Annotated in this window: 45 protein-coding genes and 5 tRNA genes (2 of these 50 only partly in view); 27 read left to right on the top strand and 23 right to left on the bottom strand. The window is 48.6% G+C overall.

Features of this window, described 5'->3' with window-relative positions; all coding sequences use genetic code 11:
* The 4 genes from TSUB_RS11925 to TSUB_RS11910 all read left to right on the top strand — a co-directional run.
* Positions 1–320 carry the final stretch of a beta-galactosidase gene (locus TSUB_RS11925; RefSeq protein WP_087017626.1) on the top strand. 1,897 nt of this gene lie to the left of the window's left edge, so the window shows 320 of its 2,217 coding nt (coding positions 1,898–2,217); its start codon lies off the left edge, out of view; its stop codon occupies positions 318–320.
* A complete protein-coding gene (locus tag TSUB_RS11920) occupies positions 313–1,122 on the top strand; it encodes an HAD-IIA family hydrolase (RefSeq protein WP_087017624.1) in 810 nt (269 codons plus the stop codon). The genes TSUB_RS11925 and TSUB_RS11920 overlap by 8 nt, the downstream gene beginning before the upstream one ends.
* A 65-nt stretch (positions 1,123–1,187) precedes the next feature.
* Positions 1,188–2,048 carry a sulfurtransferase gene (locus TSUB_RS11915; RefSeq protein ID WP_087017621.1) on the top strand — a complete coding sequence of 287 codons (861 nt, stop codon included), beginning with the start codon at positions 1,188–1,190 and terminating at the stop codon, positions 2,046–2,048.
* Positions 2,041–3,459 (top strand): dihydrolipoyl dehydrogenase family protein, encoded by a 1,419-nt coding sequence (locus TSUB_RS11910; protein WP_159064809.1) that lies wholly within the window; start codon positions 2,041–2,043, stop codon positions 3,457–3,459. The genes TSUB_RS11915 and TSUB_RS11910 overlap by 8 nt, the downstream gene beginning before the upstream one ends.
* A 105-nt stretch (positions 3,460–3,564) precedes the next feature.
* Here TSUB_RS11910 and glpC read toward each other — a convergent pair whose 3' ends face one another.
* Genes glpC through glpA form a run of 3 tightly spaced genes read right to left on the bottom strand, consistent with a single transcriptional unit; the run spans position 3,565 to position 7,743 of the window.
* A complete protein-coding gene (glpC, locus tag TSUB_RS11905) occupies positions 3,565–4,794 on the bottom strand; it encodes an anaerobic glycerol-3-phosphate dehydrogenase subunit GlpC (protein WP_087017618.1) in 1,230 nt (409 codons plus the stop codon).
* A complete protein-coding gene (gene glpB / locus TSUB_RS11900) occupies positions 4,794–6,089 on the bottom strand; it encodes a glycerol-3-phosphate dehydrogenase subunit GlpB (protein WP_087017616.1) in 1,296 nt (431 codons plus the stop codon). Before glpB ends, glpC begins: the two co-directional genes overlap by 1 nt.
* Before the next feature lies 1 nt (position 6,090).
* Positions 6,091–7,743: an anaerobic glycerol-3-phosphate dehydrogenase subunit A gene (gene glpA / locus TSUB_RS11895; RefSeq protein WP_087017614.1), complete on the bottom strand. Its 1,653-nt coding sequence runs from the start codon at positions 7,741–7,743 to the stop codon at positions 6,091–6,093.
* Between the two features lie 233 nt (positions 7,744–7,976).
* On the opposite strand from glpA, the gene TSUB_RS11890 reads away from it, so the two are divergent.
* From TSUB_RS11890 to TSUB_RS11880, 3 genes are all read left to right on the top strand, one after another.
* Positions 7,977–9,161, top strand: a complete 1,185-nt coding sequence (locus TSUB_RS11890; protein ID WP_087017612.1) for a 4-phosphoerythronate dehydrogenase — start codon at positions 7,977–7,979, stop codon at positions 9,159–9,161.
* Complete coding sequence (locus TSUB_RS11885; RefSeq protein ID WP_087017610.1) at positions 9,145–10,158, top strand: aspartate-semialdehyde dehydrogenase; 1,014 nt, start codon at positions 9,145–9,147, stop codon at positions 10,156–10,158. The genes TSUB_RS11890 and TSUB_RS11885 overlap by 17 nt, the downstream gene beginning before the upstream one ends.
* Positions 10,159–10,360: 202 nt before the next feature.
* Complete coding sequence (locus TSUB_RS11880) at positions 10,361–16,822, top strand: FimV/HubP family polar landmark protein (protein WP_159064808.1); 6,462 nt, start codon at positions 10,361–10,363, stop codon at positions 16,820–16,822.
* A 55-nt stretch (positions 16,823–16,877) separates the two neighbouring features.
* On the opposite strand, the gene TSUB_RS11875 is transcribed toward TSUB_RS11880, so the two are convergent.
* Entirely contained in the window at positions 16,878–17,840 is a 963-nt protein-coding gene (locus tag TSUB_RS11875; protein ID WP_087017606.1) for a Gfo/Idh/MocA family protein, read from the bottom strand.
* 64 nt (positions 17,841–17,904) lie between these two features.
* Complete coding sequence (gene xthA / locus TSUB_RS11870) at positions 17,905–18,711, bottom strand: exodeoxyribonuclease III (protein ID WP_087017604.1); 807 nt, start codon at positions 18,709–18,711, stop codon at positions 17,905–17,907.
* A gap of 861 nt (positions 18,712–19,572) precedes the next feature.
* On the opposite strand from xthA, the gene TSUB_RS11865 reads away from it, so the two are divergent.
* The 3 genes from TSUB_RS11865 to TSUB_RS11855 all read left to right on the top strand — a co-directional run bounded on the left by TSUB_RS11865 (position 19,573) and on the right by TSUB_RS11855 (position 22,699).
* Complete coding sequence (locus tag TSUB_RS11865; protein WP_221274526.1) at positions 19,573–21,183, top strand: SulP family inorganic anion transporter; 1,611 nt, start codon at positions 19,573–19,575, stop codon at positions 21,181–21,183.
* A gap of 28 nt (positions 21,184–21,211) precedes the next feature.
* Positions 21,212–21,595: an SgcJ/EcaC family oxidoreductase gene (locus TSUB_RS11860; RefSeq protein WP_221274525.1), complete on the top strand. Its 384-nt coding sequence runs from the start codon at positions 21,212–21,214 to the stop codon at positions 21,593–21,595.
* A 168-nt stretch (positions 21,596–21,763) separates the two neighbouring features.
* Positions 21,764–22,699 carry a glutathione S-transferase family protein gene (locus TSUB_RS11855; RefSeq protein ID WP_087016468.1) on the top strand — a complete coding sequence of 312 codons (936 nt, stop codon included), beginning with the start codon at positions 21,764–21,766 and terminating at the stop codon, positions 22,697–22,699.
* A gap of 4 nt (positions 22,700–22,703) precedes the next feature.
* Here TSUB_RS11855 and TSUB_RS11850 read toward each other — a convergent pair whose 3' ends face one another.
* The 6 genes from TSUB_RS11850 to TSUB_RS11825 all read right to left on the bottom strand — a co-directional run bounded on the left by TSUB_RS11850 (position 22,704) and on the right by TSUB_RS11825 (position 25,259).
* On the bottom strand, positions 22,704–24,353 hold the full coding sequence (locus TSUB_RS11850) for a response regulator (protein ID WP_087016469.1): 1,650 nt from the start codon (positions 24,351–24,353) through the stop codon (positions 22,704–22,706).
* A 117-nt stretch (positions 24,354–24,470) separates the two neighbouring features.
* A tRNA-Tyr gene (locus TSUB_RS11845) sits at positions 24,471–24,555 on the bottom strand.
* An 89-nt stretch (positions 24,556–24,644) separates the two neighbouring features.
* Positions 24,645–24,729: transfer RNA gene (locus TSUB_RS11840), tRNA-Tyr, on the bottom strand.
* A gap of 89 nt (positions 24,730–24,818) precedes the next feature.
* A tRNA-Tyr gene (locus tag TSUB_RS11835) sits at positions 24,819–24,903 on the bottom strand.
* An 89-nt stretch (positions 24,904–24,992) separates the two neighbouring features.
* Positions 24,993–25,077: transfer RNA gene (locus TSUB_RS11830), tRNA-Tyr, on the bottom strand.
* Between the two features lie 97 nt (positions 25,078–25,174).
* A tRNA-Tyr gene (locus TSUB_RS11825) sits at positions 25,175–25,259 on the bottom strand.
* Between the two features lie 634 nt (positions 25,260–25,893).
* Between TSUB_RS11825 and TSUB_RS11820 the strand changes: the two genes are divergently transcribed.
* The 5 genes from TSUB_RS11820 (at position 25,894) to TSUB_RS11800 (ending at position 32,739) form a co-directional block, all read left to right on the top strand.
* Entirely contained in the window at positions 25,894–26,994 is a 1,101-nt protein-coding gene (locus tag TSUB_RS11820; protein ID WP_087016470.1) for an efflux RND transporter periplasmic adaptor subunit, read from the top strand.
* A gap of 2 nt (positions 26,995–26,996) precedes the next feature.
* Positions 26,997–30,110, top strand: a complete 3,114-nt coding sequence (locus TSUB_RS11815) for a multidrug efflux RND transporter permease subunit (RefSeq protein WP_087016471.1) — start codon at positions 26,997–26,999, stop codon at positions 30,108–30,110.
* Positions 30,111–30,267: 157 nt separating this feature from the next.
* Positions 30,268–31,290, top strand: coding sequence for a 23S rRNA pseudouridine(2604) synthase RluF (rluF, locus tag TSUB_RS11810; protein WP_087016472.1), 1,023 nt, complete (start codon positions 30,268–30,270; stop codon positions 31,288–31,290).
* Between the two features lie 440 nt (positions 31,291–31,730).
* Positions 31,731–32,513 (top strand): ParA family protein, encoded by a 783-nt coding sequence (locus TSUB_RS11805; protein WP_159064760.1) that lies wholly within the window; start codon positions 31,731–31,733, stop codon positions 32,511–32,513.
* Entirely contained in the window at positions 32,437–32,739 is a 303-nt protein-coding gene (locus tag TSUB_RS11800) for a DUF1244 domain-containing protein (protein ID WP_087016474.1), read from the top strand. The genes TSUB_RS11805 and TSUB_RS11800 overlap by 77 nt, the downstream gene beginning before the upstream one ends.
* 76 nt (positions 32,740–32,815) lie before the next feature.
* Here the strand turns inward: TSUB_RS11800 and rrtA are convergent, their stop codons facing one another.
* Positions 32,816–33,418 (bottom strand): rhombosortase, encoded by a 603-nt coding sequence (gene rrtA / locus TSUB_RS11795; protein WP_159064761.1) that lies wholly within the window; start codon positions 33,416–33,418, stop codon positions 32,816–32,818.
* 9 nt (positions 33,419–33,427) lie between these two features.
* Between rrtA and TSUB_RS11790 the strand changes: the two genes are divergently transcribed.
* A complete protein-coding gene (locus TSUB_RS11790) occupies positions 33,428–34,033 on the top strand; it encodes a tRNA-uridine aminocarboxypropyltransferase (RefSeq protein WP_087016476.1) in 606 nt (201 codons plus the stop codon).
* Positions 34,034–34,047: 14 nt separating this feature from the next.
* On the opposite strand, the gene TSUB_RS11785 is transcribed toward TSUB_RS11790, so the two are convergent.
* The 4 genes from TSUB_RS11785 to TSUB_RS11770 all read right to left on the bottom strand — a co-directional run bounded on the left by TSUB_RS11785 (position 34,048) and on the right by TSUB_RS11770 (position 38,330).
* Positions 34,048–35,382, bottom strand: coding sequence for an anti-phage deoxyguanosine triphosphatase (locus TSUB_RS11785; protein WP_087016507.1), 1,335 nt, complete (start codon positions 35,380–35,382; stop codon positions 34,048–34,050).
* Between the two features lie 409 nt (positions 35,383–35,791).
* The gene (yfbR, locus tag TSUB_RS11780) at positions 35,792–36,376 is read right to left on the bottom strand and encodes a 5'-deoxynucleotidase (RefSeq protein ID WP_087016477.1); all 585 of its coding nucleotides are present in this window, start codon (positions 36,374–36,376) and stop codon (positions 35,792–35,794) included.
* 169 nt (positions 36,377–36,545) lie between these two features.
* Positions 36,546–36,956, bottom strand: coding sequence for a hypothetical protein (locus TSUB_RS11775; RefSeq protein ID WP_087016478.1), 411 nt, complete (start codon positions 36,954–36,956; stop codon positions 36,546–36,548).
* 159 nt (positions 36,957–37,115) lie between these two features.
* The gene (locus tag TSUB_RS11770) at positions 37,116–38,330 is read right to left on the bottom strand and encodes a pyridoxal phosphate-dependent aminotransferase (protein WP_087016479.1); all 1,215 of its coding nucleotides are present in this window, start codon (positions 38,328–38,330) and stop codon (positions 37,116–37,118) included.
* 557 nt (positions 38,331–38,887) lie between these two features.
* Here TSUB_RS11770 and TSUB_RS11765 point away from each other — a divergent pair.
* From TSUB_RS11765 to TSUB_RS11740, 6 genes are all read left to right on the top strand, one after another.
* Entirely contained in the window at positions 38,888–40,204 is a 1,317-nt protein-coding gene (locus TSUB_RS11765; RefSeq protein ID WP_087016480.1) for an isochorismate synthase, read from the top strand.
* Positions 40,205–40,236: 32 nt separating this feature from the next.
* A complete protein-coding gene (gene menD, locus TSUB_RS11760) occupies positions 40,237–41,916 on the top strand; it encodes a 2-succinyl-5-enolpyruvyl-6-hydroxy-3-cyclohexene-1-carboxylic-acid synthase (protein WP_087016481.1) in 1,680 nt (559 codons plus the stop codon).
* Positions 41,897–42,679: a 2-succinyl-6-hydroxy-2,4-cyclohexadiene-1-carboxylate synthase gene (gene menH, locus TSUB_RS11755; protein WP_087016482.1), complete on the top strand. Its 783-nt coding sequence runs from the start codon at positions 41,897–41,899 to the stop codon at positions 42,677–42,679. Before menD ends, menH begins: the two co-directional genes overlap by 20 nt.
* A gap of 38 nt (positions 42,680–42,717) precedes the next feature.
* Positions 42,718–43,692, top strand: a complete 975-nt coding sequence (menC, locus tag TSUB_RS11750) for an o-succinylbenzoate synthase (RefSeq protein ID WP_087016483.1) — start codon at positions 42,718–42,720, stop codon at positions 43,690–43,692.
* Positions 43,693–43,697: 5 nt separating this feature from the next.
* On the top strand, positions 43,698–45,017 hold the full coding sequence (menE, locus tag TSUB_RS11745; protein ID WP_087016484.1) for an o-succinylbenzoate--CoA ligase: 1,320 nt from the start codon (positions 43,698–43,700) through the stop codon (positions 45,015–45,017).
* Between the two features lie 388 nt (positions 45,018–45,405).
* Positions 45,406–46,965 carry a methyl-accepting chemotaxis protein gene (locus TSUB_RS11740; protein ID WP_087016485.1) on the top strand — a complete coding sequence of 520 codons (1,560 nt, stop codon included), beginning with the start codon at positions 45,406–45,408 and terminating at the stop codon, positions 46,963–46,965.
* 74 nt (positions 46,966–47,039) lie between these two features.
* On the opposite strand, the gene TSUB_RS11735 is transcribed toward TSUB_RS11740, so the two are convergent.
* From TSUB_RS11735 to TSUB_RS11725, 3 genes are all read right to left on the bottom strand, one after another.
* Positions 47,040–48,902 carry an MFS transporter gene (locus TSUB_RS11735; RefSeq protein WP_087016486.1) on the bottom strand — a complete coding sequence of 621 codons (1,863 nt, stop codon included), beginning with the start codon at positions 48,900–48,902 and terminating at the stop codon, positions 47,040–47,042.
* A gap of 2 nt (positions 48,903–48,904) precedes the next feature.
* Positions 48,905–49,513: a TetR/AcrR family transcriptional regulator gene (locus TSUB_RS11730; RefSeq protein ID WP_087016487.1), complete on the bottom strand. Its 609-nt coding sequence runs from the start codon at positions 49,511–49,513 to the stop codon at positions 48,905–48,907.
* A gap of 143 nt (positions 49,514–49,656) precedes the next feature.
* Entirely contained in the window at positions 49,657–50,049 is a 393-nt protein-coding gene (locus TSUB_RS11725; protein ID WP_087016488.1) for an NINE protein, read from the bottom strand.
* A gap of 228 nt (positions 50,050–50,277) precedes the next feature.
* Here TSUB_RS11725 and TSUB_RS11720 point away from each other — a divergent pair, with 228 nt between their 5' ends.
* The gene (locus TSUB_RS11720) at positions 50,278–51,114 is read left to right on the top strand and encodes a Tim44 domain-containing protein (RefSeq protein WP_087016489.1); all 837 of its coding nucleotides are present in this window, start codon (positions 50,278–50,280) and stop codon (positions 51,112–51,114) included.
* A 285-nt stretch (positions 51,115–51,399) separates the two neighbouring features.
* On the opposite strand, the gene TSUB_RS25275 is transcribed toward TSUB_RS11720, so the two are convergent.
* A complete protein-coding gene (locus tag TSUB_RS25275) occupies positions 51,400–51,480 on the bottom strand; it encodes a hypothetical protein (RefSeq protein WP_414718382.1) in 81 nt (26 codons plus the stop codon).
* 266 nt (positions 51,481–51,746) lie between these two features.
* A complete protein-coding gene (locus TSUB_RS11710) occupies positions 51,747–53,120 on the bottom strand; it encodes an MATE family efflux transporter (protein WP_087016491.1) in 1,374 nt (457 codons plus the stop codon).
* A 166-nt stretch (positions 53,121–53,286) separates the two neighbouring features.
* On the opposite strand from TSUB_RS11710, the gene TSUB_RS11705 reads away from it, so the two are divergent.
* From TSUB_RS11705 to TSUB_RS11695, 3 genes are all read left to right on the top strand, one after another.
* Complete coding sequence (locus TSUB_RS11705) at positions 53,287–54,105, top strand: MerR family transcriptional regulator (RefSeq protein ID WP_087016492.1); 819 nt, start codon at positions 53,287–53,289, stop codon at positions 54,103–54,105.
* Positions 54,106–54,308: 203 nt separating this feature from the next.
* Positions 54,309–55,424 (top strand): MFS transporter, encoded by a 1,116-nt coding sequence (locus TSUB_RS11700; RefSeq protein WP_343231778.1) that lies wholly within the window; start codon positions 54,309–54,311, stop codon positions 55,422–55,424.
* 199 nt (positions 55,425–55,623) lie between these two features.
* The gene (locus TSUB_RS11695; RefSeq protein WP_087016493.1) at positions 55,624–55,869 is read left to right on the top strand and encodes a TIGR02647 family protein; all 246 of its coding nucleotides are present in this window, start codon (positions 55,624–55,626) and stop codon (positions 55,867–55,869) included.
* Here the strand turns inward: TSUB_RS11695 and TSUB_RS11690 are convergent.
* Positions 55,866–56,114 (bottom strand): YkgJ family cysteine cluster protein, encoded by a 249-nt coding sequence (locus tag TSUB_RS11690; protein ID WP_087016509.1) that lies wholly within the window; start codon positions 56,112–56,114, stop codon positions 55,866–55,868. The two genes, TSUB_RS11695 and TSUB_RS11690, sit on opposite strands and share 4 nt — an antisense overlap.
* A 192-nt stretch (positions 56,115–56,306) precedes the next feature.
* Between TSUB_RS11690 and TSUB_RS11685 the strand changes: the two genes are divergently transcribed.
* Positions 56,307–56,762 (top strand): YcgN family cysteine cluster protein, encoded by a 456-nt coding sequence (locus TSUB_RS11685; RefSeq protein ID WP_087016510.1) that lies wholly within the window; start codon positions 56,307–56,309, stop codon positions 56,760–56,762.
* An 88-nt stretch (positions 56,763–56,850) separates the two neighbouring features.
* Here the strand turns inward: TSUB_RS11685 and dusC are convergent, their stop codons facing one another.
* On the bottom strand, positions 56,851–57,671 hold the 3' portion of the coding sequence (dusC, locus tag TSUB_RS11680) for a tRNA dihydrouridine(16) synthase DusC (RefSeq protein WP_087016494.1). It continues 139 nt past the right edge of the window; only the last 821 of its 960 coding nucleotides appear in the window; its start codon lies beyond the right edge, outside the window; its stop codon occupies positions 56,851–56,853.

Below are 57,671 nucleotides of genomic sequence, written 5' to 3'. Positions count from 1 at the left end.
ATTACGTCAATCGTAAAGATAAAGAGATCGATGGGCATTGGTTGACGTTGAAACCAGAAGCGACCCGAGATGCCGATTATGGCGTTGTGATGGTGACCAACTATGTGCGTGAAGACTTCACCAGCTTCTTTATCGGCGGCAAGAAAACCGTTCGCTTCTCACTGGCGGTAGAAAAAGCCGTTGAGAGAATTACGGACTATCTCAGCGGTGAAGAGGTGCCATTTACGCAGTCTGCGGAAAAGGTCGCGTTCGAGAAAACCGTCTCCAAAAACAAAGTGATGATACTGAAAGTGACATTCTCAGGAGGTAAGCATGACTAAATCGATTCAAGATGTCGGCTGTTTCTTACTTGATATGGACGGCACGATTTATCTAGGAGATAAGCTTATTGAAGGGGCTGCAGAGTTTCTGAATGCGCTTACCGAGCAAGGCAAGCAGTTTATCTTTCTGACCAATAACTCCTCTAAAAATCGTGATAACTATCAGCAGAAACTCGCCAATCTAGGTATTGAGGTTGAGAAGGAGACGATTTTTACGTCAGGCGAAGCGACGACCATTTACTTGCAAGAGTCGAACTTTGGCAAGAAGGTGTTCTTGTTGGGCAACGCATCGTTACGGGATAGCTTTGTTGACGCCGGCTTTGAACTGGTTGATGGCGAAGAAAAGCCGGACGTTGTGGTACTGGGCTTTGATACCACAATGACTTACGACCGCGTTTGGCAAGCATGTGACTGGATCATCGAAGGTGTCCCTTATGTGGCGACGCACCCTGATTTTGTTTGTCCGCTTGCGGGTGGCAAGGTGATGCCAGATACCGGAGCCATGATAGAGATGATTGAAGCGACGACGGGCAAGCGTCCTTATGTGGTGGGTAAACCTAACGCCGCGATGATTGATGCACTGTGTCAAAAATATCAGCTCGAAAAAGGCAGTTTAGCCATGGTCGGAGATCGCATTTATACCGATGTGAAAATTGGTAAAAATGCCAACATCACCTCTTGTCTGGTACTCAGCGGCGAAACCAAGGCGGAAGATGTCGAGACAAGCCATATCCAACCTGACTATGTTTTCGGCTCTGTCGACGACATTCGGCGTCGCTTAGCAGCGCCTGTACCTGCCTAAATACGCGCTCGGTGCCTGACCACAATGTGGGTAAGGCACCGTTTGCCAATCAATGAGGGAATGCAATGACTGCTTTAATGGAAGCCGCGCAACTCGCGGATGTTTTGGCAGCGCATGACTGCCGAATTTTCGATATGCGTGGCGAAAAAGCCTATTCACAAGGGCATGTGGCAGGGGCGGTGAACGTACCGAGAGCGACCCTATTTAGTACAGCCTACCCTTATGCGTGCATGCGTTTAGACTCCGACGCACTACAACGGATGCTGCGCGCATTGGGGGTAAACAAAGATCAAACGCTCGTTCTATACGATGACAGAGCAAACTACGACAGCTGTCGATTTTGGTGGTTGTTGGCCGTATATGGTTTTAGAAACGTGATGATCATTGATGGCGGAATCGATGCGTTACTCGAAGCCAGTGTCTCTTTGGTCAGCGAACCGCCGAGCTACGCAGAGGGTGATTTTGCCTTTGACGCCTCAGTGTCGCGTCAAGACTGGCTCAGCGACCATGTTGAATTGCAGTCCGTTGTGTCTGAGAAGCGTGATACGGCGAGCGTGCTGCTTGATGTGCGTCTGCCTGCGGAGTTTAATGGTCAAGAGTGTGTCGCGGGTGCCAGTTATGCCGGGCGATTGCCCAACGCAAAATGGCTGGACTTTCACGACACTGTCGATAAGCAGAACGCCAACCGCTTCAAATCCAAAGCGGCGTTGCTCGCCTTATGCGAGCAAGTGGGCTTAAACCCAAGCCAAACCATCCATTGTTACTGTCACGCGGGTATCCGCTCGGCACACACGCTGTTTGCCTTGACGCAAATTCTCGGTTTTCCTCATGTCACTAACTATGATGGTTCTTGGATAGAGTGGTCCTATTTAGGTTTGCCCTATGAATCAGAGGGTTTGCCACAAGATGAGGTGGCCGATGTATGATCTCGTGATTATTGGCGCTGGCGCAGGGGGATTAAGAGCGGCCTCCACCGCGTTAAGAGCTGGCATGCGGGTTGCAATTGTCGAAGCGCAACCTGAAATGGGGGGAGACTGTTTGCATCATGGCTGCGTACCCTCCAAAGCGCTGATTAAGGTTGCTGCAGAGGTGCATCAATGGCGAAAAAGTGCGCGCCTGTTTGGTGGTCAACTGCCAGAATCCCTGTCTCGGCCGTTGTCGATGGCGTTAGTCAAGTCACGTGTTCGCGCCGCGATCGAAACCTTGTTTTATCATGACAGTGATGAGCGCTTTGAAGCCATGGGCGCCGATATTTTTCACGCCCGTGGCGAGTTTATTGATGCGACCACACTGGCGTTGCATCCAAGCCCGTCGTTTGAAGCGACGTGCCCTGCGCAGGTGACAGGCAAGCACTTTATTATCGCGACGGGCTCTCGTCCTGTATTACCACCGATACCGGGCCTCAATACCATTGACTACCTGACCAATGAAACCCTCTTTGATCTTGAGGCGTTGCCCGAACATCTTGTTGTTGTGGGAGGTGGCGTCATCGGGTTGGAGCTCGGGCAATCCTTTGCGAGGTTAGGCAGTCGCGTGACTGTTGTTGAAGCGTCGAAGGTCTTATTAGCGAATGAAGAGCCGCAAGTCAGAGACGTGTTATGCCAGCACTTGCGTGAAGAGCTCAGTTTGTTGTCAGGGTGCCAAGTCTCGGGTGTGACTCAGCGTGAAGGCAGAAAGATTGCTGTCGACATTCAGTGTGATAACGAAGTACAGACATTGCAGTGCAGCCATGTCTTGGTTGCGGCAGGGCGTCGTCCTACAACTGATGATTTAGGGCTCTCAGCAGCGGGTGTGAACACTCATCGGCATGCGATTAAGGTTGATGCTTATGGCCGGACGTCTCAACCGCATATCTTTGCGGTTGGGGATGTGAATGGGCAATTTGCCTTTACGCATGCGGCAGGCTATCAGGGCAAACGTGTTGTTGAAAACTTACTCAGTGACACCGTGTATTCAACTGATCACCACGGTATGTGCTGGGCCATTTACACCTCGCCTGAGGTCTATCACCTAGGGCAAACCGCAGCGCAGTTGCGCGAGGCGGAGAGGAACTTTCACACCGTTGTCGTCGACCCTAGCCAGTTAGATCGATTTGTGACTGAGCAACACCCTACGGCATCAGTCGTCGTCCATCTCACGTCGGCTGGCGAAATCCTCGGTGCGCATGCGGTGGGGGAACATGCGAGCGATTGGATGCAGTCCTTTTCAGTTGCGATGCAAAATGGATTAACGCTTGAGCAGATCTCTTCTGGTTTCTTTCCTTATCCAGCCAGAACTGAAGTGGTGTTAGCGGTAGAACGCGCTTGGCGCGACATTTGCGCAACCTTGTCGTCTTAGTGCTCTACAGCGTTGGTCATTGAATGATGGGTCATAAAATGAAAGCCTCAATTGGTTAGATTGAGGCTTTTTTCTTACCGCACAGTGAGTGCAAGGAGGGGGAAACTAGTTATCGGTGAGACTATCATCGTCATTGGCCAAAGCCATCGCTATCAATGACAAAGGGTGAATGGCTTGATGTGGGGTATTTTCTTCAATTTGCCATTTGCAGGTTTCGCAATCGGTGATCACAAAATCAGGTTGATTCTCGGTGATCGTGTCAAATACTGGCGTGCCTATCTTGATAGAGGTTTGATAGTGCTCGGCTTTAAAGCCATAGGTCCCTGCTGAGCCGCAGCACTGACTGTCGAGTATGTTGAGATGGATGCCCGGAATCGCTCGCAGCAGTTCAATGGTGTATAACTGATTGCCACTTTTTTCTAGATGGCAAGGGGTGTGGTAATCGACGCGAAGGTTGAGCTTCTTCATCTTGGGTTGGTTGCCATGCATGAACTCCGTCAGTAAGAAGCGACTGATATAGTGAATTTTGTCCCGTACCGCACCGTTATCAACGTTAAGGACATGAGGGTACTCATCACGCAGTGTCATGGCACAGGTGGAGGACGTTGACAGTATCGGCGCAGAGTGTTGTTGTAGCGCGTTGGTCATCGCACTGACATTTCGTTGCGCATTTTGCGTGGCCTTTTTAAAGAATCCGTTGGCGATCAGCGGCACGCCGCAGCACTGCTCTTTTTCCAATAGCGTGACGCCAATGCCCATGGCATTGAGCACCTTGACCAGATCTTTGCCTTGCTGGGGATTATTATAGTTCACGTAGCAGCCATGAAAATAGTGCACCTGCCTGTCGAACTTTTCTTGTTGTGCACGTTGTTTATTAAACCAGCGTCGGAAAGTACCGCCACGTGCATATTTCGGCAAGCGTTTGTGATCGTGAATCCCGAGCGTTTTGTGCATCAGAGATTTGATCGGTTTGACATCGGTGACAGCATTGACAATCGGCGCGAACGGCGTTGATAACGAGCCCATGAGGTCGGTGTGACCAAGAATAAAGTCACGCACCGTTTTTGGGCTAAGTGGCTTTTTCGCATGTTTCTTTCTGGCAATGGCGATGATGTCGCCAATCTTCACGCCTGATGGACAGGCCGTCTCGCAGCGTTTGCAGTTAGTGCATGCGCTCATCATTTCATCATAGTAAGCCGGGTCTTTGCGACGCAAACGCTCGCCATCTGGACCATAGGTTTTGGGGCCGAGAAAATCGGGATTGTGTTTAGAGACAGGGCAGTAAACGGTACAAACTGTGCATTTGATGCACTGGTCGAAGCTGGTGTTTTCCATTAGGCGATGTCTCCATCGATCTGTGCTGTCGTTTCAGAAAGAATGTGTTCAGCGATGGCATAACCGCTAGAGATAGCCACACCGCTGCCACTGCCTTCAAATACCGGGTCATAGTGGGCGAGCACAGCGCCAGCGCAAAATAAGTTCGGTACGGTTTTTCCGTCCTTCTCCGGCTGAAAGGCTTGATTGGTTGTGACGCCTTGCTGCATGAACTGGTGCGGATGGGGGCTTAAAAAGTCATCGTGAAAGGGCACATCAGCTGACGATGCAATCGATAAGTCGAAGATAGGTTCACGAATCTGTTTTCGTTCGGCCAGCAAGCCGCGACTAAAATAGCTGCCTGATGCTAAGACAAAGTGATTGGCACGTAGCGGCATATCGTGATTGCGGCTGATGACGGCACTGACTTTACCATTGTCGAAAATACCTTGTTGGACTTGATCGCCATTTAAAAGCATCCCACCGACTTCACGAAGGCGACGTTTTAACGCTTCTTCTATTCGCAATCCCATTAACGAGGGAGGCATCGTTGGCATCTCAAAAAGGTTCAGCCCACAGCGTTGACGGAGTTTCGCGATAACTTGTTGGCCGTCACCATTGCCAACGCAGGCGGGGAGAATAATGACATCAGCATGCTTGGCATGACGTTGCAATTGATCGGCGAGTGCGTTCAGTTGCGATGATGTTTGCAGAAAGTGGGCAATGTCGATAGAACGGTATTCGCAAGGTTGGGGTAGTGTGGGTAAATCTAGCGTGATGGTATCTATCTTCGCCTGCGCGAACTTAGGATGTTTGCTGAGGTTCTCTTTTAACAAGGTCGGTTGGAAGTCGCGATAGCCTCTAATTGTCGCGATGACAATATGTTGAGGGGCGTGGTGCGGGTTTTCATCAATGGGCAACATCAGTGATGAAGGCTGCGATAGATACGTAGATCGGAGTGCACCAAGCGGCGTTAATCGTTGATGATTGGCCTCCCCTGAGGCATGCACTAACTTTACCCCTTGCAACGTGAGCTGGGTTTCAAACCAATCGAGTGAGGCTTTCACTTGTTGGCGGTTAAGCTTTGCATAAGGGTGGTGTGGAAAATGTTGCTTGAACTCAGCGCAGCTTTCAAAGGGGTGGGTCACCGGGGTGCCATCCGGTAACTGGCCGAGGACATCAATCGCCCCTGAAGAGAAATGCAGCGCGCTTTGCCCCGCACTGATAACGGCGACTTTTTGCCCTTGCTCGCTACAGCGGATGGCGCAACTTAGGCCAGCAATTCCGCCGCCGATAATAAGGGTATCAAACTGCATATCATGCCTCCTGTTCGTTGTGCTGTGGAAATGAGGATGGTTGAGGTTCACTGGCGAAATCTGAAATCCCCATCAAACCTTCGTAGATCCAATAGGTAAACTCGGCTTCGCGCTGGGCATCTCCCCAGAACACGGGTTTGATACCTTTCCAACGTTCTTCTAAAAAGCGGTGCAGCAGGTGTGAAGCATGGTGCTTTCCATGGCCGAGCTCGGAAAACAGGCCAGCCGCACGATAGGCACAGAGTTCGCCTTGGCAAGGCCCCATGCCTAAGCGGGTTCGACGCCGCAGATCGGTGATGGTATCGACGTGGAGTTGATTAATGGCATATCGAATCTCGCCTTTAGTGACCATTTCGCATTCGCAAACAAGTGTTTCATCATCGGTGTTCTGTCCGAGGAAATCGGCGGCGCGCTCACCGTGGCGATGGCATGCCGAGGCATAAATAGGTTTAGCGATGCTGGCTGTGTGGCGTTTATTGGGTTGTTGCGCATTTGAACCGGGCAAGGGCCGTGTGTCGGTAGTACATGGCGTGCTCACCCCCAGTTTTTTGGCGACTAAGTCGGTGGCTTGCTCTGCCATTAAACGATAGGTCATGAGTTTGCCGCCGGTAATGGTATTGAACCCACTGAGACCATCGCGTTCAGCGTGATCGAGCAGCACAATCCCTCGACTAATATCACGGCCACTGCTGTCGCCGCCAATAGAAACTAAGGGGCGTACACCCGCGTAAGCGCGCAAAACGCGAGTATTACGCATGATGGGGGCGAGCTTGCACCCTTCTTCAATTAAGACGTCGACTTCGTCTGGCGTGACGTGCAGGTTGTCAATCTGGTCATAGCCAATTTCTTCAGACGTCGTACCGATCAAAGAGATGGTGTCGCCTGGCACAAGGATATCGGCGTCGGCTGGGGCTCGGCAGCGATTGAGCACGACGTTATTGATCCGGTAGTCAAGAATGAGGAGTGATCCTTTGGCGGGAAACATGGTGACATTGAGGTCAGCATATTCGCATAGCTGCTGTCCCCAAATCCCCGCTGCGTTAATGACTTCTTTGGCATAAACCGCGATCTTCTCACCGCTATTGAGACACAAGCATTCAACGCCAATCACGCGCTCTTGTTCTTGGATCAAGCCGGTAACCTGAGTACGGGTCAGTAAGCGCGCGCCATGCTCGATCGCATCAAGTGCATTTGATGCCGTTAAGCGAAAAGGATCTAGGGTGCCATCAGGGACCTGCACTGCACCAATGAGTTGTGGATTCGCATTGGGTTCGAGCATGAGTGCCTGTTGTTTTGACAGTGCCTGAGCGTCAATGCCTGCTTGTTGACAACTTGCGAGTAGCTCAGACTGATAGTCTAATCCGTCTTCAGGTAATGAAATGAAAAGGCCTTGGCTATCTTCCACGCAGTGCTTGGCGATGCGGCGAAGAATCTTGTTTTCATTGATGCATTCACGTGCAGAATGTTGATCTTTTACCGCATAGCGGGCGCCTGAATGCAGTAACCCATGGTTTCTTCCGGTTGTGCCAGAAGCTAAGTCACTCTTTTCTATGAGAATACAAGGAATACCTCGTAAGGCACAATCACGCATTATGCCCGTGCCTGTTGCGCCACCGCCGATAATCACGACGTCAGTTTCAAAACGTTTTGTCATATCGCATTGCTCAAATGAATGTTCAAAGGAAAGTATGATGGGGCAAATGTGCCAAATTTTTCTGACTTTGGCGGTGATCTTGGCCACGTTTATGCGCGAATGAAAGTTGTTATATGTTGTTTTTGTGCTCAAGTGAACATTTTGCATTACGTTGAGTTTTGGAATGCGGCTTGACCCTGCGAAAAATCATCGCGATGATGCCGTTCACGCCAAGTAAAACCAGAAGGACGCAGATGAACATCGTCATTGATGAAAACATGCCCTATGCAGAAGCGCTGTTTACCCAGTTAGGGGAGGTGACATTGCTTCCCGGGCGAAATTTAACCGCAGACGATCTTGTCGATGTTGACGCCTTGATGATTCGTTCCGTGACCCAAGTCAATGCTGCGTTACTCGCCAAAGCGAATCGCTTGAAATTTGTCGGTACAGCGACAGCAGGCACGGATCATGTTGATAAAGCCTTGTTAGCTAACAAAGGGATAGCGTTCTATGGTGCGGCAGGCTGCAATAAGGTGGGGGTTGCCGAGTATGTATTGAGCTCCTTATTGGTGCTTGCCCAGCGAGATGGCTTTTCTGTTTTTGATCGTAAGGTCGGCATTGTTGGAGCCGGTAACGTTGGAAGTTATTTGGCATCATGTTTTCAAGCGTTAGGTGTCGAGGTTTTGCTTTGTGATCCACCTTTAGCTCAGCAAAACGATCCCCGCGAGTTTGTCGAGCTTGATACGCTCATCGCCCAATGCGATGTTGTTACCCTTCACACGCCGTTGGTGAAAGAGGGAGAACATACGACCTATCACCTGTTTGATGAGCAACGAATAAATAACTTGTTGCCGGGTACGATACTGATCAATGCGGCGCGAGGTGCGGTGGTTGATAATGCCGCCCTCAAACGTAAGTTGGTTGAACAAGATTCTGAGCAAGCGGGTATTACGGCCATTCTGGATGTGTTTGAGCATGAGCCGCTGGTTGATCTCGCACTGCTACCGCTGTTAGCCTTTGCAACGCCTCATGTCGCTGGCTATGGCTTGGAAGGAAAGGCGCGTGGTACGACGATGGTCTTCAATGCCTTTAGCGATTTTCTCGGCCAGAAAAACAGCGCCAACCCAGCGAATCTACTTCCGGAGGCATTCACTCCGAAGGTAAGTTTAGGGCAGCCCGTCGATCAATATTACCTGCAAACCCTCGTCCAACTGGTCTACGATGTCCGTAGAGATGACAGTGCGTTCCGCCGCGCCATGCAGGCATGTGGTGATGATGAAGCGAAAATGCGCGCCGAGTTTGACCATTTGCGTAAGAATTACTGGGATAGACGCGAATACAGTGCAATAACAGTAGCGGGCGACCCGAGTTTTGGGTTAGAGTCGCTGGCTAATTTAGGTTTTACAGTTGAGGATGTCTTGGATGAGCCAGGAATTTGATATTGCGATCCTCGGTGCAACAGGTGCCGTGGGTGAGACACTGATTGAAGTATTGGAAGCGCGTGACTTTCCGGTCGGCAATCTCTATCTGCTTGCGAGCGAACGCAGTGCAGGCAAGACACTCAAATTTAAGAACAAATCAATTCGTGTTCAAAATGTAGAAGAGTTCGATTGGAGCCAAGTTCACATCGCCTTCTTCTCTGCGGGTGGTGAAACCTCGGCTCATTGGGCGCCGATTGCTGCGGACGAAGGCGTCGTCGTTATCGATAACACCTCACACTTCCGCTACGATTATGACGTGCCTTTGGTGGTGCCTGAAGTTAACCCTGAAGCGGTGGCGGAGTTCCGTAATCGAAATATCATTGCCAATCCGAACTGTTCAACAATTCAGATGCTTGTCGCCCTGAAGCCCATTTATGATGCGTACGGGATTGACCGCATTAACGTATCTACTTACCAATCAGTCTCTGGCACCGGTAAATCAGGCATCGACGAGCTGGCGGGACAAACAGCAAAATTATTGAACGGTTTACCTGCGGAAAATAAAGCGTACGACAAGCAAATTGCCTTTAACTGTTTACCGCATATCGATCAGTTCATGGACAATGGTTACACCAAAGAAGAGATGAAGATGGTTTGGGAGACCCAAAAAATCTTCAACGACGCGTCTATTCGAGTGAATCCAACGTGTGTCCGTGTTCCTGTCTTCTATGGCCACGCAGAAGCTGTGCATGTAGAGACATTGCAGCCTGTTCATATTGAAGAAGCGGTCTCTTTGCTCGAAAATGCAGAAAACGTGGAGTTATTCCATGGAAACGACTACCCAACCCAAGTCTCAGAGGCAACGGGTAAAGACCATGTGATGGTGGCACGTGTGCGTGAAGATATTAGTCATCCAAATGGCCTAAATATGTGGGTTGTTGCTGATAATGTCCGTAAAGGGGCGGCGACCAATAGCGTACAAATTGCCGAAGTCTTGATTCGTGACTACCTGTAATTGAGAGTTTTGTTTATTTGATCTTCTCCGCAAAATATATGCCTGATTGACAGGCAAAAGTTCAAAAAAAGCGCTTATCTCCCATAAGCGCTTTTTTATTGTCTAAAATTGAGGGGTTTTTGCAGCAAACACTACAGTTTTGCTACCTGTTTCCGATATAGTGAGACTAAGTGTTTCATCCTGCCCAAGAGGACTACAGGCAGTGTCTTATAAATTTCCCGTTATTAAACGGTGCCTTCTAATTGCTTCAGTACTGATTGGTGTCGCTCCCTTTTCTGCTTCTTCAAATGTCATTCGCATTATTGGCCCAGAGCAAAATGCTCAAGCGCCAGAAGAGCCAGCACCACAAGTTCAACAAGCGCCGCAGGTGCGTCGTTATGGCCCAACGCGAAGCGATGAAACACTGTGGGCGATTGCTGATCGTAATCGTCCGACCGCAGATGTCTCAATCTATCAAGTTTTGTCTGCGATTCACCGCCTAAACCCGCAAGCGTTTGAAGATAACAACTTGCACGGTTTGCGTCCGGGTAGTGTGCTGATCATGCCAACGCTAGTTCAAATTCGCCAAGAGAATAGCGCCGATGTTGTTCGACGCCTTGAGCGAGATAAACGAAGCGTATCGCCGGTTACAACTCAGCCTGCTCGTCCTGCCACTCGCCCTCAAACTGCAACAGTGACGCCAAGGCCACAACCTTCAGCACCTGAAGTTGAAGACGTCGTGAAGCCAGCAGAACCTGAAATGATGGCGGATAAAGAGGCGATGCCCGCAGAAGAGGGTATGATTCCGCCGCGCCCAGAAATGATGGATGAGACTGTTCAAGAAATGATGGACGTGTCAGACGCGGAGCTGACCAAATTACGAGAGTCAAATCTACGCTTGCGTTTGCAGCTCGAGAACATGAAGTATGAGCTTTCAGCGATTCAAGAACAGCTCACAGAAGACGCCGATTTAAAAGGACAGATTCAAGACTTCATCGATATAGAAAAAGAAAAGCAAGCGGCCCGCGAGCAGGAGATGGCGAACCAGAAAAGCTTGGCCGACAGTCCACTGTTACTGTGGGGAAGCGCATTGACAGTGACCACCTTGCTGTCGGGTTTGATTGTTTTCCTTATCATGCGTCGTAAACCAGAAGAAGATGAAGCACCTAAAGCGCTTGAGCAACCTGCGCCGCAAGAGCCTGCATTGCCAGAGCTTGAAGAGGAGGTCGCTGACGATATCCCTGACCTTGCGTTGACGGATGATGATGCCTTGTTTGGTGATGAGGGCGGTGAGGAAGGCTTCGAACTTGCAGATGACGATGAGCCAAGTCCTGATCTCTCCGTGGATAGCGACCAGCCGGCGATTGGTTTGGAAGACATGGAACGTGCATTGGACGAGATGGATGATAAACCCATGTCGCCTGATGAAGAACTTGCAGCGCGTTGGGAGCAACAAGTTACCGAAGATGGGACCGACATGGGTGAAGAGGAAGACTTTGATCTCTCCTCTGATGATAGTGAAGAGCTGCTCGACCAATCCATGTTGGATGATTTACTCGGCAATATGGATGATCTTGCCGATGATGATACGCCTATCGAGGCTGAGCCCACCAGCGAGTCGAGCGACGACGAACCAGAAGCGGATTTCGCTGCTGAACAGGCAGAGCTAGATGCCTTGTTTGCAGAAGCAGAGGCAGCACCGACTGAAGAAAATGGTGCATTTGATCTTGATAGTGAAGACGATGAAGAGCCGATTCCTGGATTAGAGGATATCGATTCTCTGTTGAGTGAAGTCGATGAGACGGAAAGTGACGCCGACCCAGATGAAGTGTTAGCTGAACTGGATGCATTGACAGACGGCGAAGGGAATGAAGAAAACTTTGATCTTGATGAAGATATATTGAGTGAAGCAGCGCCGGTTGAGCTGGATAATGCTGAAGAGCCAGAGCCAGAGCCAGAGCCAGAGCCAGAGCCAGAGCCAGAGCCAGAGCCAGAGCCAGAGCCAGAAGAAAGCCTACCAGAACTTGAAGATACCACCACGCTACTCGATGAGTTGCTCGACGAGGCCGATGATGCTGCGTTAGAGACTGATATCGATGTTGATTTGAGTGATAGTAATGCCTTACTCGACGAGCTTCTTGATGAAGAGCCTGCCGATGCTGAAGGTACACCAGATTTAGAAAATAGCGATGCGCTGCTTGATGAGTTGTTAGATGAAGAGAGCAGTGATGACGAAGAGAATAATCAGGTTCTGGAGGAGTTAGCAACCAGTGATGCACTGCTTGATGAACTCTTGGATGAAACGCCTGATGAGCAAGGTGAAGAGGAAGCCTTAGATTTATCTGATAGTGATGCGTTGCTCGATGAGTTATTAGATGAAAGTGATTCTGAGGGCGAGACAGAAGAAAACTTCGATCTCTCGGAAAGTGACGCACTGCTCGATGAACTGCTTGAAGACGACGACGCTTCCAATGAGGAAGAGAATAGCGCCATGCTCGATCAGTTCTTAGATGAGGCAGTAGAAGAAACACAACTGCTTACTGAGAATGAAATTGATGAGGATACCCTCTCCGAGAGTGATGCGTTACTTGATGAGTTTCTTGAGGGGGGCGCAGAGCCAGTCGCCGATGAAGATGTATCGTTTGATGAGGTACTCGACGCGGTATCAGATGATGATCCTGTCCCAGAGAGTGTCTTGCCTGAACAGGCAAATACAGCCGATGAGGCGTCAGAATCGCCTGATGAATTGAACGATGATGTGAGCGGCGAAGATAACTCACTCGTCAATGATGCCCTTGAGGATGATGCTTCTGAGATGGATCTCGACTCGGAATTTGTACTTGATGAGCAAGGCGCGGAGCCAGAGCAGGCTGAAGCGGAAGATCTTAATGACTCTGAAAGTATCGAAGAAGCGTTTGAGACTGACGGTGGTCAAGACCAAGACCTTGAAGAGCATGACCTCGAAGAACGTGCCTCAGAAGAGCGCGAACTAGATGAGCTTGACTTAAATGATACTGATAGCGAGTTACAAACAGCGCTTGAAGAGAGTTCACCTGAAGATGATACGCCAGCATCAGACAGTTCAGAGATAGATACAGCAGACGCAGAAGAATCAGAGCCGCTCAGTGAAGATGCGAGAGAAGACGCTGAACTGCTTGAAGAAGCGCAGCAAGCGGATGTTGAACCTGTCGATGCGCTTGATGATGCATTCGATGCCTCTGAAGACGACGTCTCTGAAGAGCAACCTGAAGACACGATGGATGACGCGCCGCATGAGTTGTCTCTCGATGTGGAGGAAAGCGCAAACTTAGCTCTGGACGAGCCAGAGCTGGAACAGCCTGAGGCCGATGATCTTGATGATTCGGAAAGCATCGAAAAGGCGCTTGATACCGAAGAGTCGGTAGATACCGGCGATGGTCAAGACCAAGACCTAGAAGAGAATGACCAAGCAGCGCGTGAGCTGGATGATCTAGACCTAGATGATATCGATAGCGAGTTGCATGCAGCGCTTGAAGACAGCTCACCTGAAGAAATTGATACGCCAGCATCAGACAGTTCAGACATAGATACAGCAGACGTAGAAGAATCAGAGCCGCTCAGCGAAGAAGCGATAGAAGACGCTGAACCGATTGAAGAAGTGCAGCAAGCGGATGTTGAACCTGTCGACGCGCTTGATGATGCATTTGATGCCTCTGAAGACAATACCTCTGAAGACGATGTCTCTGAAGAGCAACCTGAAGAGACGATGGATGACGCGCCGCATGAGTTGTCTCTCGATGTGGAGGAAAGCGCAAACTTAGCGCTGGACGAGCCAGAGCTGGAACAGCCTGAGGCCGATGATCTTGATGTTTTGGAAAGCATCGAAGAGGCGCTTGATACCGAAGAGGTGGTTGAGACCGATGATGGTCAAGACCAAGACCTAGAAGAGCATGACCTCGAAGAACGTGACCCAGAAGAGCATGACCAAGCAGCGCGTGAGCTGAATGATCTAGACCCAGATGATATCGATATCGATAGCGAGTTGCAGGCAGCGCTTGAAGACAGCTCACCTGAAAATGATACGCCAGCATCAGACAGTTCAGACATAGATACAGCAGACGTAGAAGAATCAGAGCCGCTCAGCGAAGAAGCGATAGAAGACGCTGAACTGCTTGAAGAAGTGCAGCAAGCGGATGTTGAACCTGTCGACGCGCTTGATGATGCATTTGATGCCTCTGAAGGCGACGTCTCTGAAGAACTACAGCCTGAAGAGACGATGGATGACGCGCCGCATGAGTTGTCTCTCGATGCAGAGGAAAGTGCAGGCTTAGCACTGGACGAGCCAGAGCTGGAACAGCCTGAGGCCGATTATCTTGATGTTTTGGACAGCATCGAAGAGGCGCTTGATACCGAAGAGTCGGTAGAGACCGGCGATGGTCAAGACCAAGACCTAGAAGAGCATGACCAAGCAGCGCGTGAACTGGATGATCTAGACCTAGATGATATTGATAGCGAGTTGCAGGAAGCGCTTGAAGAGAGTTCACCTGAAAATGACCTGCCAGCATCAGACAGTTCAGATATAGACAAAGCAGACGCAGAAGTCTCAGAAGCGCTCAGCGAAGATGCGCTGGCAGACGCTGAAATGCTTGAAGAAGCGTCGCAAGAGGATGCTGAACCCATTGATGTACTTGATGCTGAAGAGAGTATTGAAGACGATTTTCAGCTTGAGAGTGACACGCAGCCCACGAGTGACATAGACGCATTAGAAACAGATGAACTAGACGATGAAGTCTCCTCAGAAGAGGTTCAGGAGACACACTCACCACAGGAGACACAATCACCATCAACAGATCCGCGTGACGAAGCGCCGAGAGGTATCGATGACTTTGTTGCAGAGCTTGACGAGATAGAAGAAGCGCAAACGCAAGAACTTGATGAAGAGGATCTCACAGCGTTTAATCTCACCGATGATGCGCTTTCCGTTGAAGAAGAAGATGAGTTTGCTATCGATGAGAGTGAAAGTGACGCGTTTCTTAAGGAACTTGAAAGCGATGTCGTTTCTGCACTCGATGACGATGAAGCGGCTATTGAGGCTTTGTTGGGAGAATCATTGAATGAGGATGAAGCAGACCTAGAAGCACTGCTCTCAGAAGGTGATGATTTTGATGATGAAATCAGCGAAATGTTGGAGGCTGCAGAACCACCTGTCATGGAAGATTGGCAGTCTGAATCATTGAGCGATGATGATGATTTGTCAGAATTTGAAACCCTAGCCAAAGACTTTCAAGGTCAAACTGTTGAGCAAGCACTGAATGAACTTGAAGCGGATGAACCGCTTGAAGAGACGTTGGAAACACTTGAGGGCGAAGAGGCTATTTCGCTCACAGACTTGCCCGAGTTCAGTGAAGAAGATGCGCTACGCGAAGTTGAAAGTGAGTTCGGCCCCATCGAAGAAGCGCCGTCATCCGCCGAACCTGATACAGTAGAACCCACGGCGGCGGAGAGTGTAGAGTCGGACTCTTCGGTTGAAGATGTACCGCCTCAAGAGGAGCTTGAAGCGCAGCCTACTGCGACCGATGTTGATGAAGAGGAGCTTGGTTTCGCATTTAAAGACGCGATTGATATCGATGATTTACCCGAGTTCAACGAGGACGATGCGTTTGCGGCTGTGCTAGAAGAGCAGTTGGAGCTGGACGAGGGTAAAACAGAGTATCAGACCGAACGCGGTTTGAATGACCTGAAGGTGGATGCTGAGCCAACGGATCAGGCGCCTAATGTCGAGGCCACTTCACCGGACGTTGAATCACCAAGTCAAGGTGCTGAAACAGACTCACGTTACCCAGACGGATTGCAATCTTCTGATCTGAGCTTAGATAGCCTTGATGAGGACTTTGTTGATTCGGCTGGCTTAGACATGGGCGCTTTGTTGACAGATGTGGACGATCTTCTTTCTGAGTTAAGCGAAGATATGTCGATGACAGATGAAGCCGTGAGTGCTGACTCTGCGGAAGCGTCGCTGAGTCTAGAGGGCGTAGACTTTGATGATGCGATTTCAGAAATTGACTCGTATATGGATGAGGTCGAGCTCACACCTGAAGCTCCGGAGACATCTGGACAAGCATTAGATGACTCACCTTTGACAGAAGACGAGTTAGCGCTGCCAGAAGAAGACTATACGCCGGATGATGATGAAGCGGCAATCTGGGAAGCCGCCGCAACGCCTGAGCCAGAGCTGGAAGGTGAAGATTGGGGTGATCAACCACAGCTGTCGCAAGATGATATCGCTGAGGAAAATACACCGTTTGAAATACCCGAAGATCCGTTGGCTGAGAGTGAACTTGCCGAAGAGCCACTGACAGAGGAGATGGTTGAAAGCCGTTTGGTTGAGCAAGAAGAACCCGCAGCGGATTACATCAGTATTGAAGAACTGATGAAAGATCAACCGGATGAGAGCCATGTTGATCCGAATTCGATTCCAATGAACTTAAACGTGGGGTTGGAAGATTTCCCTGATGTGCTGGATGATATTGGCTTAGATGATGTTGACGTTGCCAGTGATGTTGACAGTAAGTTAGATCTGGCGAAAGCATACCTAGAAATGAATGATTTTGATGGAGCACAAGTGCTACTTGATGAAGTGTTGGCAGAAGCTGAGGGGGATAAGCTCAGTGAAGCAAAAGCGCTGCTAGAGAAGTTAAGGGCGTAATCCAGAATCGAAACATCAATGAATTAAGCGCCTCTCTCTTCGGGAGGCGTTTTTGTTAGCGGCCCAGTATTTGGTCTATTACCCAGTTGGTGCGTTCAGCATAAAAGGCGCGGCAAGGCGATTCAGCCTTACCATTGATATCGGCTTGCATCGCTTGAATGTGAGGCAATTGGACATGTTTGGGGTGCGGTAGGTTTATCAGCTCTCGGCCTGCTTGCGTGTTGAGGATGATCGTTGAGTCCTTAAACACGGAGAATTGCAGTGTGCCTTCGTCGCCATAAAGAGTGATGACATCTTCGTCCCCAAAACTGTCGAAATGCCAAAGTCCACTTCCTAGCACATTGTTATTAAATCGAAAATGTGCCGCAATTGAATTAGGGGTCGTCTCTTGGTTATCTTGCTGCACCGCAATGCCGTCAACTTCGATTATTTCGCCTATCAGGTAGTGCAAGAGATCCAGCATGTGACTGCCTAAATCGGTAAAGTAGCCACCTCCGGAACGTTGAGGGTCAATGCGCCAATGTAAAGCCTCATCTCGCTCATGTGCAGGGCGTATGAGTTTGATATCGACAGCGGAAAGAGGGCCAATGACTTGTTGGTCAAGCAGGGCTTTAATATGTTGAAATTTGGGTAGAAGCCGTCGGTAATAAGAGACAAAAAGAGGCAGCCCTTTTTTTTCAAAGGCAGTCGAAATGATACGGCTTTGCTGAAAGCTCAGCCCAAAGGGTTTCTCTATACAACAGGGCTTTTTCGCATCGGCAACTTTTAACGCTATCTCTAGGTGAGCATCGGGTGGGGTGGCAATATAGAGTGCGTCGACAAAAGGGGCAGTAATAAGATCGTCAACATTATCAAAATAGTTGGGGATATGGTGCTGGATAGCGAACTCTTCGGCGCGATCTAAGTTACGGGCCATGACCGCACTGATTTGTGCGCCTTTGGCCTCCTGAAAGGCCGGGGTCGTTTTCTCTTGCGCGACGTTACCGCAACCAATGATGCCCCAACGAATGATTCCCATGACTCACATCCTTATGTGTCAGAGCCAGCCATACAGGACTGGCTCTTTATTGGGCGGCGACGTTTTATTTAAACGTCGTCCATATCGGCGCGTGATCTGAAGGCTTCTCGATACCGCGCAGCTCATAGTCAATGCCCGACTCAATGGTTTTTTGCGCTAAAGAAGGCGTCGCAAGAATCACATCAATACGCAGACCGCGGTTATCTACAAACCCTTTTGAGCGGTAATCAAACCAAGAGTATTGATCCTCAACGTCAGGATGTTGTAGGCGGAAGGTATCTTCCAAGCCCCAATTTAGCAAGGTAGCCAACCACTCTCGTTCGATCGGTTGGAAAGAACATTTGCCCGTTTTTAGCCAACGTTTACGGTTTGGCTCACCGATACCAATGTCTTTGTCCTCTGGGCTAATGTTGATATCGCCCATCACAATGAGTTGTTCATCATTATTGTGGTGAGTTTCAAGATAGGTCATCAGATCAGCGTAAAATTTCTCTTTAGCGGGAAACTTTGTCTCATGCGCAATGTTATCACCTTGCGGGAAGTAACCATTCAACACCGTCACCTCTGAGCCACCTTCTTGTTTGAAGGTTGCCATGATCATACGTCGTTGCGCATCTTCATCATCCGTTGGAAAGCCGCGTTGCACTTTTATTGGTTCGTGTTTGCAGAGCATTGCAACACCGTAGTGGGCTTTTTGACCGTGGTGATAGACTTTGTAGCCCATTGCTTCAACATCCTCGAGAGGAAAGGCTTCGTCATGCACTTTTATTTCTTGTAGGCCAATGACATCCGGATCATGCTTGTCAATTAGCGCTTGAAGTTGATGTAATCTTGCGCGTAATCCATTGATGTTAAACGATATTACTTTCACTATAAATTCTCTAGAATGCGTTATCTTGATACAGATGTTAACAAACATCCCTTAGCGACCTCAAGTTGTTACCTTTGCCACTCTCTGAAAATGTGTGGGCCATACAGTGCTGATTTATCGAGTTACATTTTGATGGCTTGGCTTTGAGATACAGCGAATTTTCTAGGCTCGCCACCTTGGTTCTGCTTTTCGATTTAGTTGACTAGACCTTCAAAGCAGTGCCTCGATGGCAGACCTATACTCAAGCCACCTCAAGATGCGAGATTCAGAAGCAGACTAGCGCGTCGAGTTCAAGGCAAAGGTGTGAAGGAATGGCTTTCCCCTTTCAAACACATTTAACGCAGAAATCGGGGTGCTAGTCGCTTCCCGAAGGGCGAGTTTTCTAGGCTCGCCACCTTTGTTACTGCTTTTTGATTTAGCCCACTAGATCTTCAAAGCAGTGCCTCGATGGCAAACCTAGAAACTCTCGCTGAACACGCATCTTGAGGTGGCTTGAGTATAGACACTCTCGATTAACAAGCATCTTGAGGTGGCTAGAGTATAAGGTGATGCTTTCATGAATCAGTGATAGTGGTGCCACAACCTATCATTATCTTTATGAGTCATACTTGACTCCATTTCTGTCTCAATGTTGAGTTCAGCGCTATTTTTACCTGAATAGTTGTATAATCTAGGCATAAGTGCTGATTATTTTACCTTTTGTTCAGTACTGTTCTTGTCGGAGGTAAAAACATTTCTATATATAAATAAAAGTCCTATAAACGGTTAATCTAGATGTAAAAAAGTGCCAAGGTTTATATTCAAACTCTGCGTCTCGAAAATAATTGAAATCGTTTTCATTTTAATTAAAAAGGAATAGTTATGAGTACGCCGCCGGATTCAGTATTGGAGAATAGAGTAGGAAATAAATTAACCAATAAACTGCCTTCGTCATTTTCAAATGATCTCTTTGCATCGGTTGTTGTTTTTTTGGTGGCGCTTCCGCTCTGTATGGGAATTGCGATTGCATCGGGTGTTCCTGCTTCCTACGGGATTATTACAGGGATAGTTGGCGGAATATTAGTCGGCTGTATTTCTGGCGCGCCATTATTAGTGAGTGGTCCTGCTGCTGGTCTCGCCGTTATGATTTGGGAACTGATCAATGATCACGGGTTATTTGTTTTAGGGCCTATCGTTTTTATTGCGGGTGCAATTCAATTGGCTGCGGGAAGTTTAAAAATGGGGCAATGGTTTCGTGCCGTATCGCCTTCTGTTATCCATGGTATGTTAGCCGGTATCGGTGTTTCAATTGTGGCAGCACAGCTGTATTTAATGATGGATTTGTCTCCGGTAGGCAATGGTATTCGAAATTTATTGCATTATCCTGTCGAGCTGGAAAATCTATTTATCGCCATTGAAGCCCACCAAGGCAGTTTGCTTGAACCGATTAATGGCTCAACAAGTCATATTGCGCTAGGTATTGGCTTACTGACGATAGCAGTGGCGAAAGGCTGGGATAAGTTGGCACCCACTAACATGAAGCTGTTACCTTCAGCCTTGATTGCTGTGATAGTGGCAACGCTGGTGTCGTGGGGGTTGGACTTGCCCGTAGCACACGTCACAGTGCCAGAAAACTTGTTTGCTGAGATAGCTATACCGGGGACAGCGTACTTCGCGACGTTCAAGCAGGGCGATGTAGTGCTTGCGGCAATTGCAGTGGCATTTATCGCCAGCGCTGAAACGCTACTGAGCGCCAGTGCAGTGGATAAGATGCACGATGGCACCAAGACAAAGTACAGTAAAGAGCTGTTTGCACAAGGGGCGGGGAACATGGTGTGTGGATTGCTTGGCGCGCTACCCATGACGGGGGTCATCGCGCGAAGTAGTGCGAATGTGCAAGCTGGCGCCAAAACACGCTTATCGACGATTATGCATGGCTGCTTGATGTTAGTGTTTGCGACGCTACTTTCTTTCTTATTGGCGGAAGTACCGATTGCAAGCTTATCAGCAATCCTCATTATTATCGGTATCAAGCTCATCAATCCTGCCCACATTCGAAAACTTAAACAGTTTGATAAATCTGAAGTTTGGATTTATGCCATTACCTTAGGCACCATTGTCGTGACAGATTTATTAGATGGCGTGTTAATCGGTATTGGGCTCGCATTTGCTAGATTACTTTATAGTTTACTGCATTTAGAAACAAAACTAGAAAAGTCAAAAGAGAATGAAAAGGTGATTACCTTACACTTAATGGGGGCAGCAACCTTTATTCAGTTGCCTCGTTTAGCCTCGACATTAGAAAAGATTCCTTTTGATACAGAATTACATGTTGATATTCAGAATCTCAGCTATATCGACCCGGCCTGTTTAGAATTGATGGAGGAGTGGGGGGATGATCATAAGGCTCAAGGTGGCACTGTTGTGATTGAATGGCATGCCTTATTTGGAAAATACAAAAAGCGCGAACTTACCGAAACATCAAATAACTAATAAATTATTAAATAAAGGAGAGTAAACAATGTCAGATTCAATAGGGAAAGTGATTTTTAAAGAGTGGAATGATGCATTAGCGACATTGGACCCACAAAAAGTGGTTGCTTGCTATTCCGACGAGGCGATTCTTATTCCCACCCTTTCAAACCAAGTGCGTTGCAACAAAGAGGAAATTCAGGATTATTTCACTCAGTTCTTACAAAAACGCCCTCAAGGAACCATCGAGCTGGAGCAAACACGTGAGATCTCTGAAGATGTTGTGATTAATTCGGGTATTTATACTTTTCGTTTTGACGATGATGCCGCAACCGATACCCAAGCGCGTTTTACATTTCTCTATAAAAAAGAAGCGCAAGGGTGGAAGATCCTTGAACATCACTCCTCGCTATTACCCGAAGTCGTTGCTTAGCGTTTGATGAACGACTCCTCCTACACATGAGTATAGATGCGCTGAGTTGCTCTTCAGCGCATCGATCATTCAATATTTTTGATTAAGTTGTTTAACTGGCGCTTACCGACATTGGCTGTGAACATTCCTATACTGCACCTATCAATAACACGGTTCAGGAGCAGGGTAATGGGAAAGTTAGTCAAAGGTGAATGGCACGACGTGTGGTATGACACAAAGGAAAGTGATGGCAAGTTTGTACGCGAAGATGCCGGTTTTCGCAGCTGGATCAGTGAAGATGGCCCTTATTACCCCGATTCTGGTCGCTATCATTTATACGTTTCGCTAGCCTGTCCATGGGCGCACCGCACCCTCATTTTACGTGAGCTGAAAGGTCTAACCGACCACATTGATGTGACCATCGTCAGCCCAGACATGCTGTCGAAAGGCTGGGAGTTTGAAGCGCCGGAGCCTTTGTTTGGTGCGAACTACATGCATCAGATCTACACCCAAGCCAAACGTGACTACACGGGGCGTGTCACTGTGCCTGTGTTGTGGGATAAGAAAACCAATACCATTGTCAGCAATGAATCCTCAGAAATTATTCGTATGTTTAACCATGCGTTTAACAGCCTGACGGGTAACACGGATGATTATTACCCTGAGGCACTGCGCTCAGACATCGACGAATGGAATGACTTTGTTTATCCCAATATCAACAATGGTGTCTATCGATGTGGTTTTGCGACGACGCAAGAGGCTTATTCTGAAGCCTTTGAGGCGCTGTTTGCCGCTCTCGATAAGGTTGATGCTCACTTGGCGACTCAGCGTTACCTTGCTGGCGATCAGATCACTGAAGCAGATTGGCGCTTATTCACCACCCTGATTCGTTTTGATGCGGTGTATGTGGGTCACTTTAAGTGCAACCTACGTCGAATTGCTGACTATCCACATATTCAAGGGTACATGAAAGAGCTCTATCAAGTTGAGGGTGTGGCAAAAACAGTAGACTTTTACCATATTAAACGTCACTACTATTTTAGCCATACGATGATCAACCCAACCCAAGTTGTTCCAGAAGGCCCTGAACTGGATTTGTCCTCGCCTCATGGTCGTGAAGGTTGATGAGTTACTGCTCATCTTCCTTATCATTAGTGTGAAAAAAACGCTCTAATTCCAACTTACACGCATTGTCCTCACTGGTAAGCGGCGAAATATTGAGTGAGGAGAGGCTGGCAGTCACTTTGGCTGTCGGCAGCTCTTTGAGTAACTGACAGGCGAGTAAGTAGAGAAAATGCAACTGGTTGGAAAGAGGGTAGCGTTCTAGCAACAACTCGGCTTGCTGTTTGACTCTCTCTGGTGTTAGCGCTAAGTGTTGCTTCATGATTTGAATGGTCTGATAGAGGGCAAGCCCTTGTTTACAGAGGTCGCTAGCGTTAATCAAACGTAGGTACTTCTGCTTGGTCGATTGACTGAGTTTTTCTCCAGACTTGAGTTGTTGAAGAAAAAGGTGAGCTAACTCTGCCTCACCCAGAATAAAAAGCGGCTTAATAGCATCTGCCCTAATGGTAAGAGGAAGTTCGTTGAATCGATTATAGTAAGGCGCCAAGGCGCGCATCAATTGCTGCTTGGCGTTGAGGTCTTCGGCATTTTTGATGGTTAATCGAATCCAGGCTAAGCGACCTAAACACTTTAACTTGGCCTGCTGTGCTGCACGAACCCGCTCTTTTGCTCTCTGATAGGTAATATTAAGATCTTTCAGCATTGCCGCTTGACGATGGGGTTCTTGCTTGAAATAAAACGTTTCAAACTCATAAAGGTAGGCAGAGAAGTACTCCAGCCAGCGCTCGCCCAGCAGCGGGAGGTAGGAGGCTAAGCAATGCCCAGCGTAGGTGAGTTTTTTAAAGTCATCTTGCTTTACCGCAAGTTTTGCTAGCTGCATGGCGCGTGGTGTTGAGTTGGGAGTGAGTTTTAATGCGACATGGCTGAGTGCGATAGCTTCCTCAAAGCGCCGTTCTGACTTAAGTACTTCTACCAGCAAATCATAGCCTTCGATACAGAGTGGAAATGCAGTAATCAGCTGGTTTAATTGCTCTATCGCTGTTTCTATCTCCTTTCGATACAGATGTATTTGCGCCAATGTTAATGCGGTATGCGCTGAAGCCTCTTCGGCCGCAAGTGTTAACGCAACACTTTCTGCTTTGTCCCATTGTTCACTTTCCATGAGCAGATCAAGCCAGAGTTTCTCCACCCGTTGGTGTTTTCCCAAGCGGGCAATCTGCATTTCGCAGAGCTTCAACGCTTTCTTTTTATCGCCATCCTGCAATGCTTTTGAAATAGGGCGGGTGATTTGACTTGAAAGCCACGCACGATCAATGTTTTGGCACAACGTTGTCATCGAAACGGGCTTTCGAACAAACGCATCGGGCTCGGCTTCTAAACTCGACAAGATAACTTCTGATGAGTTGTCACCGGAGATAAGCAGTGAGGCACAATCTAGGTGAATCAGGTGCTTTTGTCTTAATGCACAGAGTAGCTCGCTACCGTTGAGAATGCTCTCAAGGTGGTAGTCGATAATGATGACTTGCACCGCATGTTGTTGGCAAAGTTGGATAGCATCATCTGGGGATGAGGCCGAAAAGAGCTCCACCACACCAACTTGGCGTAGCAAGGATTTTAGTAATGCGGCTTCAGTTAGGCTGTCGTCGACGATCAATATTCTGGCATGGAGCCAACCCATCCGAATGGCATTGAGTTTGAGTGATTCCAAATCAGCCATTTAGCCTCCTTTTCTCTGTTGAGTGTAGGAGTAGAGCGGTCAAATGTCTGTCTTATTGATACGAAAATATTGAGGGGCAATAACGAAAAAAGCCAGCATTAAGCTGGCTTTAGAAGATGGTGGAGGGGGACGGATTCGAACCATCGAAGGCGGAGCCGGCAGATTTACAGTCTGCTCCCTTTGGCCACTCGGGAACCCCTCCAGGGTGTTTTTATACTTAATCTACCGTTTTCCCAACGCAGTTGATCAAGTGTTTCTCATCAGCTTCATGTGAATCTACGAGAAGAAAGATGGTGGAGGGGGACGGATTCGAACCATCGAAGGCGGAGCCGGCAGATTTACAGTCTGCTCCCTTTGGCCACTCGGGAACCCCTCCAGGGTGTTTTTATACTTAATCTGCCGTTTTCCCAACGCAGTAGACCAAGTGTTTCTCATCAGGTTCATGTGAATCTGCGAGAAGAAAGATGGTGGAGGGGGACGGATTCGAACCATCGAAGGCGGAGCCGGCAGATTTACAGTCTGCTCCCTTTGGCCACTCGGGAACCCCTCCAGGGCGTTTTATACTTAATGTACCGTTTTCCCAACGCAGTAGATCAAGTGTTTCTCATCAAGTTCAATGTGAATCTGTGAGAAAAAAGATGGTGGAGGGGGACGGATTCGAACCATCGAAGGCGGAGCCGGCAGATTTACAGTCTGCTCCCTTTGGCCACTCGGGAACCCCTCCAGGGTATTTTTATACTTAACTAACGGTTTTCCCAACGCTGTTAATCAAGTGTTTCTCCCAACACAATCCATAGGAAATGTATCGTGAGAATAAAGAATGGTGGAGGGGGACGGATTCGAACCATCGAAGGCGGAGCCGGCAGATTTACAGTCTGCTCCCTTTGGCCACTCGGGAACCCCTCCACAAGTGTGGGGCGCATAATATCAAACAAAACTGTGCTGTAAACCTTTTTGGCGATTATTTTGTGTTGCTTGGTGGTTTTTTCATCTCGTAGCTAGCTGTTCGTCGTAAAAAGCAGCGAAGCGCCGTTTTTTCGCGCGCTGTTACAGAAAGGGCAGCCGTTTTATTGTCTCGGTTGTGAAAGATCTATACTCAAGCCACCTCAAGGTGCTTGTTCAGCGAGAGTTTCTAGGTTTGCCATCGAGGCACTGCTTTGAAGATCTAGTGGACTAAATCAAAAAGCGGTAACAAAGGTGGCGAACCTAGAAAACTCGCCCTTCGGGAAGCGACTAGCGCCCCGATTTCTGCGTTAAAGGTATTCGAAAGGGGGAAGCCATTCCTTCACACCTTTGCCTTGAACTCGACGCGCTAGTCTGCTTCTGAATCCTGCATCTTGAGGTGGCTTGAGTATACGATGTTAAGGTCTTGATTTGGCGATTTGATAACCGGATTGACGCTCAACAGGATGATCTGCGTCGGGAAGGTGTCAGTACATGATCTGTTACATTCAAATTTGCGCTACTTTACACTTGTTTACGCGCAACCTACCTCAAAGTAGGTATCATTTCGGCACTAGTTTTGTTGAGCAATAGAATCATGAAAAAAACCATCATCGCGGTGACCCTTCTCGCCGTCTTGGGAGGCGGCTACTGGTACTCCCAACAGCAAGAGGCTGAGTCTTCTTCTCCTGCAGCAACGTCTCAGCGCCGTGGCCCTCAGTCAGTGTCTGTTACAACAGCGCTAGTAGAGACGCGTCCTCTTAGCCAGTCTCTTAATCTTGTGGGGTCGTTGAAAGCGCGTGATGCTATCAATATTGCTTCAGAAGTGACCGGAAAAATCGAGCGTGTCGCCGTCGGTGAGAACAGTCAGGTAGAAGCGGGCGAGCTGCTCGTTCAACTGGACGCCAATAAGGCGCGCGCGAGTTTGCAAGAAGCGCAAGCGTATCACAAAGATGAGCGCCGTAAGCTGCGTGAATACATTAGCTTAGTTGAGCGTGGTGCGGTGACGCAAACCCAAGTTGAAGCGCAACAGGCATCGGTAGATATTGCCAAAGCGCGTATGGCAGCGGCGCAGAAAGCTTACGATGACCATGCCTTGTTGGCGCCATTTTCCGGTACGGTAGGGTTGATTGATATCAGTAAAGGTCAACTTGTTAGCAATAACAGTGCATTGATGACCCTTGATGATCTGAGTGTGATGCAGCTTGATCTCTCTGTGCCGGAAATCTATTTGTCGCAAATTGAAATTGGCGCCACGGTTGTTGCTACCAGCCAAGCTTGGGGAAATACGCCGTTTATTGGTCAAATCGCCGCGATTGATTCTCGTGTTCAAGCCGAGTCGCTGAATATTCGTGTCAGAGTGCGGTTTGAGAATGACGACAGCAAACTCAAGCCGGGCATGCTGATGAATGCTGCGTTAGTCTTTGCGCCCCAAGAGATGCCAGTGATTCCTGTGCAAGCGCTGGAGTACTCAGGGACTAAGCGTTTCGTTTACACCTTGGATGAAGATAATGTGGCAACACGCACTGAGATTACCTTGGGTGGCCGTGTGGACAACAGCGTGATGGTAGAAGCCGGATTGGTTGGCGGAGAGCGCATTGTTGTGCAAGGTCTGGTGAATATCCGCGATGGTGTCACCGTGGAAGATGTGGAAGTCGCGCAAACACGTCCAGCGTCAGCTGCGCAGCGGAGTCAGTAGTTATGTGGATTTCTGACGTTTCCGTAAAGCGGCCTGTTGTCGCTATTGTACTGAGCTTACTATTGTGTGTTTTTGGGTATGTCTCCTTTGAACGCATGTCAGTACGAGAATATCCTGATGTTGATAACCCAGTTGTTACTATTTCTACGACGTACCGTGGCGCGTCTGCCACGGTTATCGAGAGTCAAATCACCACCGTTATTGAAGATCAATTGACGGGGATCAGTGGCATAGACTCCATCACCTCGGCGAGCCGCAATGGCTCTTCTCGTATTACCGTGGTGTTCGACATTGGTTGGGATCTTGTCGAGGGGGTCAGTGATATTCGTGATGCGGTAGAACGGGCTAAGCGTCGCTTGCCTGAAGAAGCCGACGATCCTTTGGTCTCGAAGTCGAATGGCTCAGGTGAGGCATCGCTGTATATCAATCTAACATCCTCTGAGATGGATCGTACCCAATTAACCGATTACACCAACCGAGTCCTTGATGATCGCTTTAGTTTGATTACCGGGGTTTCATCGATTCAAATTACTGGCGCACTGAATCAGGTGATGTATGTGCAATTGCGTCCTGAATTGATGGCGGGGCGACGGGTGACCAGTAGCGATATTATTGCCGCGCTACGCAATGAAAACATTGAAATGCCGGGTGGTGTGGTGCGTAACGATACCACGGTGATGTCAGTACGTACTGCCCGTTTGTATCAAACACCTGAGGATTTCGAATACCTCGTCGTGCGTTTTGCTGAAGATGGCACGCCGATTTACCTTCGTGATGTGGCAAGCGTGTTTGTTGGCGCTGAAAATGAAAACTCTACCTTTAAGAGTAATGGTGTCGCTAACCTGAGCCTTGGTATTGTGACCCAATCGGACGCCAACCCGTTGGATGTCGCAAAGCGGGTTCGCGAGGAAGTGGCACTGCTACAAGCTTATTTACCCGAAGGCACGACGTTAGAAGTCGACTATGATGCTACCTTGTACATCGAGCGTTCTATTGCAGAAGTGTTCAACACGCTGGTGATCACCGGTGGTTTGGTCATCATTGTCCTTTATGTCTTTATCGGTCAAGCCCGAGCAACGCTTATCCCCGCCGTTACCGTACCTGTTTCGCTGATCTCGGCGTTTATTGCGGCTTACGCGTTCGGTTTTTCTATTAATATCCTCACCTTGATGGCGCTGATTTTGTCAATCGGTCTGGTGGTCGACGATGCCATCGTCGTGGTGGAGAACATTTATCACCATATCGAACAAGGTGAGTCGCCTTTGTTGGCGGCGTATAAAGGAACTCGTGAAGTCGGCTTTGCGGTAGTGGCGACGACGGCAGTACTGGTCATGGTTTTCTTACCCATCACCTTTATGGATGGCATGGTCGGTAAGTTCTTTACCGAGTTTGCCGTACTGCTTGCGGTTGCCGTGATGTTCTCTTCTTTGATTGCATTGACCCTAACGCCAGTATTAGGCAGTAAAATCCTCAAAGCGAATGTGAAGCGTGGCGCGTTTAACCGTGCCGTCGATACCGTGTTTGAAAAACTAGAGAATGGCTATCGCGCATTGGTCACTTTCGCAGTCAGAATGCGTTGGGGTGCCCCGTTGGTGATTGTCGGGTGCGTGGCAGCGAGTGGATTTTTGATGAAGCATATCCCTGCCCAGCTTGCACCAATGGAAGACCGTGGCGTTATCTTTGTCTTTGTTCGAGGTGCGGAAGGTACCAGTTATAACCGTATGGTTTCGAATATGGAGCTGGTGGAAGAGCGCATTTTACCTATGGTCGGCAATGGTGAAATTCGTTCGATGAACTTCCAGACCCCGGCTTTTGGCGGCAATGCAGGTGACCAAACGGGATTCGTGATTATTCAGCTCGAAGAGTGGGAGCAACGTACCCGTCACGCCGAAGAGATACTGGGCGATATGCGCAAAGTGCTTCACGGTATTCCCGATGTACGTGTTTTCCCGTTTATGCCAGGCATGCGTGGCGGATCATCTGAACCAGTGCAAATGGTGCTCGGTGGTGCGGATTATGCCGAACTCAATGCGTGGGCGGAAAAGCTGAAGGTCATTGCCGAAGAGAGCGAGCAGATGACCGGGGCGGATCTTAACTATTCAGAAGCGACCCCTGAACTTTTGGTAACCATTGATACGCAGCGTGCTGCGCAACTGGGTGTGACGGCATCGACGGTGGCATCGACGTTGGAAGTGATGCTGGGTGGACGTCGTGAAACGACGTATGTTGATCGAGGTGAAGAGTATGATGTCTATCTACGTGGTGAAGAGGAGCGCTTCAACAACGCCACTGACCTCAGTAAGATCTATGTGCGTACCAGCAAAGGTGAATTGATCACCTTAGATACCGTGACCAAAATTGAAGAGATCGCATCAGCACAACGCCTGAATCACTATATGAAGCAAAAGGCGATCACCCTCAGTGCAAACCTTAACGAAGGTTACACTTTAGGTGATGCGCTGAATTATCTCGAGGCTGAAGCGATCGCGCTACTGCCAGCAGATATCACGATCAGCTATAGCGGTGAATCAAAGGACTTCAAGGAAAACCAAAGTTCTACCTTGTTTGTCTTTAGCCTGGCGTTATTGGTGGCGTATCTCGTACTCGCGGCGCAGTTTGAGAGTTTCGTTAACCCCTTGGTGATCATGCTGACGGTGCCTATGGGGATCTTTGGCGGCTTTGCCGGACTCTGGATTACCGATCTTTCGCTGAATATCTACAGTCAGATCGGCATGATCATGCTGATTGGTATGGTGACCAAGAACGGTATCTTGATTGTTGAATTTGCTAACCAACTGCGTGACCGTGGTCGTCAGTTTGAATCTGCGATTATCGAGGCGTCAGTACGCCGTCTGCGTCCTATCTTGATGACGGCTTTCACCACGCTGTTTGGTTCGCTACCACTGATCTTTTCAGACGGTGCTGGTGCGGAAAGCCGAGTGGCTGTGGGTACTGTGGTGTTCTTCGGCATGGCGTTTGCAACCTTGGTAACACTGGTTGTCATTCCGGCAATGTACCGCTTGTTAGCGGCAAAAACGCAATCTCCGGGCCATATTGAACAACTACTCGAAAAAGAGCTTGAGAAAGATGTGGTGACACGTCATAACCACGGTTAAGAGCATCTAAGAGAGCAAACGAAGGCCGGACATGATGTTCGGCCTTTTCTTTTACTGCTGAACAGGGGGCGTGTGTGGTGTCGTAGAGGGAATTTCGCTAGAATAGCGCGCCTTTTACCGCTAAGGTGTAGCGGACTGTTAACGATGAGATAAAACCATGAGCGAACCAACCTTGACTCGACTAAATAAATACATCAGTGATACTGGCTATTGCTCGCGCCGGGAAGCCGATAAGCTGGTTGAGCAAGGACGAGTGACCATTAATGGTGACGTAGCAGAGATGGGCCGAAAAGTGGCGGAAGGAGACACGGTTTGTGTTGATGATCGCCCACTCCGTAGCAAAGAAAAGCCGATTTACATCGCATTGAACAAGCCGACCGGGATCACCTGTACCACCGAGCGCCATGTCGAAGGCAATATTGTGGACTTCATTGGCCACCGCAAACGCATCTTCCCGGTTGGCCGCTTAGATAAAGCGTCTGATGGTCTCATTTTCATGACTAACGATGGCGACATCGTGAACAAGATTTTGCGCGCTGGCAACCAACACGAAAAAGAGTATGTGGTGCGTGTTGATAAGCCGATTACGCCTGAATTCATTGAGAAAATGGCAGCCGGCGTCGCTATCCTCGATACGGTCACTTTACCTTGTAAGGTAGAGCAAGAGTCACGTTTTGTCTTTCGTATCACCTTGACGCAAGGGTTGAACCGTCAAATTCGTCGTATGTGTGAAGCCTTAGGCTACGACGTCTATAAGCTAAAACGCGTTCGCATTATGAATGTGTCGATTGATGGTTTAGCAACGGGGAAATGGCGTTATCTGTCTGATGCTGAAATGGCTGAGATCAATGCCCTTATCGCTGGCTCAAGTAAAACCGAAGAAGCCTCTCGTACTGATGGACTCGGTCAGACGATCAAGCAAGCGACGCCCGCTAAATTGCATGATTCTCGCCAGCAACAAGAGGGACGTGAGCGTCGAGAAGGTGGACGTCAACGCACGCATAATGCCAAGGGTTATGATGGCCGCCGAGCAAAGTCTTCCGAAGGTCGTAAAGGTGAAAACCGAGGTAAAGGTAAACCCGCAGGGAACCGAGATCGTAACCGCAGTGGTAATAGCTCGCGTGGTGGAAACGCGAAATCAAGCGGTGATGGTATTGTAAAATGGCAACCTAAGCGCTAAAGGAACATGTTTTGGAAGAGGGCCTGCAAGGCCCTTTTTTTGATCTTGGATGAGAGACTTAAGCCCTTAAGGATCAGGGTATAAAGCGAACTTGCTGATCGGGTTCAAGGCAAAAATATGTTGTTGTGTTTTCCCTTTTTCGAAACACGAGTTAATACGCTGTTGTTGTATGAAAAAGTTACCACTAATTCACATTAGTGAGGTATTGGTTCAAATTGTGCTGTCTAAATAGTGAACAAATCGCATAGCTATTCAGTTAATATGCGTGTTTGTGTGGTTGTTTGCCCTGAAAATTGGGTCTTAATGACGTATCAGCACACATTTTGCAATTTTTCCTGTGATCTGCCTTTCAAAACTGGTGGTCAAGCCCACCGTAGCTCTGTGCACAATCGTTTTGATTGATAAACTGCTCAAATTGAATGTGGATGGAACCCAACATCATGGCTAACCGATCGATGAATATCACGTGCGGACTGAAATCTTCACCGGCGACAAAAGTACTCATTCTGAATCGTAAAGGCGGCGCAGGGAAATCGACATTCGCTATCTCCTTAGCGAGTGTCTTGCAGCAGCAGTACAAAACTGAACTGATCGACTTTGACGAGCAGTGCACTTCACAGTTTTGGGCCTCACAAAGCGGGCTGGTACCCGGCCAGCATTTTGGCTTCGATAAGGGGCAATTGTTCTCTTTGCAAGTCAAAGTAGACCGCAGCAGTGATGTTATCTTGATCGACACCCCTTCGAACTTTTCTCATATCGAGCTTGAACGTTACTTGGCTCTCGCTGACCGCATTATTATCCCTCTCCAGCCCTCACCGGTCGATATTCATGCCACATTGAACTTTATGAGTAAGTTGATTAATTCGTCAGCTTATCGTCAACGCAAATCACCCATTGCCTTTGTGGCGACGCGCAATGCGAAAGGGGCGGAAGGATTGGCACAGTTTACCCAAGTCCTCAATCATTTGGGTCACCCAATATTAGGGGATATGACGAGTTCGCCGGTCTATCAACAAGCATTCGAAGATGGCTTGAGTTTTACTGAGTTAGCGCCAATGCTTGATGAGAAGCTGTGGGAAAGAACCCGAGAGTGGTTAACATTGACAGCTCGTACTCAAGTGCAGTCGGCAGAAAAAGGACGAGGTTATGACAGAATTGGATCCACGCACACAGGATCAATTGGACGCAGCGGTGTTGAGACGTCTGCTGCGTCATTTGGATGAAAACAAAGACGTACAGAACATTGATTTGATGATTTTGGCTGATTTCTGCCGAAATTGTTTAGGGAAGTGGTATAAGGCAGCAGCAGATGACGCGGGTGTTGCAATCAGCGATGATGAAGCCCGCGAACGTATTTATGGGATGCCTTACAGTGAATGGAAAGAGAAGCATCAGTTGCCTGCGACACCGGAGCAACTTGCGGCATTTGAAGCGAAGAAAGCTAATTAACGCTTTGACGTCGTAACTAGCGCTTTGCGCACGAATTAAAAATGCACACCGCCATCATGACCTGCCTATGAGTAGGTCATTTTTTTCGGGGAGAATTTCCTCCATGCCAAGGTGGTGGCAGTATCCCAATGATGACACCTGTCAGTGCGCCAATGGCGTGAGCGTCAACAGCAACCTGTGCGTTGATAAGATCGGCGGTAACGCTATTGCCCCCATGTAGCAGCTCATAGCCAATTTTGATGCCGAGACCAATGAGGACAATCCAGCCAAACTGGCGTCGCTTGCGGTGGTTTTCACTATCACTGTCTTTCGGGCATTCGCGAATATCTTGAATGGCACACCAAGCCAATAAACCGTGTAATGTCCCAGACAAACCTGCTAACGCATAATCGCCAGTGGCAAGATGCGCAACACCAATCACGATGCTGATGGCCGCAATCAATAGGCTAAATTTTAGTGGCCTAACCAACTCTTGATAGGTGTAGACAATCATGATCAGTGCCAAACTGTTCATGAGCAGGTGCCAGTAATTGGTATGGGTGAGATTTCCTGTTAGGATGCGCCACACTTCACCACTCAGAATGGCATCGCGATACCAATAGGCCCATTCATTGGCGGCAGGTATCTGCATTAATGCCAAAAAGAGTACCATGCAAACCAGATAACGATAGATTGCCAAGGGAGCCTCATGCGACAGACGTGTCAGCGCTGCGGTAAAGCGGAGAAAGCCTGCATTTGTCAATGGATTCAGTCTGTTGATACTAAAACTGAACTGCTTGTACTGCAACACCCGAGTGAAGTGAATCGTGCTATTGGTACCGCACGTATCCTTGATCTCAGTCTGGATAACTGTCAGTTGATCGTCGGTGAAAATTTCACTGACAACGAGCGCTTAAATCAAGCACTGCGCCGCAGCGATATCCAATGGTTTGTGCTTTACCCCGGAGAGTCAGCGAAGCCCGCCTCGGCATTGCTCGCGGATGTTGCTGAGAAGCCGATTGGCTTTATTTTACTTGATGGTACATGGAAAAAAGCCTTTAAGATTTGGCAGTTGTCGACCAACTTACACGCCTTGCCGACCTGCTTGTTGGACAACGCCGATGAAGGTCAGTATCAGATTCGCAAATCCTCGAAGCAACAAGGCGTGAGTACGGTTGAGGCAGGCTACTTTGCGCTGAAAGCAATGGAGCCAGACAATCAGGCACTGGACTCGCTATTGGTCCCTTTTGAAAAGATGATCGCTTTTCAAATTGCGCAAATGCCTGATGGGGTCTTCAAAAAAAACTACCTGTGATAACGGCCTTGCGGTTATTGATGGTATCCCCACAGTTTGTTTTCTCCAGGGTCAAACAAGGTGCTATACAGGCGCTGCGCAAACCCATCCGTCATCCCAGAGATATAGTCGGCAATGATACGGGGGCTCTTCTCAGCGGCTAACCAGCGGTCTCGTGTCGCGTCTGGTAATAGCCGTGCGGGGTCAGACTCTATCGCTTCAAAGAGCTCCATCACCAATTGTTGGCCCTTGTATTCAAATAGCTGTAGCTCGTGGTTTTGGACGACGTACTTGAAGACAAATTGTTTGAGGACATCGAGGACAAAGGCCATTTCTGGCGTCAGTGTTGCTTTCCAAGCGAGTAAGGGAGACTCGAAAGACTGGTCCTCTAGTGTCTTTTCAATGGAAATCGAAGTGATCAACGCATTGACGAGTGCGCCGATAGCATCTTTACGTTCAAAGTGCTCACCAAAGAAGCGTTGGCTGATGAGATCTATGTGTTTTTCGACCCAAGCATCACCGCAATCGGCCAGTTGACTCGCGACTGATTCTTGCCATTGCTCGCGGGTAACAATCCCCATGACAACGGCATCTTCGAGATCGTGGACACCGTAAGCTATATCGTCAGCAAGCTCCATGATCGTGCAATCAAGAGATTTGAAGGCGGTTTTTTTATGCTTGGCACTGTTGTCTTGATCACGCAAGGTCGCAAACTGTTGGCGATCATGGTCGCTCAAGGGAGAGAGCACCCAGTCAAACAGGGTTTTATCGCAATCGTAGATCCCTTTAGGTGGATGCCATTGGCTCGCCACGAGGTGACGGAAACTGCGCACATCTCCCGGTATATGTTCGGCACTCACTTGGCTAATCAGCGCAGGGTATTTGATTAAACCGAGCAAGGTACGACGGGAGAGGTTCATCCCATCTTGTTTTGTGTAAGGCTCAAGTTGGGTAACGATACGAAAGGTCTGCGCGTTACCCTCAAATCCACCGTGGTGGCGCATCATGTAGTGAAGCGCGATCTCACCGCCATGACCGAAGGGTGGGTGGCCGATGTCATGTGCAAGGCAAAGGCTTTCCATCAAGCTAGTCGAAGGCAGCAGATCCTTAAACTCGGGCTGCTTGATTTTCAGTTGAGCAACAATGCCCGTGCCAATCTGTGACGCTTCCAGTGAGTGGGTGAGACGCGTACGGTAGAAGTCATTCATACCCGCGCCGAGTACTTGAGTTTTTGCTTGCAGGCGACGAAAGGCAGCAGAGTGCAGGATGCGTGCTCTGTCCCGCTGGTAGGCGCTGCGTTTGTCATCGCGGCGGTACTTTTGCTCTTCGGCGTATCGGTATTGCCATGTTGGCGAGGGAGTATCAATCATCGCGAGCGCTTCCATTACATTAAGAGTGAACGATAGCCAGCGTTTTTCGCTTTCTTGGCTACCTTAACTTGCTGACGTATCGTGTTTTTCTAAGTGTAACAGGGTTATACTCAAACCACCTCAAGATGCTTGTTCAGCGAGAGTTTCTAGGCTTGTCAACAAGGCACTGTTTTGAAGATCTAGTGGACTAAATTAAAAAACAGTAACGACGGTGGCGAGCCTAGAAAACTCGCCCTTCGGGAAGCGACTAGCGCCCCGATTTCAGCGTTAAAGGTGTTTGAAAGGGAAAGCCATTCCTTCACACCTTTGCCTTGGTATCTTTACCTTGACTTAGACGCGCTAGGCCGCTTCTGAATCCTGCATCTTGAGGTGGTTTGAGTATATTAAGGGAAAGGGGAGCGCATCAACCCTAACTGATCTCATCCAAGGTCAGTTCAAAACTGGGGATAAAGACCTCCTCAAAGTAAGTGAGCTCAGGGGTGCGACGCTGCTCTAACATCTCTTCTAAGCGTTTCTTCGCTTGAACAAATTCATGGTTACCCATGGAGAGTTCTTCCAAGCACTTAATGTAGGCACACAGGGTGTCAGCTTGTTTGACAATGGCGTAATCGGCTTTGTCGATGCATTCGCTATCAAGCAGCGGTGCGTAGTCGTCTCGAAATTCTTCGGGCAGCATTGAGAGGAGTTTTTGCTCAGCCGCAAGCTCAATCTTCTTGTACTCTTTAGCGATGGCTGGGTTGTAATACTTGATTGGGGTTGGCATATCACCGGTGAGCACTTCGCTGGCATCGTGGAAGAGTGCAAGTAACGCGACTTTTTCGGGGTTGGCCTTGCCACCAAAGTGTTTGTTCTTAATTAAGGCGAGACCGTGAGCAACGAAGGCCACCATCATGCTATGTTCGCTGATATTTTCGGTGGAGACATTGCGCATTAAAGGCCAACGATGAATTAACTTCATGCGTGAAAGGTGGGCAAAAAAATGGCTGACAGACATGCTTACTCCCCGTCAAAAATGAGTTGTCTGTCCACGTTATCAGCAGTGATTGATGGCATCAATCGAAAAGTTGGTCGATGAAAAAGCAGAAAGGTGGAGATGCAAGACTAGATAGGGGATTTATCAAGCATCTCCAAAAGGGAACCCTTGGGCTTTGAAAAATAGGGTGTTACTTACACTGGAAGCTCAAGGTGGTGACATATGGATCTTCCAGTGAAGCACCGTAAATGCCGCCCGCGATGGCGGCGACACCGCCTGCATCATCGACTTTACCATCACCAAACACCCAGAGTGCCGTGCCTGCTGCAGAGGCAACATTGGCGATCGTTTTATGGGTTTCGTATTGATCTTGCGTCATGGTGCCTTCATAGAAGTTATCTTCGTCAACGACATACATACCTTGCTGATGTGAATCACAATAGCTTTGCGCCTGCTTAATCGCTTCGCGTGATGCCGATTTGGCATCTGAGGCTGCAATGGAGACATAGTGAACGCCGTCTGCGCCTGGACGAACATCTTCGTGCGAAGCGCATGCGGTAAGAATGAGACCTAAAGTGACGGTGACAATCGCCTTTTTCATGCTGTTTTATTCCTTATCCTTGAGTTTTACTCTGTATAAAAAGATTAACACTCGAAGGTGGCGATTTTTGTCATGTTTTGTAGGGAAAACGTAAAGAAAGACCCGCTAAACGTTACGTCTAACGGGTCGGGTATTTCTGCTAGGTATTGAGGTTAAGTTTTATTGGTTGTAGTTATGAATAAAGCGTTCAAAGCGGCTGATGGCCATCTCTAAATCATCGACACGCGGTAGGGTGACGATACGGAAATGGTCTGGTTTTGGCCAGTTAAATCCGGTGCCTTGTACGAGGAGTACTTTTTCCTGAATGAGGAAGTCGAGCACCATTTGTTGATCATCTTTAATCTTAAAGCGCTTGGTATCAATCTTAGGGAAGAGATAGAGCGCACCTTTAGGTTTCACGCAGCTCACCCCATCAATTGCATTGAGCATTTCATAAGCTTTGTCGCGCTGCTCTAATAAACGTCCGCCGGGCAGAATGAGTTCATTGATGCTCTGATAGCCCCCTAACGCGGTTTGAATGGCATGCTGCATGGGCACATTGGCACAGAGCCGCATGGAGGCGAGCATATCAAGTCCGGCAATGTAGCCTTTTGCTAGATGGCGCGGGCCTGAAATGAGCATCCAACCAGAGCGGAAACCACAAACACGATAAGATTTCGATAACCCATTGAATGTCACGCAGAGTAAGTCTTTTGCGAGTGGCGCAATCGAGTGATGAATCGCACCATCATAGAGAATCTTGTCATAGATCTCGTCAGCAAAGATGATTAGTTTGTTTTGGCGAGCGACTTCGATCACTTCAAGTAAGAAGTCACGGCTATAGACAGCGCCAGTTGGGTTATTCGGGTTGATCAACACAATGCCGCGAGTATTTTTGGTGATCTTTTTCTTGATATCGTCGATATCGGGATACCAATTGGCTTCTTCATCACACATATAGTGGACAGGTTTACCCCCAGAGAGCGCAATGGCCGCGGTCCAAAGCGGGTAATCCGGGGCGGGCACGAGGATCTCATCGTTGTTGTTGAGCAAGGCTTGCATCGACATCACGATGAGCTCGGATACCCCGTTGCCGATATAAACATCTTCCACATCAAGATCGAGCAGGCCACGTTTTTGATAGTGTTGAACAACGGCTTTGCGCGCAGGGTAGATCCCTTTCGAATCGGCATAACCTTGGGAGGTTGGCATGTTGCGAATCACATCAACGAGGATTTCATCTGGGGCATCGAAACCAAACGGGGCGGGGTTGCCAATATTCAATTTCAGAATTTTCTGCCCCTCTTCCTCCATGCGCTTAGCATGTTTGAGTACTGGACCGCGTATTTCGTAGCAGACATTGTCAAGTTTGTTTGACATCCCCAGATCGTACATGTGTTTGATTCCTGTATTTCGTTATTATGCTTTCAAATTACACTACTCAAGTGCCTAAAAGGAACCCTTTTTAGAAAAAAATAGCGAGGAAATTTAAAATTAATGATTATATTCTGCTGTTGATGATGTTCGCTTCAAGTAACTGAAAGGAGTGATCGGCAAATAGGGCAGAAAGTAGTGCATCGTGCCTTAAAACACAGATGATTGGCGATGGCGATGGCGATGGCGATGGCGATGGCGATGGCGATGGCGATGGCGTTACTCGATTCCAGCGGTATTGGAGTCGGTGAGGGCGAGGCTTAAGTGAATGCCTGATTATGGTTGATGTGTGGGTAGTCAGTCGGAAAGCATGAGAATAAGGTGGTTTTAATAAGGGATTGAAGTGGTTGCATTCCCATTTCCCTATTGAATGAGGTAGAATTGAAGATTACTTTTTCTTGGTTATTAATAATACCCTTGATAAAACAACCTAGCCGAGGGCTCGATATTGTGAAGTCCCTGTATGGCCGATTTGTTTTCAAGCCGAGTGTGTTGTAGTCCCGTAGTGTGAGGTTCCTTTGAGCGCTTTACATAGTGCCGTCGAAGCATTAACAGAAACGATAGCCACTGTCCCTTTCTCGGCGCCGATCCGGTTGGAAACGCCGTTGGATTGGCCCGCTAATGTGGATTTAATTGATTGGCTTGACGCACAGGCAGTATTTCCCAAATTCTATTGGCAACACCGTGATGGCCGCGAAGAGATCGTTGCACTTGGACAGGTGTCAACGTTTACCGATCCCGCCGTTGCCGAAGAGACCTTGACCGATGGACAGCGCATTTGGGGCGGGCTCTCTTTTGATGGTCGTACCGCGGCAAATCGCCGCTGTATGCCCTCCTTCTTCTTTTTACCGCAAATTGAATTGGTTCGCCAAGATGGTTTTTGGCGCTTGGCCGTTAATGTGTCAGGCGAAAAAGAGAAGCTGATTGACCTTTTAAACGACTTACGTTTAGAGCTGACCAATGTGCCATTGCCAGACAGCGACATTGTCTCTGTTCACTACTCGCCGGACCAAAATGATTGGACGCGAATGGTAAATCAAGCGCTGGCAGACATTGAAGATACCGCGCTTGAGAAAGTCGTTTTGGCACGCCGCACAACCTTGCAAATGGCTAATGTCGTGACGCCGGCACAGCTGCTAAAAGCGAGTTGTGCCGTGAACCCACGCAGTTACCACTTTATGATGGCATTGAGCCCAAAGCACAGTTTTGTCGGCTCGACGCCGGAGCGCTTGATGCTGCGCCGAGATGACCAAGTGCTGACCGAAGCGCTTGCCGGTACGATTGGGCGTGGCAAAGATGCGAATGATGATGCCAAATTGTCGTCGTGGCTATTAAACGATGAGAAGAACCGCTACGAAAATCAATTGGTCGTCAATGATATTGAAGCGCGCTTGTCCCCGCTTAGCCAGTCGATTGAAACCGCGTTAAAGCCTGAGCTAGTGAAACTGCGTCAGGTACAACACTTAAAGCGTCCAATTAAAGCGTGTGTGCCTCATGATATGCGCCATGCGGAAATGTTGCAGTGTTTGCAGCCAACGGCCGCTGTGGCAGGTTTGCCGCGCGAGATGGCATACCAATATATACTTGAAAACGAACCCTTTGCACGTGGTTGGTATAGTGGCTCAGTGGGATATCTTGGTAACCATCAAAGTGAGTTTTGTGTTGCACTGAGAAGCGCACTCATGGTGGGCAATGAAATCCATCTGTTTGCGGGTGCAGGTATTGTCCCAGGTTCCGTTGCGGACATGGAGTGGCAAGAGCTGGAGCGCAAAACGGCGACTTTGAAGAGTTTACTGGAAAATAACTCCCCACTGCCTCACCAACAAACGGCGTAATTTCCTGACAATCTGAAAAAGCGAGAAACGTATTGAAGTCTGAACAAGCCAGCGTGAATCGTCTCTGGTCGCGTTTAATTCTCGAATCTTTGACTCGGCATGGTGTGGAAGACATCTGCATTGCGCCGGGCTCACGCTCCACACCGTTGACGTTAGAAGCGCAAGCGAACCGAAAACTCACCTTACATACCCATTTCGATGAACGTGGCCTTGGCTTTCTTGCACTAGGGTTGGCAAAAGCGTCTCAACGACGTGTTGCGATAGTCACGACTTCGGGCACGGCGGTGGCAAATTTGCTCCCAGCAATCGCGGAAGCAAACCTGACGGGCGAGAAATTGATCGTCTTGAGCGCTGACCGCCCTAAAGAGTTGGTCAATGTTGGGGCGAATCAAGCAATAGAACAACGCGGCATTTTCTCGTCTCACGTGACGGGCGACTTGCAGTTGCCGTCGCCTTCTTTACAGCACAGCGCGCCTTGGCTGGTGGGCAGTGTCGATGCTTTGGTTGGCCGACAAGTTTATGGCCCAGTGCACATTAATTGCCCTTTCCCCGAGCCGCTGTATGGCGATGAACCGCTTGAGGTCAGTGATTACTTGGAGCCGTTGACCCAATGGTTTGATGGTGATACGCCGTTTGATCGCTATTTAATGCCAAAGCAGGTGCCGATAGTACCCGCCCAGTGGCCGCAAATGCAGCAGGAAAAAGGCGTCATTCTTGCCGGTCAGCTACCGCCTCATGTGCTGTCAGAAGTCAAAGTACTGGCGCGTCGTTTGGGCTGGCCACTCCTGGCCGACGTGCAAAGTGGCGGCAGCAGCGCTTGGCGCGGTTATGATATTTGGCTGAACAATGAGGCTTGTCGTGAACATTTCTCGCAAGCGACATTTGTTCTCCAATTAGGCGCACGCTTTGTCTCTAAGCGACTGGGTCAATGGCTAGCAGACTTTCGTGGCGAGCATTGGATTGTCGAGCCATCTCCTCGACGTTTACAGCCCGAGTACAGTGCCCATACCCGCATCAAAGCGACCGTTGCAGAGTGGGTGAATGTGGCATTGGAGACTGTCTCTTCATCGCAACATGCGGATTGGGCGGCGGAGCTTGCGGCTCTACCTCAACCTTGGCAGCAACAAGGCTTTGATGAGTTGAGCATTGCAGCCAATGTATTGAACGCAATAGACGAAGGTGTGGATCTTTTTGTCGGCAATAGTCTCGTCGTGCGCCTGCTCGATATGTTAGCTGATCAGTGGCAAACGGCGGTGTTCACTAATCGCGGCGCGTCGGGTATTGATGGTTTAACCGCAACGATTGCCGGGGTTCAACGGGCGAGACAGAAACCGATGCTCGCCTTGATGGGTGACACGTCTTGCTTGTATGACCTAAATAGCCTTGGCCTATTAGCACACGCGGGGCAGCCCTTGGTCTTGACGGTGATCAACAACGATGGCGGCGGTATTTTTGATATGCTGCCTGTCCCTGAACAGCAAAAGTCACCACTGTATCGCATGCCTCATGGCTTGGACTTTGAACATGCGGCGAGGATGTTTGGTTTAGACTATTATGCGCCGCAGAGCTTGGCTGATTTATTCACTCAGATTGCGTCAGGACTTAAGCAACCTCGAGTGACGTTAATTGAAGTTAAAACGCCGGCGGGAGAAGCGGGGCAACTGCTGAAAGATCTGCTCGTGAGTATTAAAAATGACGCTTTACTCGGTTAGTGAGGGAAGCGAAAGTCAGCCTACTTTGGTCTTTTTACATGGCTTATTGGGTGATAGTCGAGACTGGTTAGCCATTGTCGAACGGATGCAAGCGGACTATCGGTGTGTTTGCATTGATTTGCCGGGACATGGATTCAGTACCTCTATTGCGGTCGACCCACAACAGGGTTTTGCGGATGCGCACCGACAGCTAAGTGAAACCTTAAAGGCATTGGCGATAGATGACTATGCGCTGGTCGGTTACTCGATGGGCGCGAGGGTCGCTATGTATCATGCGATACAGCAACCGCTTGGCGTGCGATCTGGACTTCGAGCACTAGTGCTTGAAGGGGGACATTTTGGACTGCCCATAAAGGAACGAAAGGCCCGTTTGAATCATGATCAACGCTGGGCGGATCGATTCGCGCAAGAACCATTGGCAGAGGTACTGGATGATTGGTATCAACAACCAGTTTTCGCCCATCTGAATCAACAACAGCGACAAGCTTTGATCAAGGTGCGGCGGCGGGGTAATGGTGAAACCGTTGCCGCTATGATGATGGCGACGTCACTTGGTCATCAACCCTTGTTGTCCGAACACCTCAACGCACTGCCGCAGGCTGTTTACTATATGGTCGGTGAGCGAGATGCAAAATTTTTAGCGTTAGCCGATGCACATGGTGTTGAGAAGACCGTGATTGCAGGGGCTGGCCATAATACACATGCTGAAGCACCAGACGCTTTTTGTCGGGCCTTGCGCGCCTGTTTATCACATCATTACTGATCTTCTGGCGTCTAAATCAAGAATTTTAAGGAGTTGCGATGCGTACCGCTACCCTCTATCGCTATGAATTGGCGATGGACTCAATGGTTATTCTAAGAAACCAGCGTTTAAAAAGCCGTGAGGGGCTACTCGTGAAACTGACTGAAGGCGAGCAGACTGGGTGGGGCGAAATTGCGCCCTTACCTGAGTTTAGCCATGAAAGCCTTGATGAGGCGTTAGCACAGGCGCTACCTTGGGTGCAGGCTTGGCAAAACGGCGAAGCGGTGGCCAGTGTTGAGTCGCTGTATCCTTCCGTGGCGTTTGGACTTTCCATGGCCCAGTTAGAGTTAACCAGTGCGCTACCTGCAGAGGGGGATTATCGCGTCGCGCCACTGTGCAGTGGTGATCCTGATGAGCTGGTGGTGACGCTGGCGCAGCAAGCCGGAGACAAAGTGGCAAAAATCAAAGTGGGGCTTTACGAAGCCGTGCGTGATGGCATGGTCGCCAATATGTTTGTTGATGCGATTCCGGACATCCGCTTACGCTTAGATGCCAATCGTCAATGGACGCCACTCAAGGCACAGCAATTTGCGAAGTATGTGAAACCTGAAAACCGCCACGGTATCGCATTCTTGGAAGAGCCTTGTCAAACACCAGAGCAGAGTTTGGCATTTGCAGCAGAGACAGGCATTGCCATCGCGTGGGATGAAACCTTACGTGATGAAGGCTTTGAGCTTTCCGCGGAGCCGGGCTTGGCGGCTATCGTTATCAAACCAACCTTGATGGGCTCAGTGCAAAAGTGTATCGCCTTGATTGAGAAAGCCCATGAATTGAAGCTTGAAACTGTGATTAGTTCGAGCTTGGAGTCTAGCCTTGGCTTGAACCAATTAGCGCGCTTTGCGAAGTGGAAAACACCGGAATCCATCCCGGGCTTGGATACGATGCAGCTCTTTATGGAGCAAGTTGAGCCTGTTTGGCCTGGTTCATCGTTGCCAGTCAAACACGCGATGCAAATTGTTTGGCAGAGTGCTTAGCTTGCATGCTTCAATTTGATACATATCCGTGGCGACAGTACGCGGCTCAGAAACCGGATACTGTCGCTTTGCAGCAAGGCGATAAGCGGGTTACTTGGATTCAACTCTGCCAGCATGTTACCGCTTGGCGGCACTGGCTGGCAACGCAACCGAGTCAGGCCCCTCTAGTCGTTGCTAGTCAAAATCGAGTTGAACTCATTTATCTATTGCTGGCAGCGAGTGAAAGCCACCGCACACTATTGATCACGCATCCGCAACTGCCTGACGCAGAGAAAATCCTTAAACATCTTGGTGCTGGTGCGATCCTTGATGTTGATCATTTTGACCCTTTCGAGCGACAAGGGGCGACGAAGCATGCGCCATTGGCTTGGGACGAAAATCAACCCCTTACCTTAACGTTGACATCGGGGTCCACTGGCATCCCGAAAGCGGTTGTGCACAGTGCTGCCACGCATTTGGCAGCGGCGAAAGGGGTGCTGAGTAAACTCCCTTTCACCGCCGATAATGATTGGTTACTTTCACTGCCGCTCTTTCACATCTCTGGTTTAGCGATTGTGTGGCGCTGGTTATCTTGTGGCGCGATATTGACCTTGCCTGAAGATGAGGTGCTAGACGCATTACGCCATGTCAGTCACGCCTCTTTAGTGCCGACACAGTTGCAACGCTTTTTAGCCAGCGGTGGGTCGCATCAGTTGCAGCAAGTGTTACTGGGTGGTGCTGCTATTCCGGTGGACTTAGTTCAAAAAGCGACGCAGCAAGGTATCGCGTGCTGGTGTGGTTACGGGATGACAGAGATGGGATCGACGGTGATGATGAAACCGGCGGACAACAAGCCGGGTGTCGGTGCGCTGCTGCCGCATCGTCGTATGCAGTGGCGCGACAATGAGATTTGGCTTGCTGGTGCCTCACTGTGCTTGGGGTATTACCGCGAGGGCGTTATTGATCCTGTCGTTAATCAACAAGGGTGGTTTGCGACGAAAGATCTTGCTCAGCGTGCCGATGATGAATGGCAGATCATCGGTCGTAAAGACAATATGTTTATCAGTGGTGGAGAGAATGTGCAGCCCGAAAGCATAGAAGCCGCGTTGAGTTCCGTGGCAGGCATTACTCGGGTGATGGTGTTGCCGATTGATGATAGTGACTACGGGCAACGCCCAATTGCGATAGTAGAGGGTCACTGGGATAGAAAGATCTTAGAAGCTTGGGTGAAGAAATATTTGCCGGGTCATATGCGTCCAGTTGATTTTGTGGCTTGGCCCACAGATATGGAAATGGGCATTAAAGTGCCTCGGCGAATAATGCTTGAGTGGTTAAAAAATAAATAGAGAGATATTGGATAGAAAGGCTTCAAATTAGGAAGCCTTTTTTATTTCTTCAAAACGAAAATAGAGGTGCTTTGAAGCTGCCGAAATCGACTTCAGCAAACCGAGCTTATATTCCGTATTAAATGTATTTAAAATATAAAATTATCAATATAGTGACACTTTAGGGTGCAGTGTCACTTTATTAAGAAATCTCTATGCTAATGAGTAGCTTGCATACAAATAATTGACCATGATTATAGTGTGGTTGTATATATTTATATTCATGATGCGTTACTAAATAGGTATTAAAAATTTAATTAACAAATGAATGTATCTCAGTTGTGATTAATAAGGAAACAAGCTATAGCTTAAATAGCTACCTTGTTTAATTTTATGCTTTGAGGACACCATGCGCGAAAATCAGCCTATTACCCAAAAAGAGGTTACGTATCCCAGCAGCTACAATTTATTATCAGTCACTACACCTGATAGTTATATTACTTATGCGAGCAAAGAGTTTTGTGAAGTTGCAGGTTTCACTTTAGAAGAATTGCGCGAGCAGCCGCATAATATCGTTCGTCATCCGGACATGCCGTCCGCTGCGTTTAAAGATATGTGGTCGACATTGAAGCGCGGTCAATCTTGGATGGGCATGGTGAAAAACCGGTGTAAAAATGGTGACCACTATTGGGTCGATGCGTTTGCTTCGCCTATCACTGAGAATGGTAAGTTAGTTGAGTATCAGTCTGTGCGTCTTAGCCCGAGTCGTGAGCATGTCGACAATGCAGATAAGATTTATGCACAACTTCGTCAGGGCAAAACGCCTTTAAAACTTAAGCTACCGCGAACACGTCTGTGGCAACGTACTGCGCTCGCCTTTTTACCTGCTGCCGCGCTTGCTGCATTCTCCGATGTGTTATTACAAGGAAGTGGTGTCGTTGTGATGCTTGCCTTGGCGATAATGATCACCTTCGCGTTGACGAGACGTTTGGAGGCGGTCAGTGCCAAGGCACGAAAAGTGTTTGATAATCCTTTGATGGAGCTTGTCTATACCGGCAATGTAGACGACATTTCTGAGTTGGATTTGGCATTGAAGATGCGGCAGTCTGAGCTCAATGCCGTTGTTGGCCGTATCCAAGATTCTAACGAAGTCATTCGAGATGCTGCACATTCGTCGTCGCAAAACTGTGATACGACGGCGTCTAACCTCGATGGACAAACCCAAGAGACAGAGCAGGTCGCTGCCGCGATTAATCAAATGCATTCAACCGCCAATGAGATGGCTCAGAATGCGCAAAGTGCTTCAGAAGCAACGGAAAACGCCAGTATTGCAGCCTCTGAAGGCATGGCGTCGGTACAACAGACGGTGGATGCGATTCAGCAGTTATCAGGACAACTGGATGAAGCCTCTGCGGTGGTCTTACAGTTGGCTGAACACGGCAAAACCATTGGTGAAGTACTGACAGTGATTCAAGGCATCGCAGAGCAAACTAACCTGCTAGCGTTGAATGCAGCGATTGAGGCTGCTCGCGCGGGTGAACAAGGTCGCGGGTTTGCGGTTGTGGCCGATGAGGTACGAGCCTTGGCGCAGCGCAGCCATGAATCGACAGAAGAAATCCAATCGGTGATCTCTCAAATTCAAACCAGCTCAGAACGTGCGGTTGCGGCAATGGATCAGGGGAGTCGTTTATCGAAAGACTGTGTGGGTAGCGCGGAGACGTCGGGTGAAAAACTGGATGTGTTGTCGGGGCAGGTTTCCGACATCTCTGATCGAAACAACCAAATTGCGGCGTCGGTGGAAGAGATGGCACGCGTGACGGAAGACATGAACGCCAGTGTGCAATCGATTAGCGAAGTGTGCTCAGCGACCAATATCTTGGCGGGCGATACCCGAGATGAGTGTATTCAGTTAGTCGACAATCTGGATTCTCAAGGTGCGCTAGTCCGTCAGTTCCGTCGCATTGGTTAACGGTTTTTATTTTTGAGCTAAAGACAGCAAGAGATAAAAAACACCGCAACAAACGGTTGCGGTGTTTTTTATCGTTAGGCGTTTTCGCCACGTAGTGCGATGACGCGTTCTCTCAGCATGTCTGGGGTGACATCTTCCGGCGCAACGGCTTCCCCCGCCACTATGGTGACGCGTGACCAGAAGCGTTTAGGTCGCTTAAGAAACGCCTTACCACTTTCACGGCTAAACCAGCTTCCCCACAGGCCTTGCAATGCGAGGGGAACAACCGGAACAGGACTGCGATTGATGATGGTATCAACCCCGCGTTTGAAAATGCCAATCTCGCCATTGTAGGTAATCTGCCCTTCAGGGAAGATACAGACGACTTCGCCTTCTGCGAGGCACTGATCCACTTTGTTAAAGGCCGCAGCGACTGAGCGTCGATCTTTTGGACAAATGGGGATGACTTTCGAGCGCCTGAAGAAGTACTTCAGCAGGGGCAGTTCGGAAAGGGTTTTGTCCATCACGAAGCGAATGGGTCGCCGGCAAGCGCCAGCAAGTAGTAAAGCATCCATATAGCTCACGTGATTGCAGACCAATAAGACGCCGCCTTTTTCTGGAATGCGGTCAAGGTCTCGGTGGGTGACGCGGTACATGGTATGACTGATCATCCAAACCACGAGACGTAAGAAAAACTCGGGAATTTGCAGATAGACATAAAGCGCCACAATCGCATTGATGACGGCGAGAATGAGGAAAAACTCGGGGATCGAGATACCAATAATACCGAGAAGCACAATGCCACTGATGGCACTGGTGACCATGAACAGTGAATTGTAGATGTTGTTTGCGGCAATGACGCGAGCACGCTCATCTTCATTGGCACGTTGTTGCATCATGGCATAGAGCGGCACAATGAATAATCCGCCAAAGACCCCGATCATGAGCAAATCAAAGAAAACGCGTCGCAGTTCAGGGTGAAGTAAGAACTCAACGAAGGTGGTGGTCACAGGGGCAATATCCGGTGTCGCAAACATCAGGTCGATACCGAATAGGGTGAGGCCGATGCTGCCTAAGGGTACGATACCGGGTTCAACACGATGACCAGAAAGACGGGTACAAAGCTGTGAACCTAATGCGATACCGACTGAAAACAGGGTCAATAAAAAAGAGACCGCAGCGGCATTGCCACCCAGATAATCCTTCGTGAAGTTAGCAAATTGCGTGAGGTAGCTTGCGCCGAGGAACCAGAACCAGCTGATACCAAGAATACATTGAAAAACAACTTTATCTTTTTTCGCAATGGCAAGCGTCTGCTTGGTTTGTGAAATCGGTGCCCATTTTAGGGGCATATCTGGATTGACGGCGGGGATATGCGGGATGGCGCGCGCGCTAAAGTAGCCCATGACGGCAAACGCCACCACGGCGATCGCGGCTAACGTATAGGCTTGTTCGGCATTGGCAATCACACCTGCCAAAATGGTGCCCGTCAGAATGGCTAAAAAGGTGCCAGTTTCAACAAGGGCATTGCCGTTTACCAGCTCTTCTTGCTTTAAGGTCTGCGGTAGCAAGGCATACTTTACCGGACCAAAGAAGGCGGATTGAGTCCCCATCAAGAACAGCAGCAACAGCATGATGGTGAAGTTCTGAGTCAAAATCGCAAATGCCGCCATCGACATAATCAGGACTTCGGCGATTTTCACAATCCGAATGAGTGCTGATTTTTCAAATTTATCGGCAATGACACCCGCCGAGGCGGAGAACAGAAAAAACGGTAGAATAAAGAGCCCTGCCGCAAGATTCACAATCAGGTCGCTATCAAGTGGCAGGGTGCCTGGCGCTGCAAAAGCAACGAAAATCAGTAGTACGTTTTTATAAACGTTATCGTTAAATGCCCCTAACGCTTGGGTTGTGAAATAGGGCAAAAAACGGCGTTGTGTTAACAACGAAGAAGCCATAACTAGTCATCCGTGTTGACTCGCCAGCGAGCCAAATAGTTATCCAATAAATTATCAATCAGCTCAGCGCCGCCGACCGTACTGTTTGCGAAGAGCTTGTCATCGACACTCAGCAGTGTAATACCATGAACTCCGGCCCAGAGGACACGACTGATTGTTTCAATCTCAGTTTTGTCTGTGAGCCCAGTCATCGCGGCAACTTGGCTCTCGAGCATGCCGGTCAAGTTGTTAATACGCTTGTTTTGCCACTCTGGTAACTCTTCTCCTGCCATTTTGTGCTGGAAAATGAGCTGCCAGCGGTAGGGGTTCGTTTTGGCATAGTTCAAATAGCAGTTCGCTAATATGCGGATGGCTTCTTCGGGAGATGTCGCGTTGATGACATCGGCTTTCGCTTCTTCAGCCAGTTCGTCAAGGGTATTGGCGACGACTTCTAAGAGTAAGAGGTTGTAGTTTCCAAAGACGTTGATTAGCGTGCTCGGCACGTAACCGATCATGGTGGCGATTTTTCTTAAGCTAAGTTCGTGGTGGGGTTTTGCGTCGAGAAAGGCATTGACTTTCTCCATTGTAAGGGCAATTAGTTCCTCACGGGTATGATCATTGCGTCGAGCCATGGTGATATTTCGCTAGTTTTGAACACTGTTCAATATATTAGCGCTAACTGCGGAAATAGCAAGCAAAAAGCACACTGTTCTTTATTTTGGCAAAACGCAACGCTGGCATGGTAATCGGTTATTGTCCCTAACGGTGGTTAATTTTATCTAAACTGCCGATTTCGTTCAGAAATTTGCTCATTGAGCGTCCAGAAATCATACAGTAATCCTAACAGAAAAACACCACCGGTAAAAAAGTAGAGGATAGCGGTCAGCCATTTACCCTGGTAAAGACGATGTGCCCCCAAGATACCGAGGAAGGTCATCAGAAGCCATGCGACGTTGTAATCCGTTGGTCCAGATTCAAAGCGTGTGTCGGCTTCCCTGTCCATTGAGGGAATGAGAAAGAGGTCAACAATCCAGCCTATCAAGAAAAAGCCGAAGGTAAAAAACCAGATAGTACCTGTGATTGGCTTTCCGTAGTAAAAGCGATGGGCGCCAGTAAAACCAAAGATCCAAAGAAGATAACCAAAGAGTTTGCTATGCGTGTCTTGCATGCTGCTGCCTTAATCCGTTTTGGGCGAGAAAAGTATGAGGATACATCCTCAGCGACGTGTCCGATAGCTGAGTATAACAGTGTGTAATCGCACTGTATGTTTCATTTTTTATCCATTTTGCTCGTAGCTAAGGCATAGCGTGCTACAAACTTTCACAAGAAGGTTTGACACTTTCGGGCTATAACTTTTAGGATGCAGCGACTTCTTTCAAAAGGAATGAAAATAACAATGAAAAAGCTCTTCTCTTTGCTCACTGTCGTGATGATGGTGTTTGTGATTGCTGTGCCTGAGGCGGAAGCCAAGCGGATGGGCGGTGGTCGCTCATTGGGCAAAACACATCGCACCGCGCCAAGTCAGCAACAGGCTACGCCGCAAAATCGTGACACTATTGCTCAACAACCTAAGTCAAACCGCAGTGGCTTGATGGGCGGGCTATTGGGTGGACTGCTGGCTGGTGGTCTGATTGCTGCGCTATTTGGTGGTGCGTTCGATGGTATTCAGATGATGGATATTTTGATTGTCGCACTACTCGTTTGGCTTGGAATGCGACTGTTAAGAATGCGTCGACCACAGTCTGCGACAGCGGGCTACCAACATGCTCGTGAAGCGCAGAGTCAGTCTCAACCTTGGCAACAAGGCGGTAATACTGCACAAGGTGGATTTGCGGGTGCAAGCAGCGATGTGCCATTTAATCTACCGAAAGACTTTCAAATGTCAGCTTTCTTGAACGGTGCGCGTGAACACTACCGAACCTTGCAAGGTGCTTGGAATCACAATGATTTCGATACGATGTCAGAGTACCTATCCCCAGCGCTACTTGCGGAGCTGAAGGCAGAACGTGCGAGTTTGACCGAGGCACCGCAAACAGAAGTGATGTATGTGGATGCCGAAATCGTGCGTGCAGAATGCGATCATTCTTTGGCGCAAATTAGTGTGAAATACACCGGTAAAGTGTGTGATCGTGCTGAAGGGAGCGAAGAATCTGTCAATGATGTGTGGCACTTAGAGCGAGATTTACTCGCACCTAATGCACCATGGATGATTGTCGGAATAGAAGGTAGCTAAGCGCCGGTTTGGCGGAACACGTTATAGATACTGTCAATCCCGCTCTTGAAGCGGGATTTTTTTCTGCTCGCTTACCCGACGCTTTGGAGCTGGGCCGTCTCTGCATCCATATCCACTTCGTAATTATTGGTCAGTAGATCATAAAAGTTTTTTCTGCTGTGACGGCAGAAGCGATACATGGTTGCATCATAGGTAGCAGTTTTCGCCACGTCGGCATCAATGATTGTGGCGCGGAGCTTCTTTTCGTTAGCCACGCACACTTCCATAACAAACCCAATACTATCGTTAATACTGTTCTTGCCAATCCCCACTATGGTCACTACATTGCCAGTAAACATGGCTCGATTTTGCGAGTAGGGCTTCCAGCGCAGTGTTTCTGGCTTGATTCTGTGCTGCTTGAACCAGTTTTCCTCTCGGGTTAATACTGTCGCGGCAAGTATATGGCGGCGGTGATAAACAAAAAGCACAATAAATATTCCTGTAAATAATAAAGAAAGAAACATCATGGACTCCTCAATGGCAGTATTCCTCGCCCATTCGTAAAAGAAGCCGTGTCTTGGTTAACTCAAAGATGGACTAAGGCCTGGGATTTATGGGCCTCTGGTTCAGTGACCAGAGGCGAGACAGTGTTGTTAGTTTGCTACAGCGGGGTCGATGGGGAGCACCTTGTGTGCGTTTAGCTTTAACCATCGACCTAACAGTCGGATAGAGACCAGCACGGTGACGAGTTCTGCACCTGCGGTAACCCACCAAATTGACTCTGGACCGAAGACGTTTGGTAGTACCAGAAGCAGTAGCATAACGAGGATGAAACCTCGTAGTAGTGAGATAACACCGGCTTTCTTTGGTGACTCCAGAGCGGTAAAGAAACCGGAAACCACCACGTTCACACCTAAGAAAATAAAGCCTAAACAGAACACCTTCATCGCTTGATGAGACATGTAAACTAGCTCTGGGTCCTCGAGGAAGAGGCGGGCTAGGTTGTCACCGTAAACATAAACACCAGCATAGGCCAAGGCACTGATCACCAGAACGACTTTCACGGTGAGTACCGCAACTTGGCACATACTTCGTGTATCTTTTCGGCCTCGTGAGAAAGTGACAATAGGCTGCATACCTTGAGTCAGGCCAATAAAGGTGATCAACATAAAGTTGTTGATGTAGCCAATCACACTAAAAGCAGAGAGTTCCGGCGTCCCCATATGGAACAAAATTGCATTGTTAAAGGCCATCAAAACAAAGCCGGCTGACATTTCGGTAATAGAGTCTGGCGTACCAATTTTCACAAAGCGTTTAATGTTTTGAAGATCGGGCATCGCACGAACAAATCGCAGGTTACTTGAACGACTTTTGAAGTGGAAAATCAACAAGGTCATTTGCAGCATTTGCGCTGATCCTGTCGCGATGGCAGCACCGCGTAGTCCCCAGCCCATGTGAATGACAAGGATGTAGTCGAGAACAATGTTTGTCACTGCGGCACAGAGGATCGCAGCTAACTCACGTTGTGGAAAACCATCGATCTTCGCGAACACTTCCATGGAGTAAGCCATGAGATAGAAGGTTTGGAAGAAAAGCAAGGTACCTAGATATTCAGAGACCATGGGGATCAGCTCACCACGAGCACCTAGCATATAGGCAACCTGATCGACACTGAGGTAGGCGATAAAACAGACGAGGGCACCAAAGCCCGCTAAGAAGTAGATGGCCGATGAGAAAATGCGGTTCGCTTGCCCCTGTTTTCCTTCGCCTTTTAATTTGCCGACAATGGTTCCTGCACCGATGGTGATCAATATTGAGATGGCAAACATGATGTTGATAAAGGGCATGGAAAGATTGACCGCCGCTAAGGCTTCAGGGCCAACGCCTCGTCCGACAAACATACCATCGACCATGGTGTACATGGCGAAAACCCATACCGCCAACGTAGACGGTACGGCAAACTTAAACAGCGCTTTCCCGATGCTTTGATTCGATATGTCGATTCCTGAGGTAGAAGCTACACCCATTTTTTTGTTTCCTAAACTGTGATTAATTGCGTAATGAAATCATCATAAAGTCTCGAATAGTGCGAGAGTCAATGGGTGGGAAAATATATTTTGTGGAGGGTTTTTAAATCACTTTTCTTGGGGCATTCTAGAAAAAGATGACACGTTATTGTACGGGGAATAATGGATGAAACTGTATCGCATTGGTGAGATAAGCAAGCTCTATGGGATTAGTGTCGACTCGTTACGTCACTACGAAAAATTGGGCCTGCTTGAACCGGAGTATGTGAAGGATAATGGCTATCGTTACTACTCCAATCGACAAATCTGGAAGCTCAACACGATACGTTCTTTGCGCCAGTTGGATATTGGCTTGCCTGAAATTCAACGTTACCTTACCAATAGAACGCTAGAGAAAAACGTCGATTTGATCGAGTTTCAGCTCGATGCAATCGCAAAGAAGCGAGAGGCGCTTGCCAAGATAGAGAAGCAGTTAATGCAGTCTCAACAGTACATCTTGAAAACATTGTCGACGCGCAATGAGATCAATATGGAGATCAAAACGCTTCCAGAACGCAGAGCATGGGGGATAGAGGAGAAAGTCACCAGTTTTTGGGACATAGACCGACTGCATAAAGAGATCGAAGTCGATAAGTTCGGTGGAGAGTTGACCGCTGCGGGCACCGGACGAGCGGGGGCGGTGATCCCAATGACTGACTTTACCCAAGGTGAGTTTTTCATTTATCGGATGACGTTTATTCTCGATGATGAAGGCGACAAAGTACTGCAAGGCGGCGATCACCTTTGTTTGCACTTTTGGGGGCATGACGATCACGCGGAGATTGCCCTAAAGTACCAAGAGGTGTTGGCATATTGTGACGCACAACACTTGCAGATTATCGGCCCAGCCGTTGAATTGTATAAGCTTGATAATCACCAGACAGACGATCCAACGGAGTTTTTAACGGAACTGCAAGTGCCTGTTGCCCGGAAAGCGATCGCCTGAGTGATACCCAGTCCTTTGAAATGGCAAGGATGGTGCTGCGGGCTGACGTTTTGTGTTGGCGCTTGGTGTTGAAAGTGCGTTGATATGCTCGCGATAAGTTTGCAGACGTTGAGGGAATCTCTATGTTAGGCTGAAGTTAAATCGACTTAGCACTAGGTGATCCTTTGGCAACTTTTCGTCGTCCTGATGTTCTGCTCTTGCTGATGGCATTCGTGATGTCATTAACCTTCGCGGTGTGGAACGTCTTACTCAATAATTTTGTGATTGAAATGGCCGATTTTTCAGGACGAGAAATCGGTATATTACAAAGCCTCCGTGAAGTGCCGGGTTTTCTTGCCTTTACGGCCATTTATCTCCTTCTCTTTATTCGCGAGCAAGTATTCGCGTATGTCTTTCTGGCAGTGATGTGTATTGGCATCACGATCACTGGTTGGTTTCCTTCTGTTTGGGGTTTGTATGCCACCACCATGGTGATGTCGATTGGATTCCATTACTTTGAAACCGTTAATCAATCTCTGACATTGCAGTGGATAGACAAAGATAAGTCCGCTCACTTTATGGGCCGAGCCCTAGCGGTGAAAGGACTCGGCAGCTTACTCGCCTATAGCTTGGTTTGGTTGTTGATGGACCAGCTAGGTGTTAGCTACAACACGGTTTATATGACCTTTGGATTGGTCGGATTGGTGATTGTTGTTCTTGCTTGGATGGCGTTTCCCGTTTTTAAGCAAGAGCATGAACAGCGCAAGTCTTTGGTGGTGAGAAAAGAGTACTGGTTGTTCTATGCCCTGACGATGCTGAGCGGTGCGCGAAGGCAAATATTTGTCGTCTTTGCTGGCTTTATGATGGTTGAAAAGTTTGGCTATAGCGTTGGGCAAATCAGTCTGTTGTTTATCGTTAATTATGCCTTCAATATGTTGTTTGCGGGCAGCATTGGCCGCTGGATTGGTCGCGTTGGAGAGCGCACGGCGTTAACCGTTGAGTACGTTGGCTTAATTGCTGTTTTTGCTGGGTACGCCATGGTTGAAACCGCAGAAATGGCCGCAGCGCTTTATGTGATAGATCACCTGTTTTTCGCCATGGCGATAGCGATTAAAACGTACTTTCAGAAGATAGCCGACCCCAAAGATATCGCGTCGACTGCCGGGGTAAGCTTTACTATTAATCATATTGCAGCAGTGGTGATTCCGGTGTTGCTGGGCTTTGTTTGGCTACAAAGTCATGCTGCCGTGTTCTGGGTTGGTGTTGTTTTCGCATGTGGTTCATTAGTCTTGGCAAGATTGATTCCAGCTAAACCCGAAAGATTGGTCTATGTTCAGTGATGCAGGGAGATCGCAAACAGTGACTAGGATGAAAGGGGCTGCGGACTGCGTGTTGTACGTCGATGAGCAGATGCCCAACGGCCTATCGTGAAGTAGGCTGAAATGGCAGGTATGGAATCTTCATTACTATGAGCTCACACGCTTTTTTTGTTTGGTAAATCAGTAGAATGAAGTGACATAGTGAATAAAGGTAGCGAATATGCAATACAACGATGATTTAGTTGCAGAGATGAATCTATTAGTGCTTTTCCCAATGCATTCAGACAGAGAAGGGATCAAAGTGCACAGCAATGCTGAGACCTCTATGGTTGATGCGGCGAAGCGATTATTCGAAAAGGGGCTGATATCTGCGGCTGATGGCGGTTATCTGACCTCAACAGGCCATGAAGCGGTAGAACATGCCAAATCGGTACTGCGCATTTTGACCGGCGACTATCGCGGCTAAGTCAACATCTCCAGCTCGAGCAGTGTTTCGAGCGCAAACTGATTCGTCCCACCACAAATATCAGGACAAGGCTTAAAGTCGGCACACACTTTAGGCCTTTCTGCTTTTCCAAACAGTTTACACAAGTTCTCTTCATTGAGTTGTATACAGCGAGTATTGGCGGGTTTTCCTTTTGGCATGCCTGGAATCGGCGAAGAAATGCTGGGTGCGATACAACAGGCCCCACAGCCCAAGCGGCACGCAATTGTTTGCTGGCTCATTTTCAACTCCACTGACAAAAGGCAGCGAAGGATACTAGACTAAACAGGTAAATTGAAGCGAAATTGACCGCGGTACTTGCACTTTGTTGCGCTAAACGCTATAAAACCGCCTCTTTTTACAGGCATAGGTACTCGCTCATGGCGTTTGAGTGGGGGCGAGGCGCAGAGGTGATAACGATGTCGGCATTTTGGGAAACAAAAGATCTGACTCAAATGAGTGACGAAGAGTGGGAATCCCTCTGTGATGGTTGCGGAAAGTGTTGTCTGCACAAGCTGATGGATGAAGACACGGATGAGATTTACTTTACCAATGTCGCTTGCAGCTTGCTCAATGACAAAACTTGTTCTTGTAAAGATTATCCCAACCGATTCGAGTCGGGTGAAGAGTGCTTGAAACTCACCCGTGACAAGATTGATGAGTTTATCTGGCTGCCGGAGACGTGTTCATACCGTTTACTGGCAGAAGAGAAACCGTTACCTGAATGGCACCCCTTGATCACGGGTTCAAAGTCAGCCATGCACAAAGCAGGCGAGTCTGTGCGAGGCAAGGTCGTGTATGAGATTGATGTGATCGATTGGTCAGATCATATTTTGAACTTACCGGATGATGTCGAAGTCGACCGTCAGTCCTAAGGTTACTTAGCGTGCATTAAAAAGCGCAGCCTATGTCAGCTGCGCTTTTTCGTTTTAAGTTGCATGACATTCTCTTTAGTACAGCGACTTACGCGCGTTCTGCTGCCGCCCGAAGTACAGGAATAATGTCTTCAATCTTCTTGAGCGTGCGAATATCACCAAAGAGGACTTTAGCTTGTGGATATTGGTGGCGCAAATAGCTAAACCATTGCTTAATCCGGTTTGGATAATAGGCCGCTTTAATCCCTTCAATCTCAAATTGACTGTATCGCAGCAGTAGTTGAATCACTTCTGACCACGGCATAGGGGGGGTGTTGTATTGTGCAACATTACCCAAATTGGGTAAGTTAAGCGCACCACGGCAAACCATCACATCCTCACACCCGGTCGTATCTCGACAGGCTTCGGCAGACGCGTAATCCCAGATCTCGCCATTGGCGATGAGCGGTATCTTGTACTTTTGACGCATTTCATCGATGTAGTGCCACTTTATGGCTTCCGCCTTGTAACCATCTTCTTTGGTTCGGGCATGAATCGTGAGTTCATTTGCCCCGGCTTGATAAACCGCGTCAACGACTTCGTCACACTGGCTTGGGTTATCCCAACCTAAACGTACTTTTGCAGACAATGGCGCTCGCTGATCAATAGCCTCTTTACTCGCTTTAACAATACGATAGATCTGCTCTGGGTCCTTCAATAAGGTCGCCCCACCACGGTTACGATTGACGGTCTTCGCCGGGCAGCCAAAGTTAATATCAACACCCGGCGAGCCAAGATCGATCGCGCGTACTGCGTTCTCGGCGAGCCAGTTTTCGTCTTGGCCAAGCAGTTGTACGCGGACGGGAGTGCCTGAAGGGGTAACGCCACCGTGTTCAAGTTCAGGACAAAGACGGAAGAAAACGCTTTCTG

Source organism: Thaumasiovibrio subtropicus, assembly GCF_019703835.1.
Lineage (GTDB): Bacteria > Pseudomonadota > Gammaproteobacteria > Enterobacterales > Vibrionaceae > Thaumasiovibrio > Thaumasiovibrio subtropicus.
The sequence above is the reverse complement of the archived record's forward strand: the minus strand, read 5'-3'. Positions and strand labels throughout refer to the sequence as shown.

Bases quoted from the DNA above. Each gene is read 5' to 3' on its own strand.
- TSUB_RS11920 (WP_087017624.1), top strand. From the start codon at position 313: ATGACTAAATCGATTCAAGATGTCGGCTGTTTCTTACTTGATATGGAC.
- TSUB_RS11915 (WP_087017621.1), top strand. From the start codon at position 1,188: ATGACTGCTTTAATGGAAGCCGCGCAACTCGCGGATGTTTTGGCAGCG.
- TSUB_RS11910 (WP_159064809.1), top strand. From the start codon at position 2,041: ATGTATGATCTCGTGATTATTGGCGCTGGCGCAGGGGGATTAAGAGCG.
- glpC (WP_087017618.1), bottom strand. From the start codon at position 4,794: ATGGAAAACACCAGCTTCGACCAGTGCATCAAATGCACAGTTTGTACC.
- glpB (WP_087017616.1), bottom strand. From the start codon at position 6,089: ATGCAGTTTGATACCCTTATTATCGGCGGCGGAATTGCTGGCCTAAGT.
- glpA (WP_087017614.1), bottom strand. From the start codon at position 7,743: ATGACAAAACGTTTTGAAACTGACGTCGTGATTATCGGCGGTGGCGCA.
- TSUB_RS11890 (WP_087017612.1), top strand. From the start codon at position 7,977: ATGAACATCGTCATTGATGAAAACATGCCCTATGCAGAAGCGCTGTTT.
- TSUB_RS11885 (WP_087017610.1), top strand. From the start codon at position 9,145: ATGAGCCAGGAATTTGATATTGCGATCCTCGGTGCAACAGGTGCCGTG.
- TSUB_RS11875 (WP_087017606.1), bottom strand. From the start codon at position 17,840: ATGGGAATCATTCGTTGGGGCATCATTGGTTGCGGTAACGTCGCGCAA.
- TSUB_RS11865 (WP_221274526.1), top strand. From the start codon at position 19,573: ATGAGTACGCCGCCGGATTCAGTATTGGAGAATAGAGTAGGAAATAAA.
- TSUB_RS11860 (WP_221274525.1), top strand. From the start codon at position 21,212: ATGTCAGATTCAATAGGGAAAGTGATTTTTAAAGAGTGGAATGATGCA.
- TSUB_RS11855 (WP_087016468.1), top strand. From the start codon at position 21,764: ATGGGAAAGTTAGTCAAAGGTGAATGGCACGACGTGTGGTATGACACA.
- TSUB_RS11850 (WP_087016469.1), bottom strand. From the start codon at position 24,353: ATGGCTGATTTGGAATCACTCAAACTCAATGCCATTCGGATGGGTTGG.
- TSUB_RS11820 (WP_087016470.1), top strand. From the start codon at position 25,894: ATGAAAAAAACCATCATCGCGGTGACCCTTCTCGCCGTCTTGGGAGGC.
- TSUB_RS11815 (WP_087016471.1), top strand. From the start codon at position 26,997: ATGTGGATTTCTGACGTTTCCGTAAAGCGGCCTGTTGTCGCTATTGTA.
- rluF (WP_087016472.1), top strand. From the start codon at position 30,268: ATGAGCGAACCAACCTTGACTCGACTAAATAAATACATCAGTGATACT.
- TSUB_RS11805 (WP_159064760.1), top strand. From the start codon at position 31,731: ATGGCTAACCGATCGATGAATATCACGTGCGGACTGAAATCTTCACCG.
- TSUB_RS11800 (WP_087016474.1), top strand. From the start codon at position 32,437: ATGACAGAATTGGATCCACGCACACAGGATCAATTGGACGCAGCGGTG.
- TSUB_RS11790 (WP_087016476.1), top strand. From the start codon at position 33,428: ATGCGACAGACGTGTCAGCGCTGCGGTAAAGCGGAGAAAGCCTGCATT.
- TSUB_RS11785 (WP_087016507.1), bottom strand. From the start codon at position 35,382: ATGATTGATACTCCCTCGCCAACATGGCAATACCGATACGCCGAAGAG.
- yfbR (WP_087016477.1), bottom strand. From the start codon at position 36,376: ATGTCTGTCAGCCATTTTTTTGCCCACCTTTCACGCATGAAGTTAATT.
- TSUB_RS11775 (WP_087016478.1), bottom strand. From the start codon at position 36,956: ATGAAAAAGGCGATTGTCACCGTCACTTTAGGTCTCATTCTTACCGCA.
- TSUB_RS11770 (WP_087016479.1), bottom strand. From the start codon at position 38,330: ATGTACGATCTGGGGATGTCAAACAAACTTGACAATGTCTGCTACGAA.
- menH (WP_087016482.1), top strand. From the start codon at position 41,897: ATGACGCTTTACTCGGTTAGTGAGGGAAGCGAAAGTCAGCCTACTTTG.
- menC (WP_087016483.1), top strand. From the start codon at position 42,718: ATGCGTACCGCTACCCTCTATCGCTATGAATTGGCGATGGACTCAATG.
- menE (WP_087016484.1), top strand. From the start codon at position 43,698: ATGCTTCAATTTGATACATATCCGTGGCGACAGTACGCGGCTCAGAAA.
- TSUB_RS11740 (WP_087016485.1), top strand. From the start codon at position 45,406: ATGCGCGAAAATCAGCCTATTACCCAAAAAGAGGTTACGTATCCCAGC.
- TSUB_RS11735 (WP_087016486.1), bottom strand. From the start codon at position 48,902: ATGGCTTCTTCGTTGTTAACACAACGCCGTTTTTTGCCCTATTTCACA.
- TSUB_RS11730 (WP_087016487.1), bottom strand. From the start codon at position 49,513: ATGGCTCGACGCAATGATCATACCCGTGAGGAACTAATTGCCCTTACA.
- TSUB_RS11725 (WP_087016488.1), bottom strand. From the start codon at position 50,049: ATGCAAGACACGCATAGCAAACTCTTTGGTTATCTTCTTTGGATCTTT.
- TSUB_RS11720 (WP_087016489.1), top strand. From the start codon at position 50,278: ATGAAAAAGCTCTTCTCTTTGCTCACTGTCGTGATGATGGTGTTTGTG.
- TSUB_RS11710 (WP_087016491.1), bottom strand. From the start codon at position 53,120: ATGGGTGTAGCTTCTACCTCAGGAATCGACATATCGAATCAAAGCATC.
- TSUB_RS11705 (WP_087016492.1), top strand. From the start codon at position 53,287: ATGAAACTGTATCGCATTGGTGAGATAAGCAAGCTCTATGGGATTAGT.
- TSUB_RS11700 (WP_343231778.1), top strand. From the start codon at position 54,309: ATGGCATTCGTGATGTCATTAACCTTCGCGGTGTGGAACGTCTTACTC.
- TSUB_RS11695 (WP_087016493.1), top strand. From the start codon at position 55,624: ATGCAATACAACGATGATTTAGTTGCAGAGATGAATCTATTAGTGCTT.
- TSUB_RS11685 (WP_087016510.1), top strand. From the start codon at position 56,307: ATGTCGGCATTTTGGGAAACAAAAGATCTGACTCAAATGAGTGACGAA.